The organism is Pseudomonas sp. 05N36, assembly GCF_056397385.1.
On record NZ_JBFTNH010000012.1, the window covers coordinates 57672 to 115342 of the forward strand.

The 57671-nt window shown below is 56.9% G+C and carries 42 protein-coding genes, 1 other RNA gene and 2 pseudogenes (1 of these 45 only partly in view); 14 read left to right on the top strand and 31 right to left on the bottom strand.

The genetic code is table 11. The annotated features are described in order from the left end of the window. On the top strand, positions 1-839 hold the 3' portion of the coding sequence (locus AC1DIH_RS16230) for a YeeE/YedE thiosulfate transporter family protein (RefSeq protein WP_477772456.1). It extends 79 nt beyond the left edge of the window; 839 of the gene's 918 nt are visible here — the last part of the coding sequence; its start codon lies off the left edge, out of view; the stop codon is at positions 837-839. 134 nt (positions 840-973) lie between these two features. Here the strand turns inward: AC1DIH_RS16230 and AC1DIH_RS16235 are convergent, their stop codons facing one another. Further along, complete coding sequence (locus AC1DIH_RS16235) at positions 974-1231, bottom strand: hypothetical protein (RefSeq protein WP_477772457.1); 258 nt, start codon at positions 1229-1231, stop codon at positions 974-976. A 35-nt stretch (positions 1232-1266) separates the two neighbouring features. After that, the gene (locus AC1DIH_RS16240) at positions 1267-1560 is read right to left on the bottom strand and encodes a DUF6124 family protein (RefSeq protein WP_477772458.1); all 294 of its coding nucleotides are present in this window, start codon (positions 1558-1560) and stop codon (positions 1267-1269) included. Between the two features lie 247 nt (positions 1561-1807). Between AC1DIH_RS16240 and AC1DIH_RS16245 the strand changes: the two genes are divergently transcribed. Continuing rightward, complete coding sequence (locus tag AC1DIH_RS16245; protein WP_019691737.1) at positions 1808-2245, top strand: YciI family protein; 438 nt, start codon at positions 1808-1810, stop codon at positions 2243-2245. 460 nt (positions 2246-2705) lie between these two features. Here the strand turns inward: AC1DIH_RS16245 and AC1DIH_RS16250 are convergent, their stop codons facing one another. Both AC1DIH_RS16250 and AC1DIH_RS16255 read right to left on the bottom strand, forming a co-directional pair. Beyond that, the gene (locus tag AC1DIH_RS16250) at positions 2706-3176 is read right to left on the bottom strand and encodes a GNAT family N-acetyltransferase (protein ID WP_477772459.1); all 471 of its coding nucleotides are present in this window, start codon (positions 3174-3176) and stop codon (positions 2706-2708) included. 100 nt (positions 3177-3276) lie between these two features. Next, positions 3277-3849, bottom strand: a complete 573-nt coding sequence (locus AC1DIH_RS16255) for a LuxR C-terminal-related transcriptional regulator (protein WP_477772460.1) — start codon at positions 3847-3849, stop codon at positions 3277-3279. Positions 3850-3999: 150 nt separating this feature from the next. Between AC1DIH_RS16255 and AC1DIH_RS16260 the strand changes: the two genes are divergently transcribed. The 3 genes from AC1DIH_RS16260 to AC1DIH_RS16270 are packed head-to-tail and all read left to right on the top strand — an operon-like array spanning position 4000 to position 8105. Continuing rightward, positions 4000-5178, top strand: coding sequence for an acetyl-CoA acetyltransferase (locus AC1DIH_RS16260; protein ID WP_427533248.1), 1179 nt, complete (start codon positions 4000-4002; stop codon positions 5176-5178). Between the two features lie 2 nt (positions 5179-5180). Next, complete coding sequence (locus AC1DIH_RS16265; protein WP_477772461.1) at positions 5181-6722, top strand: class I adenylate-forming enzyme family protein; 1542 nt, start codon at positions 5181-5183, stop codon at positions 6720-6722. Positions 6723-6764: 42 nt separating this feature from the next. Beyond that, on the top strand, positions 6765-8105 hold the full coding sequence (locus AC1DIH_RS16270) for an MFS transporter (RefSeq protein ID WP_477772462.1): 1341 nt from the start codon (positions 6765-6767) through the stop codon (positions 8103-8105). A gap of 296 nt (positions 8106-8401) precedes the next feature. Here AC1DIH_RS16270 and AC1DIH_RS16275 read toward each other — a convergent pair whose 3' ends face one another. The 24 genes and pseudogenes from AC1DIH_RS16275 to AC1DIH_RS16390 form a co-directional block, all read right to left on the bottom strand. Then, on the bottom strand, positions 8402-9256 hold the full coding sequence (locus tag AC1DIH_RS16275; protein WP_477772463.1) for a DUF1460 domain-containing protein: 855 nt from the start codon (positions 9254-9256) through the stop codon (positions 8402-8404). Between the two features lie 247 nt (positions 9257-9503). Further along, a complete protein-coding gene (locus AC1DIH_RS16280) occupies positions 9504-10856 on the bottom strand; it encodes an OprD family outer membrane porin (protein ID WP_477772464.1) in 1353 nt (450 codons plus the stop codon). Between the two features lie 1430 nt (positions 10857-12286). Next, a pseudogene (locus tag AC1DIH_RS16285) lies at positions 12287-12436 on the bottom strand (transposase domain-containing protein); the annotation flags it as partial. 188 nt (positions 12437-12624) lie between these two features. Beyond that, positions 12625-16848 (bottom strand): NACHT domain-containing protein, encoded by a 4224-nt coding sequence (locus tag AC1DIH_RS16290; RefSeq protein WP_477772465.1) that lies wholly within the window; start codon positions 16846-16848, stop codon positions 12625-12627. A 523-nt stretch (positions 16849-17371) separates the two neighbouring features. Then, positions 17372-19330 (bottom strand): ATP-dependent nuclease, encoded by a 1959-nt coding sequence (locus AC1DIH_RS16295; protein ID WP_477772466.1) that lies wholly within the window; start codon positions 19328-19330, stop codon positions 17372-17374. Positions 19331-19634: 304 nt separating this feature from the next. Beyond that, on the bottom strand, positions 19635-19931 hold the full coding sequence (locus tag AC1DIH_RS16300) for a hypothetical protein (RefSeq protein ID WP_460368308.1): 297 nt from the start codon (positions 19929-19931) through the stop codon (positions 19635-19637). Further along, positions 19928-20908 carry an integrase domain-containing protein gene (locus AC1DIH_RS16305; RefSeq protein ID WP_460373088.1) on the bottom strand — a complete coding sequence of 327 codons (981 nt, stop codon included), beginning with the start codon at positions 20906-20908 and terminating at the stop codon, positions 19928-19930. The genes AC1DIH_RS16300 and AC1DIH_RS16305 overlap by 4 nt, the downstream gene beginning before the upstream one ends. Then, positions 20886-21245 carry a hypothetical protein gene (locus AC1DIH_RS16310; protein ID WP_460368306.1) on the bottom strand — a complete coding sequence of 120 codons (360 nt, stop codon included), beginning with the start codon at positions 21243-21245 and terminating at the stop codon, positions 20886-20888. Before AC1DIH_RS16310 ends, AC1DIH_RS16305 begins: the two co-directional genes overlap by 23 nt. Beyond that, the gene (locus tag AC1DIH_RS16315; protein ID WP_477772467.1) at positions 21229-22629 is read right to left on the bottom strand and encodes a YfjI family protein; all 1401 of its coding nucleotides are present in this window, start codon (positions 22627-22629) and stop codon (positions 21229-21231) included. Before AC1DIH_RS16315 ends, AC1DIH_RS16310 begins: the two co-directional genes overlap by 17 nt. A gap of 1028 nt (positions 22630-23657) precedes the next feature. Beyond that, a pseudogene (locus AC1DIH_RS16320) lies at positions 23658-23978 on the bottom strand (integrase); the annotation flags it as partial. Between the two features lie 21 nt (positions 23979-23999). Next, complete coding sequence (locus AC1DIH_RS16325) at positions 24000-25355, bottom strand: McrC family protein (protein WP_477772468.1); 1356 nt, start codon at positions 25353-25355, stop codon at positions 24000-24002. A gap of 15 nt (positions 25356-25370) precedes the next feature. After that, positions 25371-27752: an AAA family ATPase gene (locus tag AC1DIH_RS16330; protein ID WP_477772469.1), complete on the bottom strand. Its 2382-nt coding sequence runs from the start codon at positions 27750-27752 to the stop codon at positions 25371-25373. A 5-nt stretch (positions 27753-27757) separates the two neighbouring features. Beyond that, entirely contained in the window at positions 27758-28471 is a 714-nt protein-coding gene (locus tag AC1DIH_RS16335; RefSeq protein WP_460368298.1) for a M48 family metallopeptidase, read from the bottom strand. A gap of 4 nt (positions 28472-28475) precedes the next feature. After that, on the bottom strand, positions 28476-31793 hold the full coding sequence (locus tag AC1DIH_RS16340; RefSeq protein ID WP_477772470.1) for a type I restriction endonuclease subunit R: 3318 nt from the start codon (positions 31791-31793) through the stop codon (positions 28476-28478). Then, positions 31793-33073, bottom strand: coding sequence for a restriction endonuclease subunit S (locus AC1DIH_RS16345; RefSeq protein WP_477772471.1), 1281 nt, complete (start codon positions 33071-33073; stop codon positions 31793-31795). Before AC1DIH_RS16345 ends, AC1DIH_RS16340 begins: the two co-directional genes overlap by 1 nt. Further along, positions 33066-35585, bottom strand: a complete 2520-nt coding sequence (locus AC1DIH_RS16350; protein WP_477772472.1) for a type I restriction-modification system subunit M — start codon at positions 35583-35585, stop codon at positions 33066-33068. Before AC1DIH_RS16350 ends, AC1DIH_RS16345 begins: the two co-directional genes overlap by 8 nt. A 167-nt stretch (positions 35586-35752) precedes the next feature. After that, entirely contained in the window at positions 35753-37009 is a 1257-nt protein-coding gene (locus AC1DIH_RS16355; RefSeq protein ID WP_477772473.1) for an integrase domain-containing protein, read from the bottom strand. A gap of 187 nt (positions 37010-37196) precedes the next feature. Then, positions 37197-37590, bottom strand: a transfer-messenger RNA (tmRNA) gene (gene ssrA, locus AC1DIH_RS16360). A gap of 93 nt (positions 37591-37683) precedes the next feature. Further along, complete coding sequence (locus AC1DIH_RS16365) at positions 37684-37959, bottom strand: hypothetical protein (protein ID WP_019691763.1); 276 nt, start codon at positions 37957-37959, stop codon at positions 37684-37686. 164 nt (positions 37960-38123) lie between these two features. Beyond that, positions 38124-40934, bottom strand: coding sequence for an FAD-binding and (Fe-S)-binding domain-containing protein (locus AC1DIH_RS16370; protein ID WP_477772474.1), 2811 nt, complete (start codon positions 40932-40934; stop codon positions 38124-38126). Further along, on the bottom strand, positions 40931-41602 hold the full coding sequence (locus AC1DIH_RS16375) for a LutC/YkgG family protein (RefSeq protein WP_477772475.1): 672 nt from the start codon (positions 41600-41602) through the stop codon (positions 40931-40933). Before AC1DIH_RS16375 ends, AC1DIH_RS16370 begins: the two co-directional genes overlap by 4 nt. Further along, positions 41602-43056: a LutB/LldF family L-lactate oxidation iron-sulfur protein gene (locus AC1DIH_RS16380; protein ID WP_477772476.1), complete on the bottom strand. Its 1455-nt coding sequence runs from the start codon at positions 43054-43056 to the stop codon at positions 41602-41604. Before AC1DIH_RS16380 ends, AC1DIH_RS16375 begins: the two co-directional genes overlap by 1 nt. Next, the gene (locus AC1DIH_RS16385; protein WP_477772477.1) at positions 43053-43877 is read right to left on the bottom strand and encodes a (Fe-S)-binding protein; all 825 of its coding nucleotides are present in this window, start codon (positions 43875-43877) and stop codon (positions 43053-43055) included. Before AC1DIH_RS16385 ends, AC1DIH_RS16380 begins: the two co-directional genes overlap by 4 nt. A gap of 164 nt (positions 43878-44041) precedes the next feature. Beyond that, a complete protein-coding gene (locus AC1DIH_RS16390; protein WP_054594079.1) occupies positions 44042-45730 on the bottom strand; it encodes a lactate permease LctP family transporter in 1689 nt (562 codons plus the stop codon). A gap of 261 nt (positions 45731-45991) precedes the next feature. Here AC1DIH_RS16390 and AC1DIH_RS16395 point away from each other — a divergent pair, with 261 nt between their 5' ends. Continuing rightward, positions 45992-46759: an FCD domain-containing protein gene (locus AC1DIH_RS16395; RefSeq protein ID WP_103318583.1), complete on the top strand. Its 768-nt coding sequence runs from the start codon at positions 45992-45994 to the stop codon at positions 46757-46759. Between the two features lie 104 nt (positions 46760-46863). Here the strand turns inward: AC1DIH_RS16395 and smpB are convergent, their stop codons facing one another. Beyond that, positions 46864-47346, bottom strand: a complete 483-nt coding sequence (gene smpB, locus AC1DIH_RS16400) for an SsrA-binding protein SmpB (protein WP_019691770.1) — start codon at positions 47344-47346, stop codon at positions 46864-46866. Positions 47347-47464: 118 nt separating this feature from the next. Between smpB and AC1DIH_RS16405 the strand changes: the two genes are divergently transcribed. From AC1DIH_RS16405 to AC1DIH_RS16415, 3 genes are read left to right on the top strand one after another with little or no spacing between them, the layout of a single operon-like run. Further along, complete coding sequence (locus AC1DIH_RS16405; protein ID WP_477772478.1) at positions 47465-48868, top strand: sodium-dependent transporter; 1404 nt, start codon at positions 47465-47467, stop codon at positions 48866-48868. Between the two features lie 7 nt (positions 48869-48875). Next, the gene (locus AC1DIH_RS16410; protein WP_103318587.1) at positions 48876-49310 is read left to right on the top strand and encodes a type II toxin-antitoxin system RatA family toxin; all 435 of its coding nucleotides are present in this window, start codon (positions 48876-48878) and stop codon (positions 49308-49310) included. Then, entirely contained in the window at positions 49303-49620 is a 318-nt protein-coding gene (locus AC1DIH_RS16415; RefSeq protein ID WP_477772479.1) for an RnfH family protein, read from the top strand. Before AC1DIH_RS16410 ends, AC1DIH_RS16415 begins: the two co-directional genes overlap by 8 nt. Positions 49621-49680: 60 nt before the next feature. Here AC1DIH_RS16415 and AC1DIH_RS16420 read toward each other — a convergent pair whose 3' ends face one another. Then, positions 49681-50208: an outer membrane protein assembly factor BamE gene (locus AC1DIH_RS16420; RefSeq protein ID WP_477772480.1), complete on the bottom strand. Its 528-nt coding sequence runs from the start codon at positions 50206-50208 to the stop codon at positions 49681-49683. Between the two features lie 97 nt (positions 50209-50305). Here AC1DIH_RS16420 and fur point away from each other — a divergent pair, with 97 nt between their 5' ends. Continuing rightward, complete coding sequence (gene fur / locus AC1DIH_RS16425) at positions 50306-50710, top strand: ferric iron uptake transcriptional regulator (RefSeq protein WP_019691775.1); 405 nt, start codon at positions 50306-50308, stop codon at positions 50708-50710. 75 nt (positions 50711-50785) lie between these two features. Here the strand turns inward: fur and recN are convergent, their stop codons facing one another. After that, positions 50786-52459 carry a DNA repair protein RecN gene (recN, locus tag AC1DIH_RS16430; RefSeq protein ID WP_477772481.1) on the bottom strand — a complete coding sequence of 558 codons (1674 nt, stop codon included), beginning with the start codon at positions 52457-52459 and terminating at the stop codon, positions 50786-50788. Between the two features lie 248 nt (positions 52460-52707). Here recN and grpE point away from each other — a divergent pair, with 248 nt between their 5' ends. The 4 genes from grpE to dapB all read left to right on the top strand — a co-directional run bounded on the left by grpE (position 52708) and on the right by dapB (position 57554). Further along, positions 52708-53274 (top strand): nucleotide exchange factor GrpE, encoded by a 567-nt coding sequence (gene grpE / locus AC1DIH_RS16435; RefSeq protein ID WP_054594072.1) that lies wholly within the window; start codon positions 52708-52710, stop codon positions 53272-53274. Positions 53275-53376: 102 nt separating this feature from the next. Then, complete coding sequence (dnaK, locus tag AC1DIH_RS16440) at positions 53377-55293, top strand: molecular chaperone DnaK (RefSeq protein WP_019691778.1); 1917 nt, start codon at positions 53377-53379, stop codon at positions 55291-55293. A gap of 319 nt (positions 55294-55612) precedes the next feature. Continuing rightward, the gene (dnaJ, locus tag AC1DIH_RS16445; protein WP_477772482.1) at positions 55613-56737 is read left to right on the top strand and encodes a molecular chaperone DnaJ; all 1125 of its coding nucleotides are present in this window, start codon (positions 55613-55615) and stop codon (positions 56735-56737) included. Between the two features lie 10 nt (positions 56738-56747). Continuing rightward, positions 56748-57554 carry a 4-hydroxy-tetrahydrodipicolinate reductase gene (gene dapB, locus AC1DIH_RS16450; protein WP_477772483.1) on the top strand — a complete coding sequence of 269 codons (807 nt, stop codon included), beginning with the start codon at positions 56748-56750 and terminating at the stop codon, positions 57552-57554. Positions 57555-57671: the final 117 nt, after the last annotated feature.

The following is a 57671-nucleotide window of genomic DNA, read 5'->3' on the forward strand; positions in this document are numbered from 1 at the left end:
AAGCCAGCGCTTTAATGCTCAAACGTCGACCCACCTTGTTCGTGGCACTGGTGTCCTGCGGGTTGTTTGGCCTGCTGCTGGCGCCGCTTTATCGCTATTTCGGCATCAACCAGCCGTTGTTCACGCCAGAAGTCGGGTATCCGTTGTTGATCGGTGGCGGACTGTTATTTGGCGTCGCCTCGGTGCTCAACGACGGTTGCAGCGTCGGCACCCTGACCAAACTTACGTGCGGCAATCTCAATAAAGCCTTTACGATTGTCGGCTGGGTGCTGGGGATTGTGCTCTGGTATCGGCTCAACATGTTGCCCGAGCACAGAACCCTGCTGATGCCCGAAATCTCCAGCAGCCACTACCTGCTCACTCTGGGTGTGGTGCTGATGGCGTTGCTGTTTCTGGCCTATGTTCACGGTGACAAACATCTGGTGTTCTCCAGCATGCTGCTGGGGGCGCTGACCAGCGCGCTGTACACCTTCGAACCGCAATGGACGCCCAGCGTGTTCTTCTACCACCTGTCAGAGCTGTTCTGGATGCCCGAACAAACGACCCTCACCGGCCAGCGCGTCGTGGTGTTCGTGATGTTGCTGGTGGGCATGCTCAGCTTCACCCTGCGCCGCAAGACCTTCAGCTACCAGCCGTTCAACCTGTCAAAGGCATGTGTGCACTTATTGGCCGGGGTGCTGATGGGCATTGGCGCGTCGATGATGCTCGGTGGCAACGACTCACAGATTTTGCTGGTATTCCCTACGCTGAATTTGACCTCGACGCTGCCATTGGCCTCGATTGTCGTTGGGATTGTGGGGACGTTGTGGGTGAAGCGGTGGTGGGCGCGTGCGCGGTAGCCCTCTCACCATGACCTGTTGGCTCAACGGTAAGTGACAGAAAGTGAAACCTTCCGTTGAGTCAGAAGTTTGTCGTGAGCACCGCCCGGATGAACTCAATTGCTAAAAGTGGCCCGCGAGGGCCACTTTCATCTTCACGACGACAAAACCTGCGCCTGCAATCGTCGCCCTACAACGTCCAGCAAATCACAACCATCGCGCAGTGAAACCACCAGCGCTCGTGCCAGTTCACTGTGAATCCCCTCGCCGGTGGCGACGATCTCCAGCAACTGGGTCGTGGTGCGGATGCGGTAGGCGGCTGTTTCATGCAGCACGTCGAGTGGTGCCTTGGTGTCGATCAACAGGGATGCAACGGTGCAGTCGATGCCGGTGATGGGCATGTATCGAGTCATGGCAGAACCTCCATTCATAAGCAGAACGTGACGACTCAGTGGTGAGCGGCGGGTTGAGGTTCGTGTGCTGCGTCCGGCGTGTCGAAGTGCTCCAGCGCCCGATTCACCAGCAACTCACCCAGCACGATCAACTGCTGAATCGCCAGCGCCACGTTGCGACGCGAGTCTTCGAGCTGGAAGGCCAGGTCGCTGGTCATGACGTTGAGCGAGGCGAGGGTTTCGCTGGTGTGGATCAGCAGGGTTTCGGTGTCGATGTCGGGGAGGAGGGTGAAGAGATTGCTTGCAGGAGTGGTGGTTTTTTCGGGGGGATTGGGGGTGATCTTTTTCATGCTGGAACTCCGGTAGTCTCGAGAGGCCTACACTTTTACGGCCTGTCACAACCGGTCGCTCATTTGCAGCGACGATTCAACGGTATCTTCACGGCGGGAGGCTTTCCAGTTCATCAATGCCGCCGCAGTGTGCGGGAAATGTCCTAGGATCGTTGGGCGCGTGGCAATAAAAAATGAAGGGCTGTCGATTTGGGACGCTACCGTTCGACAAGGTAGTGAGTAGTTCACATCCAACGGAGAGACGACGATGCGATTCATGATCATTATAAAAGCCAGCCAGGATTCTGAAGCCGGCGTGATGCCCAGCCAGGAGTTGTTGACCGCGATGGGCAACTACAACGAAGAACTGGTCAAGGCCGGCATCCTTCTCGGCGGCGAAGGCCTGCACCCCAGCAGCAAAGGCACCCGCGTGCGTTTCTCGGGCGAGAAACGCACAGTGATCGACGGCCCGTTCGCCGAAACCAAAGAGCTGATCGCCGGCTACTGGCTGTGGCAGGTGAAGTCGAAGCAGGAAGCCATCGACTGGGTCAAACGCTGCCCGAATCCGATGCCGGGTACGGAGGCAGAGATCGAAATTCGCCAGGTGTTTGAGGCGGAAGATTTCGGTGCCGAGTTCACGCCGGAGCTGAGGGAACAGGAAGAGCGTGTGTGGGCACAGGCGAAAGATCAGGCGAAGAAATGCTGAAACGGAAAGAGGGCTGATTTATTTTGATTTGGGTTGAATTCTCAAAAACAAATCAGCCCCATTTTTCGCAAATGACGTCCAGCAAATCACAACCATCGGGCAGTGAAAGCCAGGTCAAGGGCCATGACATTGGGTGAGGCAAGGGGGCTCTTTCTACGGAGATAAGCCGCTATCCATTCACTCTTTCAATGCATTTGCCGAAGGGTCGTTGATGTTGAGCTGTACCTCCCGTCAAGACTATTAAGCATATGACTGCAAACACTCCTCCTAAGCGGTCTTGTCCTTTAGTTGCCGAGGCCAAGAGTTTTTCCGCCGGCGGGAACGCAAAGCAGATCCCAAGAAATGCAAGAAACCCGGGGATCAGGTAGGCAATGAATAGGCCAAAATCGACGGATAACTCTGGCATGTTCGTATCCCTTTTTCTCTATAGCTTACGAGTCAGCAATCCGGTGCTTAACGCCTACAAAAGAACCGCGTGATCGATCAACTTGGCCATTTCGCTGGTCTGTGTCCAGCCTAGGTCGCTATAGAGGGGTCTGCCAGTCGCTGTTGCGTGCAATATCGCGTAGCCGATATTTCGCTTCTGGAATGCGCTTTCTGCCAGCGCCATCATCTGTCGGGCCAAACCACGACGGCGGTAGTCTTTTTCCGTGTACACGTTGAGCACATACCCGCGTTTGTCCTGGGTTGGATGCAGCGGGTGAGGCGGCCAATCGATAGACATCAGGCCAATACCCGCTATCGGCACGCCCCCATCGAGCAACACGAATCCAAAGTACGACCCATCAATCAAGCGCGGTAACAACCACGCGCGGAACGGTTCGGCCATGTGCCGAAGCGTGTCGTCATCACTTCCGGCTTCTCGAAACATTTCCTCCCGATGCCGACAAATCAGATCGATATCGCGTGCATCCACTTCGCGCCATTCCATATAAGGCTCCGAATATTGCTTCAACGAGTTTGAGTCTAGCTGGGTTCAGGAAGTCGGGGACAGACCCGACCAGGCGGAATAGGGGAGAAGGCCTTACCCGTCAACTCACAAAAATAATCTTCGACACCAACTCCGCGCTGTTTTTTGCCTGCAGCTTTTTCATCAGGCGGGCGCGGTGGACTTCCACGGTTCGGTGGGAAATTGCCAGTTTTTTGGCCACTTCCTTGCAGGTCAGGCCGTTGACGATGTGCATCGAGATTTCGCGTTCGCGGGGTGTGAGATTGACCGTGGCGTGGTGCGACCGGTCCATGCGTTCGAAGTGCCAGACCATCAGTTTGAATGGATCGTCCGGGGTCAGGCTGTAGCCGTGCGACCTGGCCCAGAACACTTCACCGTTTTTGTGTTGCATGAAGCGTTCGTCGGAGTAGGAACCGCTTTGGCTGTTGCGCAACCAGGTCTCGCTGCGATTGCCGATGGTCTTGTAGTCCGCCTGGGAGGGATAGATCAGCAGGGTCAGATGACCCAGAAGCTCTTCGCGTTCGTAGCCGAACAACTCCAGGAATGCCTCGTTGCAGTCGAGCATCACGCGGTTGCCGGTGATGAGCTGAGGGGCGGGTGAGACCCTGAATGCCAGGCGCTCAAGGTCTTTCAATTGATGTGCGAAGACGGTCATTGGGCATCCTGCCTCGATTAAATCCGGTACTGACGACGCTTTGTATCAGAGCGCTTACTTATTCATGTACGTAGTTGCACGAACTAGCGAGCGATCCGGGCGGTAGGTCATTGTAGGGAATGCCTGATCCAAGCACAGAAGAAAATCACCATGCCCCATGATTCCGTATCCATCGTCGCTGCCGCGCACTCTCGATTTGGCCGTCTGGACGGTTCCACGTTGGAAGACCTTATCGTTCAGGTCACCCGCGAAGCCCTGGAAGACGCCGCCATCGACGCCTCAGCCATCGACGCGATGTTCCTCGGGCATTTCAACTCGGGGATGGTTGCGGATGGTTTTCCCGCCTCGTTGATGCTGCAAGCCGACCCAGGCTTGCGCTTCAAGCCCGCGACCCGTTGCGAAAACGCCTGCGCTTCGGGTTCGGCGGCGATTCATGCGGGGATCAACGCGATCCGCTCAGGCTCAGCGGAGCTGGTATTGATCGTGGGCGCCGAGAAGATGACTTCCAACTCCACGGCCGATGTCACCAAGGCCCTGGCCGGTGCCGGTTATCAGAACGATGTCGAAGAGGCCGGGCTCAGTTTTCCGCAGTTGTTCGGCCTGGCCGCGCAACAGTACCGTGACCGCTACCAGTGCCCGATGGCGTCAATGGCCGCGATCGCCACCAAGAACCACTCCAATGCCATGGCCAACCCCTTGGCGCAGATGCACCGGGTCATGGATTTCGAACACTGCAACAACGTGTCGAAGAGCAATCCGTATGTGGCGGAGTCGTTGCGCCTGACCGATTGCTCGCTGATCAGCGACGGGGCTGCGGCCATTGTGCTGGCCTCGTCCAAGCGCGCCAGGCGGTTTCGGCGTGACGTACTGATTCGCTCGGCGACGCAGGTCAACGATTTCCTGCCGATTGCCCAGCGCGACATCCTCGCGTTTGAAGGCCCGCAGCGCGCGATCCATTCGGCCTTGCGCGGGGCCAACATCACCTTGGCCGACCTGAGCTTTGCCGAGGTTCATGACTGCTTCACCATCGCCGAATTGCTGATCTACGAAGCCATGGGCCTGGCGCCCAAAGGCGAGGGGCATCGGGCGCTGGATGACGGTATCGTGCGGGCGGGTGGACGTCTGCCGGTGAACTTGTCGGGCGGGCTCAAGGCCAAGGGGCATCCGGTGGGCGCCACGGGGGTGTCGATGCACGCTATGGCCTTTCGGCAGTTGACTGGGGAGCCGATCGGCCTGGCTGTGCCGAATCCCGAGTTCGGTCTGTTGTTCAACATGGGCGGCATGGCGGTCGCCAACTATGCTTCGGTGCTTCAGGCTCGCAGGGCTTGAACATGAATATTGCCAACTGGTTGAACGATACCGGCCGACGCTGGCCAGAACGTCCAGCGTTGTTTGAGGGGCAGCGGCAAGTCGCCGACTACGCCACGTTTGCCGCCCGTGTCCGTAGCCGTGCGGCACAGCTTGTAAACGAGCACGGCATTGCGCCCGGCGACCGTGTGGCGCTGTTCATGAAGAACAGCTGCGAATACCTCGAACTGCTTTATGCCGTCTGGTGGGGGGGGGCGGTGGTGGTGCCGATCAACTGCAAGCTGCATCCTGCTGAAGCCGGCTGGATCGTCGACAATGCGCAAGCCCGGCTGATTTTCACCGATGACGGCAAGGTGTTCTCGCCCGAGGCGTTGCCGCAGGGCTGTCGAGAACTGAATGCAGCGGCCAGTCTGGCGTGCGCTTCGGTCGATGCGGCGACGCTGGAAGATCCCTGTGCTCGCGATGCCGATGACCTTGCCTGGCTGTTCTATACCTCCGGCACCACCGGGCGATCCAAAGGGGTGATGCTCTCTCACGGCAACCTGACGGCCATGTCGCTGTGTTATCCGCTCGACGTTGATCCGGTCAGCCCGGATGACGCGGTGGTCTATGCGGCCCCGATGTCCCATGGCGCCGGTCTCTACAACTTTATCCATGTGCGTTGCGGTGCTCGCCATGTGGTCCCCGAGTCCCGTGGCTTCAAGGCCGACGAGCTGTTCGAGTTGGCGAGCGGGCTGCGCAATATCACCCTGTTCGCCGCACCGACCATGGTCAAGCGCATGGTTGAGCAGGCCCGTCATCAAGGTTATGGCGGCGACGGGATCAAAACCATCGTCTACGGTGGTGCGCCGATGTACCTGGCGGATCTGCAAGACGCGGTCGAGACCTTGGGTGCGCGGCTGGTGCAGATCTACGGTCAGGGCGAGAGCCCGATGACGATCAGCGCCTTGTCGCGAGAGCTGATCGCGGATCGCAACCGTCCCGACTGGGCTTCACTGGCCGCTTCCGTGGGGCGGGCACATTCGTGCGTGGAAATCAGGATTCTGGACCCTGAGCACCGGCCGTTGCCACCCGGCCAGCCGGGGGAAATCGCCGTGCGCGGATCCACCGTCATGCAGGGCTACTGGCGCAACGACGCCGCGACTCGCCAGACCTTGGTGGATGGCTGGCTGTTGACCGGCGACATCGGTTTTCTTGATCACGCAGGTTATCTGACGCTGACCGATCGCTCCAAGGATGTGATCATTTCCGGGGGCTGCAACGTGTACCCGCGGGAAGTCGAGGAAGTGCTGGCGCAACACCCTGAAGTATTTGAAGTCTGTGTAGTGGGCGAGCCGGATGTGCAGTGGGGGGAATCGGTGGTAGCGTTTGTCGTCCTCCGCAGTGCCGGGGCGCTCGACGAGTCTTTGCTCAATGCCTGGTTCATCGAACGCATGGCGTCGTTCAAAAAACCGAAGAAGTACGTGTTCCGCACCGAGCTGCCCAAGAACAGTTACGGCAAGATTCTCAAGACCGACTTGCGCCTCTGGTTGAAGGAGGTCGCGAGCGGCACTGCAGTTCCCTGAGTCGTGTTTTCCATGGATAGAAATTAGACAGGAGTCCCTCACGTGGGCATTCAACAGAAGAACCCGGCCCGGCAACGGCGCCGGGCGTTTATCGGTGCAACGTCCGGCCACTTGATCGAGTGGTACGACTACGGCGTTTATGGTTTTCTCGCCGTCTATATCGGCAAGGCGTTCTTCGTCTCCGACGACCCGACCACCAGCCTGCTCGCCAGTTTTGCGGCTTTTGCCTTGAGCTTTTTCATCCGTCCGCTGGGGGGGCTGTTCTTCGGTCCGTTGGCGGACAAGATCGGCCGACGCAAAACCCTGATTACGGTGCTGGTGATGATGGCCGGCTCTACCGTTCTGCTCGGGCTGTTGCCGACCTATGCCACGCTGGGTATCGCCGCGCCAATTCTTCTGGTACTGATCCGCTGTGTGCAGGGCTTCTCGGCCGGTGGCGAGATCGGCACCATCACCAGTTTCATCTCCGAGTACGCAGGGCCCGGGCGCCGTGGGTTTGCGACGTGCTGGTTGATGGTGACCGCGGTACTCGGCCTGTTGCTGGGCGGTGCAGTGGCCAACGGCATGACCTGGGTGATGGGGGCTGATCTGATGCAAGCCTGGGGCTGGCGCATTCCGTTCCTGATCGCGGCGCCGCTGGGCCTGATCTCGATGTACATCCGCCTGAAGCTCGAAGACAGTCCCGAGTTCCTCGCGCTGCAGCGGACAGGGGAAACCTCCAAAGCGCCTCTGCGAGAAGTCTGGCAGTGGAAACGGGCGATTGCCCTGGTGTTCTTCATCATTACCCTGCACAGCTCGATCTTCTATCTGGTGCTGACCTTCGCCTCGACCTACATGTCGAGCATTCTCAAGTTCGACAGCGGCACGACGTTGCTCTATGTCTTCGTTGCCAGCCTCTCAGCCGCAGTGGTCATGCCGTTCGGCGGCGCGTTCACCGATAAATACGGGCGCAAGCCGTTTTTGCTGGTGATCGGCACCCTGGCCACCCTGGCAATGTTCTGGCTGTTCAAATCGGCACCCACGGCGACGCCGGCTTCGTTTATCTATCCGTTGATGACGGTAGCAATCCTGTTCGGCCTGTATGCCTCGTCGACTTACGCATTGATGAGCGAGTTGTTGCCCACGCGAATCCGCTCCACTGGCATCGCAGTGGCGTACAACATTCCGGTGGCGGTATTTGGCGGCAGCGCACCACTGATTTCCACCTGGCTGATCAAGGTAACCGGCGACATTACCTCGCCCTGGTACTTTTACATCGGCACGGGCGTGGTATCGCTGATCGCGTTGGTGCTACTGCGCAAGGAGGATTTTGTCGCCTGCGCAAGTCCCGCCGAGAAACCAAATGTTGGGCGAGCCGATCTGGCGTTGGCGCCCACGCCTTGAACAGGTGAGTGATAGACAAAGCCCCAGATGCAACAAAGCCCGTACAAGACGGCAATGCTGTTCACTTAAGCCGATGTTTCAGGCACATCCGCAGTTGTGGCGAGGGAGCTTGCTCCCGCTGGGGCGCGAAGCGGCCCTGAATTGGGCCTGCTACGCAGTCCAGCGGGAGCAAGCTCCCTCGCCACAGATGCTTCTCAGGCCTCCAGACTTCCTTAAGTGAACAGCATTGCGCACAAGACGGGCTTCGTTGATGTTTGAGGGTGTAGAGGGTACGCACAAGATGGGCGAACCAGAATTCATTGACTCTCTGGCACAGATTGCCGCGCTCGCAACACCACGATCCCCGGCGTCTTCGCGATGTAGTCCTTGAAGGGAGAGTCTACGACTTCCCGGTTCTTTTTCTTCGAAGAGGCATTACGCAGCACGGGCCCTTCGTCCTTGTTGATAAAGAACCCGGTATGGGTAACGTCCAGGCCGGCGAGTTGGGTGTAGATGCCAACGTAATCGCCAGTCTGCAAACGGCTGATCACATGATCGTTAACAAACGCGCTGGGGATATAGGTAATCGTGCGCTCGGTCATGGGCACACCCGGCAAGTAGGCGCTGCCATCGGCTTTTCGATTGAGGCGCTTAACCACGGTTACCGCATGAGGGCTGATTTGCGCGGTGACGTCGTCGGCCAGTTTTTGCTCGGCCTGCGACCAGTCGGTGAAGAAGTGCCGGCGATGCAGGTAATCGAGATTGCCATTCACATAACGCGTCTGAATGAGGTTTTTGAAGAAGTCCGCTTCATTGTTGGACTTTCTCAGCGCTTCGACGTAATCCAGATAGGTGAAACAGTCCAGGCCCCTGAAGTCGACGACCAATGCTTCCGGCGTGGTAGCAGAGCCCTGCAACCTGTTCGCGGAATAGGGCCGTCCCAAAAACTCCCGTGAAATCAGATTGTTCATCTGCCCGATGTCATCGGGGTTGATCGCTGAGCGCTCTTTGAGCAGGGCATCCAGTTTGCTGGCGGTATAACCATCCATCTCCAGTGGCGTGTGCCCATTCGCGGACACGACGTTCTCCACTGCTTTTGTATTGCCGACGGGCAGCCCGGTCCCGCACGCTGTCAGCATAGACGCCAAAAGAAATACAGCAGACCTGCGCATTCGAGTTTCCATCGTTTTCGGCTGTTACGTGGTAAATGGTAATGTTTATTGATAGGTCTGTGGGGATTTTGAGACTGTCGGGGGGAAGAGCGGAGCACTTTGGCGACGGGCTGTCTGCTGGCTTTGTGCCGTGCTTGAGCGGTTTTGGCAGGCTTTGGATCGGGGGGCACTGCGTAACAGACTAGAAAACTCAAGCCCCAGACGCAACAAAGCCCGCTTTTGCGGGCTTTGTTGCACTATTCTGTGCTTACCAAAGCGGTACGACATAACTCACGTAGAGCCGGTTTTCATCCTGCTTGGTCTGGCCCGTCAGGCTCGGGTTGGCCTGGGCGTTTTTCCAGGTCACGCCCAGTCCCTTCAACTTGCCATCAGGCACCTGGTAGCTCAGCGCCAAGTCGCGCTCCCATTCGCTGTCGCCGCCTTTAGTTACTTTGATCTTATCGCCGTGCGCGTAGGTGGCCAGAAAACCAAGGCCTTTGATGCCCAACTGACCGAAGTCGTATTTGTACTGAGCCATCCAGGTTTCTTCGCCAGCATGCTGGAATTTGTTCAGTTGCAGGTTGGTCAGTGCCGGTGTATCAGCGCCGGCGCCAGGACCTTGTCGGGCATCGCCACTGTTAAGCCCGGAGTCCAGATAAGGGAAGTCGCTGTCACCGGTGTTTTTCTGGGCCCCCAAGCCAATGGTGTGGCCCGCCAGACTGTAGCTTTCCATCAGGCTGATCGTGGACTGGTTAATACGCCCCTTGGTCAAGCCGTCACCGTAAGAACCCGCGGTGGCAAAGTCGCTGTCGCCATTCGCATTGCCGCCTATACCCAGGCTGCGGTAGGCGCGGAAATCACTGAGGAGGCTACCGACCGGCAGCGCGGTGGTGTGCTTGGCGCCGATGAAGGCTTGTTGGTAGTAGTCCTGAAGATTGGAGTACCACAGGCTTAAGGTGGTGTCGGTCAGGCCCGTATAGTCAGCACCGCCGTAGAGGAAGCGGTCGCTGAGTTTCGCACCGCCGCCAGTGGTCATGTCACTGTCGTTGCTCTCATTGCGGATTTTCGTCCGCACGATGTCGCCACCCGTGAAGGTGAAGTCAGACAGGTCTTTCGACACCAGTTGCACGCCGGTGTTGGTCTGGTGGTACAGACGCCCATCGGTGTTGGCCAGCATCGGGTTATTTTGGCTGAGCATACCAACACGCAACTCATCCTTGAGGAAGCGCATCTTGAAGGTCGGGCTCAATACGCTGAAGTCATTGGCGGATTTCCCATCATCCAGCGGGAACATGCTGCCGGGATAACGACTCTGGTGATCCTTGTTATTCAGGTCACCACCAGAGTCGAGCTTGAGACCGTAAAACGCCTCAAGATCGAGGCCGAAACCCACAGCACCGTCGGTATAACCGGAGCGGAAATTGAACTGGAAACCCTGTCCCCAGTCGCGGTAGCTCTTGGCCTTGGCGGTGCTGCCCACCACGTCACGGCCTTGTTGATTGAGGTAGCGGTTGAGCAGGGTCAAGTCGGCATGGCTGTCGTCGATGAAGTCCGCATGGGCAGGCAACATCGCGCCCCCCAGCAAAGCGCCAACGAGGGATACGGCTGGTTTCTTGATCATCATGGATCTCGTTCACAGGGTAATTCACCCTGCCGACGGACTTGTTCATCCAAGGCTATCCTTTACCCATGCATCGGCAGTTTTGCAGCGCTGATGCCAAGCATTTGAATCGCTGCAATATTTTGAAACGCATTAGGGGCTTCGAATATGACAATTCGGTTACGCGATCTTTAGATGTTTGTTGCATTGACTTGCATATAAAAAAGGCGCTAAAGAAGAAAATGAAGTGACAGGATTTTCATTTGATAGCGGTTTAGGCCGCATGTATTTTGGAGAGGGAACAGATTTATTTTGGTGCGTGTCCTCGATGGAGTTCAGCTAGAACGTAGCCAAGGAAATAGGCTTGGACAGCACCGTGAGTGATGCCAGTGAAGTTGCGGGAATCGATCAATTCTTTTGCTGACTGGGTCTAGCATCGCGAAGAGCGTGGCGTTGCCAATTTCAAATGCAGTGGTTTATGAGTCGAGGCGTAGTCGTACTTGCTCGATTTCGGGTCGCGGAGGATATCAAGGGGGAGGTGGGGCTGGCTGGTAAGCTGAAAGTCGTTTTCAAGCTGGGCCTGATCCGGGTTGAGTATCGCGAAATTGAGCCGCTGGCACGGAATGGAAAACTACGTCATGCCGCGTTCCGGGTCGGTTTTCAACAAAGAGGGAAGGCAACAGGCTAGAAACCCCAAACCCCAAACCCCAGATGCAACAAAGCCCGCATTAGGCGGGCTTTGTTGATGCTTCGTTTGGTGGGCCGGGGTAATTTGAATTAGTTCAGTAAGATATTGATTTATAAAATTAATACCATTTTATACTTTTGGTTGGAATACCAATTGGAATGCCATGCGAGTTTGCACTCCACTTGACCGCCCGATTGCATTCGATCTGCCCACCGACTTCATCGGAGTTGAACAGCACGCTTCGTAACCATGATTGGCAGTGAACGGCCCATAGCTGCCGATGGCGACAGGCAGAAATCGGCCGATTCTGTTGAAAAAGCCGGCGTCGGTTTGCATAACAGAAAAGTACGAGTCCGAGATTGAAATCCGTATTTTTCGCAGAAAGCTCAGGGCTCAGATTTGACGTAGTAGCGTGCAAAAAGACGTTTTCACCACTCAATGCATGGCTAGTCAGGCCGGGTCGACTTTTTCAACACAGTCGGTCAAACGCTGTCATTGGACGTGCCTACGAAGATAGGGGGGAAGCGAGAGGTCTGCTCTGTGCTGAACGATATCTGACCCCAATTTGGCACCTATTCCAACCTGGACCGAAGAAGACACAGAGGAAGTGATGCATACACTTTGCACTGTGTGCAACGACGCAAAGAACTCGTTTGGGCAGTTGGTCGCAATGACATGATTCGAACCGCACCTGATTCCTGGGGCGTCCTAGGCGGCAGGTGCGCCATTTCATTGTAGCGCCCGCCCATCTCATCCTGCACAACTAAACCGGCCAACAACGACGCGGCAACAGCTCTCCAATTTCACTCGCCCGCTGCGTGGGCAAGTGAGTGAGAACGTCCTTGAAGTCGGCATACGGATCATGTCCGTTGAGTTTGGCTGACTGGATCAAGCTCATCAGCACCGCCGCGCGGGTCGCGGTAGGGGCGACAGGTAACTGCCGTCCCTACCGCGATCGATGCAACGCCTCAAAGTCGGCTTCGATGGCCGCCAGGTCGGTGTCGATCAGGTTGCGTTGTCGCATGGAGAATTGCGCAGTCTTTTTATTTAGGAGCTGTTTGTAGGATTCTGGGGGTGCCTAGCGCCCCCCTTTCGCAACTCTCAGTCGGATTGCCAGGCCTTAAAGACTGAATTGCCCCCTTTATCGTGCCAGAGAATACCTTCGTAACGCCGCTGCACCGTGCAAGTGTCTTTACCGTCTGGCCATACTGACCTTTCGCCGACAAAAATCCACAGGCACTGAAGTTCGTTGCGGGCCAGATATCCCTGAAAAAATGCTTGCTCACACAATGCGTAATTGTCACCCCTGAAGCGATGGCCGTTGACGAATAGCGCTTCGCCCTCAAGATCGACATAAGTGCAGTGGTCATTGCGCAGCGGTACAAGTGCCAGCTCCCTGGCCAGCCAAGGAGCGGGGGGGCGTGCATAAACGCCATGTGGGACGGAAAGATCGAGGTCATGTTCCCAGTGATAGCCGCAAGTCGGTAACGCATATTCGACCGTCTCGCCTCCAGGAAATTGATGACGCAGCCATTGCTGCTGACACCAGGTCGTACGCCACGACACTTCGCGCAGATAGGCAGTGCTGTCACGTGTTGGCGCCCTCCAGCGCGCATCATCGACAGCGCCTGACTTGCAGAAAAGCTCGACAAATTGACGGCGGTCTTTGTCTTTCACGATAACCGGAAGAATCCGTCGAAATTCCTGCTGCCGCAAACCCTGTTCAGGCGCTTCGTATTTGTCGTCTAGGTTGGAGAGTACGCGTCGCTCATACATCACCCACCACTTCTTACCATCAGGGTCAGTGCGGCACACGAGTTCTGGGAGTAATTCGGCGGGATTATCCCGCACGGGCCACTGCAACACGTCCTTTTCTTCGTCGTGGTTAAAGGCCAGTGGTGGATCGAAAGCCCAGTCATCACTACGCATGTCGCCAGCGCCATCGATGTTGAGCAAGGTTGGATCAATATCCCGTTGGAAGCCAATATCCGCTGGGGTGCGATACATCTCCGGTCCCGGCGGCATGTCCAGCTTATGGTTATCCGCCAACCGACAGAGCAATTCATTTAGGGCCAACCATTGATATTTTTCTGCGATCCGCTCAACAACGGGCCTGTCTCGTGAATATTCAAGCTCCTCAGATTCGTCAGGTGGAAATTTCTCCAGAGTCCATCCCAGGTCGTATGCCCGCTTGGCAATCCAGCGCTGGGCTGCTTTATGCTCGATCACAAGCGAATGCGAACTGTCTGCCCCCCCGGCGCTTGAATGCATCGGCGCGCTCAAGAACCGCTTGATCACAGGCACTATTTCATAGCTGCCGAAGGTTCCGAGGACGCCTGTGCAAGCCATCTCTATTTCGTTGTGACCCGCACGTGCAACGGCTCGTTCAAGCATCGTCTGCGTCACGTTCAGCTGGGGTGGTGCGGATCGATAAGGTGGCTGACATTTGGCTAGGGCGACTGACGTGGCGAGGCAAGATTGCGAGACTGCCAGCTCGACTATTCCCCGAGCGTAATCACGCAGAAGCAGTGACAAGGGAGTGTCTGCTGTATCGAATACATAAAGGTAAGCAGTGCTGGCAAAGCTTTGCAGGCGGTCTGTATTTGGGTCATTGCAACAGGCTCCATACGCCGCTGCATGCAGGCGCTCCAATACATACACATCGTCCAGCCCAGCAAATGCTTCGCATAAGTTGCGGTACAAGTCCGGTCGGGCAATTAGCAGGGAGGCTAAGGCCTTAGTGGCAATATCCCTGACCAGCCGGTTGCTTGAGGTGAGCAACCAGGTCAGAACGATACCACACAGAGACTGGACTTCAGGATCGGTATTGGCAGACTGTTCCAGCAGGCACCACTTGAAGAGCTTGTCCAGCGCGCCTCCGGCATCGGTTGAACATCTGTTGATGTGAACCGACCAACTGACGTCTCTGTCGGCAAGACTCTGACTCATCAGCTTTGTATGCAGCGCTTGTGCATTCCATGGGTGATCAGGGACAACAGCCAGTTCAATGATAACATCAAAATACTCAGGGTCACGTGTCAGCAGGCTATTGAACAGCACTCGCGTGCGTTCGCTGAAGGCCTCTTTGCTGCGCCATCTCAGGCTTTGCACAAACAGACGGCTTAGTGAACCTATTGGCCGCCACTTTCCTTGCGCGGGGGGTAAGGCATCAAGAAACTCCACGCTGAAGCGTTCTGGAATCTGGATCGAAAGTGCCTCCACCAACCCCATCCACATGGAGTTAATTCTCCGACCCTGGTGGATAAACGCAAGGTTTCCGACCTCTAATGCTTCGCGGATATCTTTGACTTCCTCAAGCAACGAGGCCGCCATCATGTGGTCTTGGAAGCGCTGGAAACTGAACCTGACAATCTCATCAAGGGGAAGATCAATATCGTCTTCCTCGGCCTCATCCAAGGAATCAGGGTCTGGATCAAGGCGCAACAACCCGTTGCGATGTAGCACCTCGAACCAGCTTTGATTGGTAGGCTGCGGAAATTCCGAAAATTGTCCTCTTACGATGTTGACGGCCTCCGCTCGCGAGACATAATCGCGCCGATTGGTAACCATTTGCCGAGCAATCAGTAACAACGATTTCCACGTTGGGCCAACCAACTCGTCACCGCCATCGCGACCAACACCCAGATGCTTAGCCACGCTGTTCAAGTAGAATTTAAAAATTTTCCAAGTGCCTTTAAGCCCCTTGGGGAACTGGGTGAGCCCTTCTCGCTTCAATGCCAAGCAAGCACTGCGCAAAAACAATGGATTCACAAATTCTGCAGCCATCCATGGGATGCTGGGCTGAGAAAGGCCCTGCCTGCTCATGTAGACCCGTGCGGCGTTTACTTGCTCCGGGTAGGTATCAAACCCACGGATCTCGAAGATTGGCACTTGCTCACGCACACTTTCGGGCACCGCGTAAGGCATGTACTCAGTTCGGCAACTGATAACCACCGCGATATTTGAAAATCTCGAAAGACGACGCAAAAACGCTGAAATTTCCTTGTGCCAAAAATGGCTGCCAACGCCTTCGTTTATCGCGTCCACCAGGAATAAGCCACGCTGTCTGGCGGCCTGCGAGGCGGCGTCAAATGCTTGAAGGAAGGCGTCAGGAGGCAGGGATCCCAACCCCAATCGATGGGTCATTTGCGACCACAGTTCTTGATCAGTCAACAGATGCCCAAGCACCAGGATTACCGGTCTGCCGTCCGCCACGGCTTTGTCAGCCATCGTTCCCAGCAGATGGGATTTTCCAACGCCTGCCCTGCCTTTCAATAATGCAACGCCTTGCTGCTCTGCCTTGAAGTGAGGGTTAGAGAGAATTTTCTGAAGGTTGCTGAAGGCTTGATCCAGATGGAAGATCGCTTGGTGAAAATACTCTAAGTCGCGCTCTAGATCCTGATCAAGGTTAGTTATAAATTTACTGTAATTCCAACTCCATGTCTTCATGGACTGAAGGCACTGTAAAGCAGCGCTAAGCGTGTCCTCATAACTGCCGTCGAACCAAGGGCAAGAGGCAGGCGCACCTAGGTTTTCCGTCAATGCAGATAACGACGCCACATGGGTTTTAACGTTGGATAGGTGAATCCGAATTTCATTATCCGGTAACGCTCCCAGCGATCTCGTGAGATTGCGCGCCTGAGCAATAGCCGCCAGCGCGCTTTCGAGTTCAGCCTTGATTTCATCGTCGCGTAACATGACTTTAAACAGACGCTCGATTCGGACTTCGACGTGGTCCTGCGAGTGATACCGCTCATCTAGGGATGTAGTTGCTAGGTCGACTTGCTGTTTGAACCAGGCAGATGAGAACTCGGCTTCATTGAACCAGTAGTAACGCAAGCCTTCGGCGATGGGTTTGAGCAATTGGATATTCAGGTCAGAGGCGGACCATAAAATAAAGTCCACCGCAGGCATGCCGGCGTCGGAACGCTGCTTTTCCCATACCTGTTTGTGGTTTTCCCAGTGTTGCCGGCCGCCCTTGCGCGGGCTCTTATTCCCTGTCTCACCAACGTCAGTCAAGTCGCAGGCAATGGCAACGACGTACGTTTTCAGTTCGGGGTGGCATTTGAGAGCCTGTTCTACGGACTTATCAATCTGCGCCCATCCGATGTCCCGGGAGCGGAGAAAAAACTTGGCCTGGTAGCCTACCTTGCTGCCGTCATCTAATAGCCAATAGGCCTCGACACCGCCATCCCCCCCCGAGCCGTCAACCCGACGAAATCGCGCCGATACCTCTTGGGTATCGAGTTTTGCCAGCTGACACACAAGCTCCTCGAAGGATTGCTGCTGGCTGAACTCCTTTCCTCTGATCTTTGAATAATCCATCGTAATCCCATCATCCGAAGCTTGAGCGCAGGCAGCGCGACTCGCTAGCTGATCGTCGCCGACACTAACAGTCTATCAGGCACTCATCGAGGATTGGCCAATAGCCATGACACCTTCGCCAGCTACCAGTTCGACAAGTACTGGCGCGTTTCGGTCAACGGCAACATCTTCGACCGGATCTACTACGAGGACACTAGCGGGCGCTAACACAGCACGCCGCGTAACTAAATCCTTACCGTGCGAGGGGCTTTCTGATCACATTGGTAATGATGAGGCCTGCTAAATGGATTTCATTTGGCCGGCTTCGTCCATTTTGGGCCGAACCAACCGCTTATCCTTGGCTGGTTTCGACCATTGGTTGCCTTTCGTGACCGTCCACTGCGGATCGGTTTCTGCCTGTCGCTACCGGCCGAGATCGATCTATTACATGAAGTAGAAAGCGACCAAAAATCATGTTCAAATTATTTTGGAAAAATGAGGCGCTCCCTCCAGTAGTGCGACCGATATTGCGAAACTTTATTATTTAAATTAATTTTCGAACCATTTCATCCCATGTGCCCAGGGTTATTGTTGAATCATAAGAGTCTATTAGCATGTCAATCTTTGGCAGTCCAGCGGGGTTTAATGAGAGGCCGAGTGAAGTTTCAATTTCACTTATGATTTCTTCAACGTCATCCTTGTTGCAGATATGGTGGATTTTGCGGGCGTCTAGCTCCGCTCTTGCATAGGTGCTGTAGTTGATAAAGTACCTTGCCTCACCTCCAGTGATGACTCCACGAACTCCAAGATCGTTTTCAATTTTCCCAGCTCTGCTCTGGATCTGTCCAGTTATGCTGCTTTGAAACGCAGTGTCGTCAGATAGCGCTGCTCTTTTGCTATTGGCCTTAGCGTCAAAAACCTGATCAATTGCTGCCATAATATCAGCAAGGCTTGGGTTTGCTCCTTTTGCCACAAAAGTTCGATGTAACATTTCGGCCAGGCCTTGTTTATTGCTAAGTATGCTCGACTCAAATGTGTACGAATCCCAGATATGGCTGGGCAAGTTGATTTGCGATTGCAATCCGGTGCCAAGAGCATCAATCTGGCTCCTGGTTATGTAATCGCAATCAAAGATAGCAACACATTTATCCCATATTGTTTGCGAACTGCTAATGCCTTCAATAAAAGTTTTATAATGCCTGATTTTCTGAAGGAATGCGTCGATTCCACCAAAGGCCCAGAAGACCATGTCGTGAGCGTCTCTGCCTGTTGATTTCTCGTATATTTTTCTAATGTAGTTGGCATCAACATCACCCTCAACAAAGATAACCTTTCTGGCCTCAATTATATCTAATAAATCTAATGAGTTTTCATTGCCAAGCATTCGAATCACACTGGAATGAAATGTCGGTTGAATGCCAGCGTGTCTCATCACGTTGCCGTTACTCACAATTGGCTTATATTCGATGCTGGCTGTTCCGTCGCCAGTACTTTCGATATGAAAAATATTTCTTGGTGACGTACTTCTAAGTAGTGACTCGTTATGAGTTGTTATAAATACCTGGGCGTTGTTTGAACGTCTTGTCAGGACCTGAATTAGTCTTTTCTGTATGTCTCTGTGGATGTGTGAGTCAGGTTCATCCAGTAAAACCAAATTCAAATCAGTTCTCGCCTCATACAGGGCAAGCATTAGTTCAATGATCTGAAGTGTGCCACTTCCAAGCAGGGATATATCTCTAGATTGGTCGTGATTTCCAAAGCAAACATTTATATCAACGCTCACATCTTTGTGTATATCTCCTTTCACTTGAAAGGTAACGGGGAGAGCACCGTCGGTTAATATTTTTGATATGTCTTTTTCAAAGTCTTCGTAATTCGCATCAGATTTTAGTCTGGAAATCCTATTCCTCAATACCATGTAGGATTGGCGAGAGACGACGCTATTAGAGATTTGCGGCAATAGTTTGAATTGCTCCCCTGCGACCAAGGAGGCAACAGGAGAAGCGTATATAGTTGAAAATGGCTGAGGTAAATGTTCGAATGCAGTATTTAGCTTTTGAAATTCAAAACTGTCATGACGATCTAGAAATATTTCGTAATTGCTTCCGTTGGCAGCCTTTATAATAATTGGAATTTCTATTTCATCATTTCCTGGGAGTCCTGTGACGGTTACTGAAATCAATATAGGTGATGAAATATTAAGGTTGAAAAAAATATCTTCGTACTTTGATGTCCTGACAGAGGTGATTTTACGATGATCTATATAGTTTCCAAGTTTGTTTCCAAGCCTATAGTCGCCTTGGCGAATGCTTAATCGAGTATCGGAGCGTTTTGCTTTTGTTATTAGTATGCGGAAGCACTCAGACCATAAAGCCACAGCCTCTAGAATTGTTGTCTTTCCTGCATTGTTTACTCCAGTAAAAACATTCAAATGCGAGTCGAGATGTATTGTTGCTTTTCTATAGTTCTTGAAATTATCTATGTGTATTTTCTTAAGGTGCATAGTCGGTAAATACTTATTAATTGTTTGGGGGGCGCAATGGGCCAATACTGAAGGGTAAGGCGATTGGCGTCAAACCTGCCTGCTATGTGCAGCAAAAAATATAGCGACAACGATTTCGCTTGCGTAAAAATCAGATGTTTAAACAGAAAATTACTTACACCGCCTACACGTGGTCTGCATCGCCAGCTATGACGCGAGTGGCCGTTTTTTTGCCATTGCGGCGGAGTTTTTCGAGTAGGTTCATCCGCAAGAAAATATCCACGCTGAGATAGATGACGGCGGACAAGTGAGCCTGGAAGACTGCCTACCTACGATTACTCGAGCGACCGATCAGCATTTCTCGGTCGTTCCCTAATCGCTTCCAGACCAATAGGGTGGTGAGTCGATAGTAGTACTGGGTGGCGTCGGAGTGGTCTTTTAGGTGCTGTGTGAAAAACCAGCGCACATGCTTGAGCTGCCAAGTCCAGGGATTATCGCGTTGCCATCGTTGTTGAATGGCCACTTGCATGATTCGGGCTTGGCGTAGGTGGCGTTGCTGAGAGGCCTTCGAGCCGGACAGTACGCCGCTCAGGAACAGCGTCATATCAAAGATCTTGGTCACGCTCGACCTCCAATGTAGGCCGAAACCACATCGATCCGGTTATGCCCGAGTTCAACGCTGATCTGTTGCCGCGTCTGTCGATCAAGGTTGCGGTCAATGCGATAGCAGTGACCACCATTGATCGGGGCAGCGTGGCCAGTGAGCTGCTCGTAACGTTCGCAAGCGTAAGCCGCTCGCAGTTCATGAAAGCCCTTCAGCCCGTGTTCATGCAACGTTTCACGGGCGGGGAGCACGGTCTGTTGCAGGAACGCGGCGTAGCTTTCGTCTCGGGCCAGCAAGTTGCGGCTATGGGGTGGCGACGCATGACGAGCCAACTGCAGCGCCGCCTTCACCTCGTCATTAGCCACAACCCATCGCGGCGCTGAAGCGCCTGAGCGGCCACCTTTGGTGCCGTCCTGAATGTTGATGCGGCCTAAGTGTTCGGCTTCGCGGTGCAAGCGGGGCAGGTCAGCCAAGATCGCTTCGCGCAGGCGCATACCGGTTGTTCGGGCCAACAGGACAATCGCGGCCACCCGCTCGTGTTGCTGTTCGCCGAGCGCCTCGAGTACTCGCCGCACCTGTTGGTGGTCTTGGCCATCTGGCGCACGGGTGCGTACGCTCAAGCGCTGTTGTCCCAACGCCTGACTCGGGCTGGCGATCCTCACGTCCTGATCACCGCGCAGCGCCGCGAGGGTGCGGTTGACGCTGCTCAGGCGGTTCTGCGCGGTGGCGATGCGGAGTTCACCTTGCTGGATCTGCTGGCGCAGGTAAGTGGCGTAGTCTTGCAGCGTCCGTCGATCGATCTGACGCGCATCGTTGTAACCGGGGCCGTCCTCTGACCGACACCAACGCACGAACGCTTGCCAGCGATCGCTATGCGCTTTGACCGTGGCGAAGTGGCCACCGGCAAACAGGTCCTTGAGCGCTTGCGGGCCGGCGTAGCTCAGCTGGCGGCCGTAGCCGAAGTTGCGACCATCACGCCGACCGACCAAGGCCATCATCATCACCGTCTTCGTTTTTTTGCAAAAAGAGCAGTAAGGCTTTCCAGTGGAGGCTGAGCCTGTCTACCTGCTGCCAGTGTGTTGGGCGGATCAGGAGGGTGTTCTCGTGGTGTTGCAGCAGTGCCCCTTCCTCACGCAGTTGCTCAATCAGCAGGACGAGGTAGGCAGGATCAAGTGGTGGTGTTGCGACAGTGGCGACAGTGGCGACAACCCGAGTCGTTTCTGGCCTGGGGCGCGGCGACAGTGTGGCGACAGAGGTGGCGACACGCCGCGATTCTGGCTGCGGTTGATGTTGCGCTTGGTAGCAGCGCACCGCGTCATTGAGCCGGAACATGGCGTACCTCGAAGGTTCTTCCATCGCGACTGCTTAGCCAGCGATGAGTGATTAGTACGACCAATAAAGAGGCGGTATGGTCAGCGCTCTTGCGGGCAAAACGAGGGCCGTTGCGATTGACGTCTCGGATGCTGAAGTGGGTCCAGCCTTTCTGCACCAGCCAGCGCAACAGCCGATCCGCCTCTTCGCGTCGGCTATTGACTGGCTCCTGTTCGGTCAGGCGCTGGATCTCGGTCAGGTAGTAATCCATCAACGTGGAGGCGCGCTGGATGTGTGCTTCATCCAACTGACTGGCCTCTTCAACCATGGCCAGCACGCCCGCGATGCGCAGCACATTCGCCGGGGCTTTGCCCGCGAAAGGCTGGACGCCGGCTAGCTCGCCGAACTCGCCAGACTGGCACTCGATGGTGTCGTGAATATCAATCCAGGCACGACGGGCACGGGCGGTCAGCTCGAGCGTGGCGGGATTGAGTGAGCCATCCTTGTGAAGCGACCAGGGCTTTTGCAGCAGGGCGGTGATCCGCTGTTGGTAGCCCTGGACTTTGGCATCTCGGGTCAGGTCTATTGCCTTGTAGAGTCGCTGGCCAGCCAGGCGCTCGGGCCAACTGATCAGGCAACGGCCGAGGATGCCTTGGCCATTGATCACCGGGTCTTTGAACAGTTGGTTGGCCAGGTAGGGCTGCAGCATCAGATGCAGACTGAGGCGGCGGTCATAGGCGCGCAGGCTTTCTCCGGCCATGGAACGCGCCCGGTCGATCGGGCTACCATCCCACAGTGTCGACAAGGTGGTGATCGCCTTGAGCAGGTTCTCTTTGCTCATGGTGCTGCTGCCCAAGAACTGGCCACCTTCATCATTGAACAAGCCCATGCTGGGCAAACCATGGCACAGGCTTTTGACCAGAGCCTCAATGGTGGGTTCGGCAATGATCAGTCTCGGCGGTACCGGCTCGGATAGCTCACTGCCTTCCGCCTCCGCGTGTTTCTTTGAAGTTTTGGGTTTGGTCATGATGCTGGTAGCGGCGCGATAGGCTTTGAGCTTCTCCGCGTACAGGGTCCACTGCTGTCGCTCCCAATCGCGCGCCGCCTTCAGTGCCAGCTGATCCACCGCGCTTTTGCGATCACCCGAGGACGCCACCGTCAGTAGGTAGAGGGACAGCGGATAGGTTCGGCCGTCGAGTTGGACATTGGCATGACCCTGACTCACCAGGGCCGCGCTGGCCAGCACCGATTGTGCAGCCATGGCGCAGGGCACGCCGATCACCTCGGCCAGTCGGTCGACCGCAGGGCCCAACAGTTCTCCGAGTGCTTCGACCGGGTAGGGCACTGGCGCCTGCTGGACCTCCAGCAATGGTTGTGGTGGCTCGAACGCTTCGCACAGTTGCATCGCTATTCTCCTGAAATTATCGACTTCGTCCTCACTCATCCCGCCACGGTTGTTGAGTGTTATCAGGGATCAAGGCCCCTGCGACCTGTGAGGGTTGTCCACTCACGCGGGACTGACGGCTCCTTACGACCGGGAGCTTGGGCATCTCATGATCCGGCCTCCTGAACACCGATAGCGGTGGGCGGGTGGAGGCTGCACTGGCTGACGAAACCAGCGCCGCGAGATCCTGAGTCGTGTGAAGGCAGTGATTTGATGACTGGGGCATGCCTGACTGTCAGTCAGGTGCAGTCCATTCCGTGGGCTGCGGCACCGTCATCGGCATCGCTGTGGCGAATGAGCATTCGGTGTTTGTCACGCCGATTGTCACGATGGGGAAAGCCGCAAAGACCCGTGCGAGCAGGGCTGCAGCAGTGGTAGGAGCGCCCGTCTCTTTAGGGGGCAAAGAGACGGGCAAAAACTTGGCGCAAGAAATGGCCAAGCGGATAAATTGCTGCAGAGCAGCCAGGAGGGGGCATGAGTTGCCGCAGTGGGCATTCTGGAAGAAGTGGCATCCATCACATCGCTGTGACCGTGCGAGCCGCCGGACGCTAATCGCACTTGGGGAGAACCGCCACGATGTGGCTTAGCCTCAAAGGTTCTGGCTACCTGGGTGCTGTCGAGGACAGCGCTTGTACGGTTCTGGTTTAGCGCTCGTTCTGCTAGCGGTCAACAGTATTTTGGGGGCGACTCTTGCGCCAATCGGCAGCGCTGGAAATTCTTGGAAGTCGGTGGCATTACATGGCCGGGTGGTCGTTCGTCGGTTTTTAATGTGAGCCCATGCGAGAGGGAATGCGGAGCCTTCCCGCCCGCATGGGCTTAGCCGGAAAGGCCCAAAGAGCGAGACTTGCAAAGGCGACAGTCGCCACCTCTGTCGTCATGCTACAGGCCAGGTATTACGCGGGTTGTCGCCGCTGTCGCCGCTGTCGCCAAATCAACCATTACTCCATCTGGGGAGTCATTTTCGGTTACCGGCGGCGTCCGATGAGCGCTCACCGTATTGGCACGACATTGCGGTTCCTGGCGTCATTGATGTCGGGTACCGACAAGCTGCCCGTTGCTGCTTTCTGGATGTGCTCACTCCTACCAGCCATCATCGTACGTCGGCGTTCGATGTCGTCCGCTCGGTTCTAAGCGCTTCGGACTTCGTCATTGTCGACATGCGCCAGCGCGACTTCGATCAGCTCCGGATCCCACCCATGCTCGTTCGGGATGGTGCTGGCCATGGAGTGCATGCCGCAGCTGACCAACCGGCCCTCGAAGCCCATGCGTTTCAAGGCCATGTTGGCGGTCTGGCTATTGCTGCTCTGGCGATCTACGAGTGGAACAGGTTGTCAGTCGAATGTCGGCAGCTCAACTCCGGAAGTAACTTCCCTCTGCGTGTCCTTGAACACTGCAGTAAACGGCGCGCCGCCCGGAACCAAAAGCTGGCGTGACTTCAGGCAAAAGGGCAGCACCCATAATCGCAGACCCTCTATTTTAGGGAACTCGAATACTGATAGCGGCCGGTCGAATGCGGCCGTCTTGGGGTAAATCAGCACCACATCCCCCGTTCCATTCAGGTAGCTCTGGCCGTAGGCCTGCAACTGGTAGAAGTCGCCTTGCGCGAGGCCGTACTTGCTCGTGCCATTGGCCTTCAGTCCATCCAGCAGTTTCCACTTTGCGTCCAGGACCAGCAGATCCTTGTTGGTATCCCGGATCAAAAGATCTGGCTTTAGACAAAACCAGTTCTGCTCTCGATGGCGAACCATGTGATGACTGCGTGTTTGGGTTTTCAGGACAAGCGACCGCGCCAGTTGTTTCGTGAGATGCTTGGATACAAACGCTTCGAATACTGCCTCCATCGGGAACAGCAGCGACGGAGCATTGTTACCGCCGCTGCCTGTCAGGGGGGACTGCTCGTCTAGGATCAACTTCGCCCAAGCCAACGCATCGCCGTAGTAACCCATGCCCCGATCGAGACGCACCTGCTGGAAATCGATCCGTGGCTGCGCTGAGACAGGGACCTCTGCAAACACGAACTCCAACTCACGGGCCAGTTGCTGATGAGCCTGAGACGCCGACAGCATCAGCACTCGTCGCAATGCTGCGTGCAGTAAGCGGTTCTCCGGGCGATCAATCGAAAACTCGTCGTGCTCTGTAAAGAAACGGTCCGCCCTGTACAGGTTTTTCCGCAGATGCGATGCGATCATCAGCTTGCCGCGAAGTGCAAACAGGTTGTCCTGCCGATAGGAGTAGTTGCTGCGCAACCCTCGTTTGACGATATGCCCTACTGTACGCAGAAACTCGACAATAAAAACTTCCAGCAAGGGCATTCGTGCAGCCGAGAGCTTGGCGCTGTCGGTTTGAATGTGGCGAAAGCCTTGAAGACAGCAGAGCATCTCGATTAGAAGTTGACGCGCCTCCATTGCACCGCCACCTATCGCTTTGCCGACCTTGGGAAGCACCTCGATCTGGTAACCGTCCGGCGCACGGATCACTCCGACAAAACTGGTGACCTGAACGACACGATGCCCACGCCGCTGAGTCAGGCGCAGCCATTGCGCACCACTTTCATTGGTGGCCCGCAGGCATTGGCGCTCAAGCCATCCGTATACCTGGTCCGGGATTGTGTGCAAACCCTCGGAAGACGTGTCCCCAGATGTTGCTGCTATCAGTACGTCAAATTCGTAGATCGAGATACCACTCACGCGCCCCCCCACGATTCAGGTCGACAACGTATGGTAGATGCCAATGTAGGCATCCGTATTAGAGAACGCAGCCTCCTGCACAGCGTATTGGCGCTTGGTGGAGTAGCTGTCCATGCCATGGTCGCTGCCGAACAGACGAGCCAAATCGTCCTCCTGATCTTGACCCTCTACAACAAAACGTGCGGCGGGGGATTTCTGGTTGTCCGCCAATACAAGACGGATCTTTTGCCAGTCCTCAAAAAAGTACTCTTCGAGCAGGGGCAGAATGCGGGTGCTGAAGACTTGTTGCAATGCTACAAATCGTTCGTCCCCATCAGGCACTTGCGCCAACGGTGTGAAGTACGCATGGCCGATACAATGGTCGCGGTCGTAGAGCACCTCGATGCGCTGGTTTATGGCATCAAGCATGCGAGGCACATCGACCACCTGCTCGCCCAGGCTGACCCGAAGGCCTGCGAGCGGCGCACCTGGCTCATCGCGAGCGTCCGGCATCACCGACACAAACTCGAAACGGCGACGCAGCGCGGTATCCAGCAACGCAAGGGATCGGTCTGCCGTGTTCATTGTGCCGATAATGTCGACATTGGCTGGCACCGAAAAACTTTCGCCGGAATACGGCAAAGACACAGAAACGGCGTTCTTAGCTCCTTCGCGTTTATCAGATTCGATCAAGGTGATCAGCTCGCCAAAGATTTTGCTGATGTTGCCTCGGTTGATCTCGTCAATCACCATCGCGAATTTCTGATCCGGTGCCAATCGTGCCTTCCTGCACAAATCCTTGAAGGCGCCCGCGCGGATCTCGTATTGGATTTCACCGGACTCTGCATTGCCATCGAGAACTGGTCGGAGCCCCTCCACGAACTCTTCGTAACCGTAAGATTGGTGGAAGGTGACGAAACTGTAGCGTTTGATGTATTCGGCTGAGGGTGGACCGGCATCGTACTCGTCCACTAGCCTTTTCAGGTCGGCTGCTGCGTCCTCCCAATCCCCAGCAAGTATCCAGGACGAATCCGGTAGTTTGTCGAACACTGCCGGCGCCATCCGTTTGCTCATCTTGACGGTTTTAGATGATTCAATCGTGTGGTACTGCAGGGCGCCCCAAACGGTGTTTCGCACATTCTTGTTCGCACTCTTTACGGCAGCAATAGCTTTCATGAACGGGTGATCAAGCAGTGTGTCGACACTCGCTTTCCCCCCCAGATGGTAGAGAGCAGCCGCAGCTGCTTCCCACCAGGTAAGGCTCACTGTTTTTTCGCCCACAAACTGATTTTGCCACTCTTCCTTGGATACGGAAGTCATGGCCTGCTCATACTCTCGCTTAAGCAGCTTCGATAACTCGTAGGTCTTCCCTGTGCCGGGTGGACCGTAGTAGATACGATTAATCGGGAACCTTACTGCATCAGAATCGAGCGTTTCGTCTTCGTCGGAATCATCGCCGTGCTCCACTGGATCGTCACGCAGTTGATCTGGCCACAGTCCCGGTCGCTCCGTTTCAAGTACCGTCCAGTCGTCGAGTAAGCCACGATCGGCTGAAAGGGCTGCTTCAATCTTCGAGACGAGTTCCTCCGTCAACGGTTCGCGGTGGAGCTTGGGTAGCGCACCCACCTCCCGTGTCCATGAGAGCTTCCGGGTCCGAGTGCCCCGAATGACGCCAAGCACACCGACCGCGCGCTCACTTCCGGGGTTTTTGCGGCCAAAGCGCACTTGGACGCCTTTGTTCATGTGCCACCAGTCCAGACCTGCCATGTGGACAGCTCGCGCTAATCGACAGAACAGCGCCTTGTCTTGTGGCGACCACGAGGCGCGGAAAGTCTGGAATGCAGGTTTACTATCGAAGTGCTTGAGGAGATCCTCGTCACTCAGTGTCATGCCCAGGTCCAGCTTGGTTACTACCTCGTCGTAGCGCAGCTTGAAGCTGCGGATCGCTTCAATACTCCACGTAATGAGCTGGTCCAGCGATTTTCCCAGACCATCGCCTGCGGGCAGTTTGGTAACAAAGGGGGATGAGTTGTTATAGGTGCCGCGCAGCGTTAGATAGGCTCTTCGCGTCCCATCCGATTCGTCCAGTCCGACGGTATCGATCTTGACCACGAAGCCGTCGTTGGCATCGATGCCTACGGTGTAGGCCAACTCCTTCGGTGCTTCGGGCGAAGGGTAGATTTTTGCCCAATTGTAGCCAGCGAAATTATTGCCTTGGTTGGTAGGCCGTTTGCGAATCTCTACGCGGCCCACAGGAAACAACTCAGCCTTAAGCTTGTTGGCCCACTCCTCTGTTACCTCATAGGCCTTTTTCAGATCATCGTAGGCGCGGTTTTGCTCGGGGTTTGATTCGTCACGCTTTTGTCCCATCCATTTGTTCAGCAGCTTGAAGTGGTCAGTGGTGAAATAGCCCGCCATGGTTCTCAGATCCCTTCGACATCAATTCCGTGTTCAGCCAACCAAGTCTTTCGCTGCGCGAAATCAGGCATGGCGCGCTCCACACGTAACCAGAACGCGGGAGTGTGGTGCGGCTCGTGCATGTGAGCCATTTCGTGTACCACCACGTATTCAGCAATACGTGTCGGTAATAGGATCGCCTTCCAGTGGAAGTACAGCCAGTCGCCCTTGCCACAGGAACCCCACCGATAACCCAGGTCTTGCACCTTCACGCCCGCTGGCCGCACCTCCATCCGCGATTGGCAGTCGGCCACTCGGCTCGATAGCCAGACCTTCGCACGTGTGCTGTACCATTGGATGAAGTGCGCGCGCGCGGTGGGTATGGCGTCACGGCGCATACAGAAGCGACCACCCGCGAGCTTCAGCGGCACATTCTGCTCCTCTACCACCTTCAACCGGTGGCTGCGCCCGAGGTACAGGAACCCCTCGCCGCCGACGAACTCCTTGTGCGGAATCTGGCGCTGCAAACGTTCCTTCTCAGCCATCTTGGTGTAGATCCAGAAGCGCTTCTCCAAGACAAATTCGCGCAGCTGCGCTTCGCTAACCTCCGGCGGAGCAGACAGAACCAAGTTACCACTGCGTTCTACCGTAATCTCCATCGTTCTGCGACGTGCGCTGCGTCGGATGGAGAACAACAAGTCGCCCACTTGGAGTACTGGTGATCTCGTAGATACGAGCATCGGATTACACCTGCACCAGCTTGTCGTGGTTGGCGCGAGCCTGCTCCATCAGCTTGTCGGCCAGCACACCGGCTTTGTCCGCATCCACCAGAGGCGGACGAAGGCGCATTAGCTGGTCGAATAACTGGCCGTTCAGCTCGTCCTGTGCGGCGCGTTTGTGCGGACTCCAGATATTGCGGTTGCTCTGCAGTTCCTGAGCCAGAGATTCGACCAGCTCAACCGTCACATCCTTCAGGCGCAGCAACTCGGCTGCAGTTGGCGTCTGGCCAGCACAAACGACATCAAGGACTGTGCGGAGGAATGGCGCGTAGTGTTCGGGTAAGTCGCTCGGCGTATCGGCACTTCCCACATTGCCAGTGCGCAACTCGTCGATAATCTTCTGCAGTTGCGAGATCACCTCGTTCCACTTTTCACCTAGTGTTTTGAGAATGTCGTTCAAGTGCTCGGAGAGCTTGCGGTACAGCACCGGGTCTTCATCGGTGTGCTTACGGATGTGCGAGCGAATCGCGTGCTCCATCTCGGAAGCCTTGGCGCGGTCGTTTACGGCACGCGCAAGGTGTGTATCGAACTCGGCATCGGTCAGCTGAATCGGCGGGATCTTTGGGTCGATGCCCAGCGAGATCACATGATCGTCGATCAGCTTACGAACCTTGGCACCCACATCCTTACCCAGTACCGGCGTGTCCTTGTAGCGATTGCGGGCGCGGGCATGGATGTACGCCAGGCGCTTTGCGTCGCCTGAATAAGGCAACCCTTCCGGTCGCGGCAGCACCGTATCCAGGGACCCCAAGAAAGCCTTGAGCTTGACGGCGAACTCGGCGCGCAACTTCTCGCTGCCCAATGCCTCAACGCAGGCTTCGGTGTCGTCCAGCGACTCGATACCGTGCTGGCGGAAGAGGTCCACCACACGCATGTGTCTGTCGCGCAGCACCGGCACTTCGTCCTTCAGGCTAGCCAGTGCGCCGTCCACGTCCTCATCAGTATAGGCTGCCAGCGCCTCCTTCAAATGCTGTGCCACGCCGAAGTAGTCCACCACGATGCCGCAGCGCTTTCCGAAACCGGTGCGGTTGACGCGGGCAATCGCCTGTAGCAACTCCGCCTCGCGAATCGGGCGGTCGAGGTACATCACGCCTTCGATCGGAGCATCAAAGCCGGTGAGCAGCATCGACTTCACGACAAGGAAGGCCAGTGGGTCAGTCTTCTCCAGCTTGGCGTTCAATAGAGGCTTCTTGAAGCGCTTGATCAGTTGCTCATGCACCGCGCTGTCGGTCCACTGCTTCCACGCAGGGTCGTCATTGTTGCTGCCCGAAATGATCGGTGCGAACTCAATGCGCGCCAGTGTGTCCCGGTACCGCCAGGCCTGCACCACCGCCTGCACGCTCAAAGGGCGCTGGCACAGGGCCTCGTCATCCAGTGCAGTGTCCTCGGGCGAGAGCGCCTGTGTCTCGGCCAATAACTCATCGCGGGCTGACCGTAGCGCTTCAAAATAGCGAATCGCCGCCAGCCGGCTGTACGCCACCACCTGCGCCTTGTAGCCGTTGGGCAGGATGTTGGTGACGTAGTGGCGAATAATGTCGCGGGCCTTGTCGGCGATCAGCGCCGGGGCATCAAAGATGTGGCCTTTGGTGGCGTACTTTTTTTTGATTGCCTCCAGCTCTTCCGGGGAGCGCTGGCGGAACAGGTCTTCGAACAGTTCGTCTAGGCTGGCGCCGTCCTTGATCGCTCCGTTGGCCGTGCGGCCCTCGTAGAGCACTGGGACCGTCGCGCCGTCGGCCTCGGCTTCCTTGATGGTGTAGCGGTCAATGAACTCGCCAAAGATCTCATGGGTACGCTTCTTATCACCCATGATGATTGGCGTGCCGGTAAAGCCAATGCGCGCGCAGTTGGGCAGACCCGCCAGCAGGTTGGCTTGCATGTCGCCGGCCTGGGTGCGGTGCGCCTCGTCCACCAGAACCAGGATGCTGTCGTCCTCGTTCAGTACCTCAAATTTTTCGTCAGCCTTATAGATGACCCTGGACTCTTCCACTTTCGGTAAGTCGTCCGCTGTCAGCGGCGCATCACCGGCGCTATCAGGGTCACGGTATTTCTGAATCGTGGCAAAGATCAGCCCTGGGCCCTTGCGCCGTGCCAGGGCCTTTACGCCCGCAGTGCTCTCTGCTACATCCACCACTTCGCCGGTCAGCGTGGCGGTCGCGGACAACTGGCCCTGCAAGTCTTTGCGGTCGGTGACGACGACCACCTTGAAGCGACGTAGTCGTGCGTCCGCGCGCATCTTGCGCACGAGGAACACCATTGTCAGACTTTTGCCGGAACCCTGGGTGTGCCAAATGATACCGCCGCGTTTGTCGTGTTCGCCGTGCTGCAGCCGCGTCTGTCCTGTCTTGAGGCGGGCAATTGCCCTGTTTACCGCCCGGTACTGTTGGTAGCGGCATACCGTCTTGATAGTCTGGCTGCCTGTCTGCATGAACAACATAAAGTTCTTCACCACATCCAGTAAATGCGAAGGTGAAAGCAGTCCGGCGATTAAACGCTCTTGCTCGGATAGAGCAGTCTTGCCTAGAGCCTGAGCCACCTCAATCTCGCTGCCTGCGCCATCAGGCCCGACTACCGTCTTCCACTGAGCATAGTGCTCAAAGGCTGCACCCACGCACCCGACACGTGCCTCGTCAAAACTGGTCGCTACTAGCAGCTGGTTGGTGGCAAATAGCGGCTCGTTGCCCTCGTTGTCGTCCACCTCAAGTGCGGCTTTACGCTGGTTGGTGTAGCGCCGCAGTTGGTCCACCGCCTCGGCCAGCGGCTCAGGGACGGACGGGCTCTTGCACTCCACAACCACTAGCGGGATGCCATTTACCAGCAGCACTAAGTCGGGAACGACAAAGGCCTTGCCGCTATTGAAGCCGGGCGGGCAATCGACGCGGTACTGGTTAATCACGGTGAAGCGGTTGTTGGCTGGGGTATCCCAATCGATGTAGCGAATAGTCTGGCCTCGACCGCCGTCCCATCCCGGCAGACCTTCGACCGTCAAGCCTCGGATCAATAAGGCAGTGGCTTTTTCGTTAGCTTCCATCAACTTGTGCGTGCCCAGGCGGGTGATGGCCGCCACGGCTTCGGATAACCGCGCATCGTCCAGCCAGGGTGTGCCGTCAGCGCCGGGGTTCAGCGCGCGCAACTGCTCGCGTAGTAAACCCTCCTGAATCACCTCGGCGAAACTGGTTCGCCCCGTGACTGCTGGGTCGTCGAGACTGCCTGCGTTATAGGTCCAACTGAGTGCCTGCAACTGGGCTACGAACGGTTTTTCGACGTCATCGAGTTCCCAGCCCATTAGACGCTCCCTGTATGTTGTGCGGCTTCGGCCAGCAATGGTGTGACGCGGACTCGGCCGGTGAGGAGGTCGTCCATCAGGCCGGATTTCTGCAATAGCAGTTTCGCTAACAGTTGCTGATTACGCTCCGTATCGTCCTCGACGGAGTCGATGCGTTCAGCGATCACTTTTGCTTCAAATGGCGTTGGTGCGGGTACTTGCAGGCATAGGACATCGCTGCCCTTGATATTTTTTTGTACACCACCAACGGCTAGTCTCTCCAAATATGGACGACCAATTGAGGAGTTGAAGTAGCGACGATAAAACCGATTCAAACAAACGTCACGCAACCGGAATCGAATCAAGAAAGCGCCCGGCACTACCGGAATTTCGTGACCATTGAAAACGCCAGTCACTCCACATGTGCCGCTGCGGGAAATGACGATATCTCCCGGTCGAAGCAGATGGTCAGCGAAGACTGATGGCTTAATCGCTGCTCGGGGCATCGTGAATAACGAAATATTCCCCTCATCATCCATATCGGTGGTGCGAAGGGTAGCCAGCGGGCCGTTCTCTTCGTATGCATCAGAGGGGAATCGAGGCCCGAAAGCGCTCGATTCGCAAAGGTCACCAAAAGTCTTGCATTCCCACTCCTTCGGAATCCACCCCACTGGCGATTCCTTGTAGATGTGCGGAGATTCTGCATGGGGCGGACGCAGTTCGCCGTTGGAATCGATGCCGCGCGTCAGTAGATCGTGCAGCAAGCCCAGCTTGACGGCCTTGAGCTTGGCGATGATTGCCTTGGTTTCGATAATGGCGGCGTCGAGGGTGTCAAGAATTTGAGCTAACTTGCGCTGTTCGTCGCTGTCAATCGGCAAAGTCACGTAGAACTCACGAAGCTCTCCGCGCTTAATGTGTTTCATCGTGCTGCCATGCGTTCGTTTGCTCATCTCGGCAACGGACGCTTGGAGCAGATGAAACATGAGTGACCGGTCGATACCTGCGTAGGGCACTACCTTAAAGAGGTGTTGATTCAGCCACGCAGGCCCACCTGTCCATCGGACGACAGCGAGAGTACCGCTCCAAGAAAAAATCAAGTCGCCGCTGTCAATGCGAAACTTATCTGGCAGGCGCCCTGGATACCGATCAACAATGCCTTGCGAGCCGGTGATTTGAGCAATTCGAACGATAGGCAGTCCAGCTTCAGACCAATGCCGGTCGCTAAAGGCAAATCCGTTCTCGTACTCACCAAGAGAGCTCAGGCTTCGGCGTTGCCAACCACAAGGAATCGAGTCAGACATACCGCAGCCCCTTCAAGAAACCTTGCAGCTCCTTTGCGGCCGCATCCCGTTTACTCTCGATATCGGTCAGCGTTAATTGGTACTTGTCCCACCAGTTCTCGAACGCGGAGACGATGGTCTTGCGCTGGGCGGCTATGTAGCGTTCCACGATAACCTGCATGTCGTTGTGCAGGATGGTCAGCAGCAATTCGGCAGCGGCTTCCGGCGTCAGCCCTTCCACGGCGGCCCCGATGTGCTGCTTGAAGCTGTCATTCTTAGCCTTGAGTTGCTTCTTAACGGCGGTAAGCTCTTTCTTCCAGGCTTTTAGCTGGGCTTCGTCCACTGCGTTGTCTTCATCAGCATCGCCCTCGAACTCCTCGACCCCTTCGGCGGCCTCAGCGGTTTCGCCTTCTTCATCTTCTGCATCCTTGGGGCTGGCGGCCTTGATCTGGCTGTCCAACTCGGCCTTTTTGGCCTCTAGTTCAGTGATGGCGTCGACGAAATCACTCATCAGGAACTTGACCAGCTTGTGCTCCAGGGGGGACTCTTTGTTGGCTTTGTCTTCTAGCGCGGTAACGATGCTGGTGCGCCAGGCGTCGACCACGCCCTGGGCGCCGCGCGCCATCAGGGTGAGGACGTCGTACTTGGTTTGGTACCAGAAACCGGCAACGATGCCGCGCACCTGGAAGGGGTCGAGTAGACCGATGGCCTCCAAGCTTTGGCTAAAACTAGTCAGCAGGTCATTGCGCAGGGCGACGAGGCTGGCGGCATTGTCCATTTGGCCAGAGAGTGCCGTGATGCGGGCGCTGTGATCTTGCCACCATTGGTTGAAAGCGGCGCGAATGGCCGCTTCCTTGGCGACCAGCCCCGCATCGTTCTCGATGGTCGGCTTGAGGGCCTGTCGTTTGTTGAGAGCAGGCGCAAAGTCGAAATACTTGGCGTCGCGATCCACCAGTAGTTCCATTGGGTTCAGGCCGTGGGCGCCGAATAATCCTGCTTTGTCGGCCACCTCGGCCTTCGGGATGCCACCGACCAAATGGGCGCGCACGTCATGCGGCTCGGGTGGCGGGGAGTTATCGGCGTAGTGACGGATGTTGAGGTTGTAGCCGTTCGCTTTAAGTGTGGAGTTATCGACGATGGCCGAAAAGCTGTCGATGGCGCGGAATTCGTCGAAGGTAGTGACAATCTTTTCGATGTGCTCCGGCAGCAGGTAGTTTTGTGCCCGGCCTTCGAAGAGTTCGCGGTCGGCATTAATGAACAACACCTTACCCTGGCGCTCGGCAGGCTTGCCGCTGATACGTTTGGCGCCTTTCTGTACCCGTTGGCGCAGAACCAGAATACAGGCCGGAATACCGGTGCCGTAAAACAGATTGGGGGCGACGCCGATGACGGCTTCGAGCAAATCGTCCTCAATAATACCTTTTCTGATGGTTTTTTCCTCACTACCCCGGAACAGCACACCGTGGGGCAGAACCGTGGCCACCATGCCACCATCGCGTGTGACGGCCAGCATGTGCTGGAGGAACATCAGGTCGGCCTTCTTGGCACCCAGCGGCACTTGGCCGTAGGGGAATCGCTCGGCTTCAAACTTGGGCTTCCAGGCGGGCTTGCCATCGGCATCCTTCTCGGTATTGCCCCAGTGGATAGAGAAAGGTGGATTGGTGAGCACGCGGTCGAAGTGCTTCAACTCGCCGCCCTCAACGTGCTGGGGCTCGGCTAGGGTGTCTTCGTTTTGCAGATCGGCGGTACTGATGCCGTGCAGCAGCATGTTCATCTTGGCGATGGACCACACTGTGCCGTTGAACTCCTGGCCGAACAAGTTGGCTTTGCGGCCGTCTTCGCCGTGCTCGTCAATGTATTCCTTGGCTGCGATCAGCATGCCACCGGAGCCACAGCAGGGATCATAGATGTCGTGCTGGAGCTCTGGTTTGATGAGCCGCACCATCATTCGCACCACCGAACGAGGCGTATAGAACTCGCCGCCTTTTTTGCCCGCCGAATCTGCAAATTCACCAATCAGGTATTCGTAAGCAGCACCCAGCAGGTCAGGGAATTCGAAGTCTTCGTTGCGCAGGCGGAACACACCAAAGTGCGTGATGAGCTGGCGCAGCTTGATGTCGGAGATCTTGCTCTGGCCGACCTTACGCGTGAAGTCGATATGCTCCAGCACGTCGTACAGGCTGGTGTTGGCTGTCTCGATACCGGTGAGCGCCTTGTTCAGGAAGTCGCCTACGTTCTGGTGTGCGTCATTGAGCAAGAATTCGTAGCGCGACTGTGGAGGCACCCAAAACGAGCCTTCTATTTTGTACCAGCGCGAGATCTCGGAAGAGACCTGCGCCTGAACCTTGCTTTTACCACCTTCCATTTCAAGGCGAATCACTTCCTCGCGACGTTGCTCAAACATGTCTGAGCAGCGCTTGAGGAACAGCATCCCGAAGATGTATTCCTTGAATTCTGAGGCGTCCATCTTGCCGCGCAGAATGTCAGCGGCCTTAAACAGGTGGCGCTCTAGTTGGGGTAGGGTCAAAGGCATTGGTCGATTTCCAGACAGATCGTTGCTAGCCATCACACTGAGGCCATTTTCAGGTCGACAGTGTATTCGCAAAGGCGATTGCAATTCATGCCTAAACGAGAGCTTGAGAAAAGTCACCATTTTCTCTGATGCGTCATTTTTCGGCCATCTGCGCGTGAGGTGAGCCCTTAGCGTATCGGCACGACGTTGGAGTCCCTGATTTGATTGATCGCAGATGCCAACAGGCTACCCGTTGCGGCCTTCTGAATATGCTCACTCCACCAGGCCATCATCGGGCGTCTTCGCTCAATGTAGTCCGCACGGTTATAGGCGCTTCGGACTTCGTCTTTGTCGACATGGGCAAGAGCGACTTCGATCAGCTCGGGATCCCAGCCATGCTCATTCAGGATGGTGCTGGCCATTGAGCGCATGCCGTGGCTGACCAAGCGGTCCTGGAAGCCCATGCGTTTCAACGCCATATTGGCGGTCTGGCTGTTAGCGTGGGTGCGCGGGTTTCTATCTGCCGGGAACACGTATTCCCTGTGACCGCTGTGGGACTTGAGTGTCTCCAGCAGCGCGAGTGCCTGGTCGGACAGCGGGATGGTGTGCGGCCGACGTTTTTTCATGCGCTCCGGCGGGATGGTCCAGATGCGCTTGTCGAAGTCGATGTCTGCCCATCGGGTGGTCGCCGCTTCGGCAGGGCGGGTCATGGTGTGCAGCTGCCATTCGATCAGGCAACGGGTCGTCCGCTTGATGCTGGCATTCGCGATTTCCATCATGAGCTCCGGAAGCTCATCAGGTGGTAGCGCTGCCATGTTCTCTTTCTTGGGTTTCTTGAACACCGCTCGAATGCCGCTGAGAGGGTTGGCAAAGATCATTCCGGAATTGACCCCGTAGGTCATGATCTCGTTAAGGCGCTGGCTCACTCGCTTAACTGTCTCGAGGCTGCCTTTGGCCTCAATCGGACGAAGGAGCTTGATGACCATTGGGGCGCTGACTTCCGAGAGAGGCGTTGATTTCATGCTCGGAAAAACATGCAGTGTGAGGGAGCGCCAAATGTCTTCGGCATACGCTGGCGTGACGGAATCCTTCTTCAACTCGAACCAGGCGGTGGCCACGTTTTCGAACGTATGTTCCGTTTCTGCTCGTTTGGCTTCCTGTAGCTCATTGCGTTGAGCTTTGGGGTCGATACCCTGCGCGAGCAGCTCTCTGGCCTCAACGGTTTTCTTCCTGGCTTGTGCAAGAGAAACCTCGGGATAAGAGCCGAGCGCCATGTTGATTCGGTTCTTGGTTACGGGATGCCGGTAGTTGAAATTCCACTGCATCGAGCGATTGACCCTGACTCGCAGTTGGAGCCCGTCGCCATCGGTGAGGACGTAATCCTTGTCTTTCGGTTTGACCGCCTTGAGCTGGCGGTCGGAGAGGCGGGTGGTTTGAGCGCACATGAGAAGTACTCCATGACACCTTTTGGTATTCCCAAGATTAGCGCCGGGTAGCCGGGAATACCATTGGGAATACCAAACCGCCTGGAACTCAAAAAACCTGGAAAGCATCCCGCAGCGCTGAAACCCCCGTATTTACTGGATTTCAGGCACAAAAAAAGACGTCCGTGGACGTCTTTAGATGATGAAGTGGTGGAGCCGGGGGGATTTGAACCCCCGTCCGCCAGTACTCCGCTGTCGGTACTACATGCGTAGCCGTGTCTATTAAGTTAACCCTCAGCGACCCGACGGGCAGGGTGCTTTGGGCGAGTTGTGTAAGTTTTAGCCGCTTCGTCCACAACGTACTGCACGGCGATTCTGTTCTATATGACAATCACTTTGGGTTTACAGACATCCCCTGATGATTGCTGGACCCGAAGGTACCAGGAGGGAAGGGCTAAGGCTGCTTACGCAGCGAGAGCGTATTCCCCGTAGGTTTCGTCATTGGCAACTATAGGAAGTTGCAACAGTGGATTTACGAGTTCTGTTACCAACTCGGCATGCACCTAAAGTTTCGCAACCGGCGTCGAATCCTAAACGGCCCCGAACCTGCTGTGTGTAACCAGCAGGTGAACACAGTGTACGCCAATGCGTGGTGCGAGTCGACTTTCTGTCCACGCTTGCGCATCAGAGGCGGATTACTGGCTGTTCTTATGGCTTTGAACGGACTGCAGCGCTTGCTGCGTCAGGGATACACATTCCCTGTCGTTTTTCGCGGCATAGGCAGATTTGGCTTGCTGGAGTTTGCTCGTGGCGTCGCTTTGGGTGGCGGCATCGAGCTTGGTCGCATTGGCCAGTTCGCTGGTGAGTGTTTGAAGATTCCTTGCGCACATATCGCTCTCGTTCGAGGCAAAGGCGTGGGCGGTTGTCAGTGTCGCGCAGATAAGCAGTCCGGCCAGGGCGGATCGCTTCATGGGGTTTCTCCTTGAACAGCGTCGGGAACCAAGGGGCTTGGGCTTAACAGATAGACTGTGGCGGCGCACAAGGGTTCTTGTGGTGTGGGAAAAATAGCGTGGTATTTCGTCGGCAGGAGAGTACAGCAAAGGGGCAGAGTGCCCCTTGCTGGATTGCGTCGATTTCAGATCGTTTTGGCTTGGGTCACTCGGTCCACCAGGTAAACCAGCCCGTGGTAGTCGATCCCGCCATGTTGGCTCAGGCCGATTTCACAGGTGCGGCTGGTGGAGATACCTTCGCTGCAATGCTGCACGGCGTCTTTCAATGTGCGCAGTGAGTGAGCGTTCAGCTCGGGCGTGGTGAAGCCCTTGTCGCCGGCAAACCCGCAGCAGTGAATGCCTTCCGGAATCACCACGTTTTTGCTGCAACGTCGCGCCAGATCGATCAACGCCTGGCTCTCGCCGAGGTGCTGAGTGCTGCAGGTGACATGCACTGCAATCGGCGCTTCCTGGGGCGTGAAGTCCAGCCGGTCGATCAAATGCGTGCGAATGAAACGCACTGGGTCGTACAGGTCCAGGCGCACATCGCCAAGGTCCTGCACCAAGCGCAGGGTGCAGGGGCTGGTGTCGCAATAGATCGGGTCGAGCCCGCCGCGGCTGGCGTGCAGCAGCGCACCGATCAGTTCCTGGCGTTTGTGCTCGGCTTGCTCGGCATAGCCTTTGGAGGCGAACGGTTGACCGCAGCAGAGGTTGTCCTGATTGTCCGGCGAAACTACCTGGTAGCCGGCTTTTTCCAGCAGGCCACGGGTCTTGTCGTACAGTGACATTTGCTCCTTGTCTCCCGCTGCCGGGCCCATGACCCGCGACACGCACGCCGCCAGATAGACCACGCGCGGGCGCTCGTCGGTCACCGTCGGGCTGAAGCGAATCGCTCGTTCCGGTTGCGGCATGGCGTTGGTCCACTGCGGGATTTGCCCTTTGGACAACTTGGTCAGCGCAGCAGAAATCTTCGTCAGCCGCGGCGCACCCAGCAACATCCGCGCACCGTTGGCCACGTGCAGCGTGAAGCGTGCACCTTGCAGCGCGGTGGCGAAATTTCCTTCGAGCCAGTTGGCGGTTTTCGTCCGGGTTGCCGTGCGGCTACGGAGTTTTTTCACCAGTTCGCCGGTGTTGATTCCGACCGGGCAGCGTTGTGCGCACAGTCCGGTGGCGGCGCAGGTGTCGAGGCCTTGATATTGATAAGCCTCTTCCAGCGCCGAGGTGTCGATGCCTGCGCGTTTTTTCGCCTGAATGTCACGCCAGATCACGATGCGCTGGCGTGGGCTCAAGGTCAGGCCTTTGGATGGGCAGACCGGTTCGCAGAAGCCGCACTCGATGCACTTATCCACAATCTCGTCGGCGGCCGGCAGCGGTTTCAGGTGCTTGAGGTGGATCTGCGGGTCCTCGCTGAGCACCACGTCCGGGTTAAGAATGCCGTTCGGGTCGAGCAGGAGCTTGAGCTGCCACATCAACTGATAGGCATCGCTACCCCATTCCAGTTCGACGAAGGGCGCCATGTTGCGCCCGGTGCCGTGTTCGGCTTTCAGCGAGCCGCCAAACTCGACGGCAACCAATTGCGCCACGTCGTCCATGAACGCCTGGTAGCGTGCGACTTCTTCCGTGCTGTTGAAGCCTTGGGTGAAGACGAAGTGCAGATTGCCTTCCAGGGCGTGGCCGAAAAGTATCGCTTCGTCGTAGTGATGTTTGTCGAACAGCTCGATCAAGCGGTTCACGCCTGCCGCCAGTTGCTCCACCGGGAAGGTCACGTCTTCGATGATCACCGTGGTGCCGGTTTTGCGCACCGCGCCGACAGCGGGGAAGGTGTCTTTGCGGATTGCCCACAGCTTGGCGTTTTCTGCCGGGTCTTGTGTGAAGTCGACCTGTTTCTCCACCGGGAACGCGACCAGCGAATTCATGATCTGCGCCAGTTGCTCGTGCAGCAGTGCAGTTGATGCAGCGCGCGATTCAATCAGCAAGGCGCAGGCGTTGGCCGACAGTTGCTGGACGAAGGCCGGCATCCCGGGTTTGTCCTGCACCGAGCGCAGGCTGCGGCGGTCGAGCAATTCCACGGCCGAGACCGGTTGGCTTTTCAGTACGGTCACGGCGTTGCAGCAGGTTTCGACATCCGGGAAGACGATCAGCGCGGAGGCTTTGTTCGGATGGTCGATCACCGTGTCGTAGGTCACTGCGCTGATAAACCCCAGCGTGCCTTCGGAGCCCACCAGCAAGTGGCTCAAGATATCCACAGGCTCGTCGAAATCGACCAGGGCATTGAGCGACAGGCCGGTGGTATTTTTCAGACGGTATTTGTGGCGAATCCTTGCGGCCAACTCGCTATTGGCGCGGGTCTCGCGGCCGAGTGTCGCCAGACGTTCCAGCAGCTCAGCATGACTGTTGCGAAAAGCCGCGACGCTGGCGGCGTCCTCGGTGTCGAGGCGGCTGCCATCGGCCAGCACCAGGCGAATGCCGGCCAGCGTGTGGTAGGTATTTTGCGCGGTGCCGCAGCACATGCCGCTGGCGTTGTTGGCGACGATACCGCCGATTTTGCAGGCATTGATTGACGCCGGATCGGGGCCGATCTTGCGACCGAACGGCGCCAGCCAGGCGTTCGCCTGTGCGCCGATCACACCCGGTTGCAGACGGATTTGTGTGCCCTGACTACGGATTTCGCGACCGTTCCAGTTATCGCCAAGGACGATCAGCACCGAGTCGCTGATGGCCTGGCCGGAGAGACTGGTGCCAGCGGCGCGGAAGGTCACCGGGGCCCGATCACGCTGGGCCAGTTTCAACAGGGCAACCACTTCGTCTTCAGACTCGACGCGGATCACCAGTTTCGGGATCAGCCGATAGAAGCTCGCGTCGGTGCCGAAGGCCAGGGTCGACAGCGGATCGTCGAAACGTCGCTCCTGTGGAATCAGTTGCTGCGCATCACGCAGGAAAGCCGCCGGTAGACTCATTGGTCCTCCAGGATCAGCACCACCAGGTCTTTCGGGCCGTGGGCGCCGTAAGCCAGGACTTGCTCGATGTCGGCGGTTTTCGACGGGCCGGATACCAGCAAGGCGTTGGTCGGCATGCCTTGGGCCCACTCGTACTCTTGTTGCACCTGATAGAAGTTGTCGCGAATTTCACTGGCCTTGAGCAGGGCGAAATGCACCGGCGGCACCAGGCTCATCAGCCGTGGTTCTTCACGGGTCGGCCAGATGATCAAGCTGCCGGTGGCGGCGATCGCGCCGAGAGTGGTGGTCAGGCTGGCCGGGGTGTCATTGAATAGCTCGGCTTTCCATTCTTCTACCGGACGGTCGTAGGCCTTCAGTGTGGGAAGGTCGGGATTGTTCGCCCAGTGCTGCGCGACACGTTGACCGTGCGGTGTAGTCGGTGCGATCAGCAGGCTCGGCAACTGTCGGTCGCGCAGCAATTGCGCGAGCAACTCGGGCCAGCCTCGCTCGCTGGTCAGGTGTATTTCAGTGTGCACCGCTTCCATCAGTTTGCGCAGTTGCGGGATGCGTTGCTCTGGGCTGTAGGTGTAAGGCTCGGTCACCAGTGCTTCGTCGAAGTTGTCAGGCACTGGCGTGGTGCCGGTCAGACTGTTGCGCAGTTTGGCGAGGATGTTTTGCTTGGCGCTCATCAACGATCTCCCTGTTTGGCCAGATGCTCGCGGGCCATATCGTGCAGTGAGCGAGCGGCGGGTTTCGGTGCGCTGTGGTTTTGCGTCCACGGGCCTATGTTGTTTGGTGTGAGGGCGCGCAGGCGAGTGGCGAAGAAGCCGAACAGCCGATACAGCGTCGGCGAGCTGTTGAGCTTGGCCCAGGCGTTCCAGATGAAGCGCTCTTTGCGTGAGTACTTGCTGCCTTGGCCACGCATCACTTGATGAGGGCTGTCAGGGGCTTTGACGTTCTCTTCGCGTAGGCGGCGCAGCAGTGCCGGGATCGGAATTTTTACCGGGCAGACTTCGCCGCAGGCGCCGCACAGCGACGAGGCGCTCGGGTGGTCCGGGACTTTCGCCAGGCCAACCATGTGCGGGGTGATGATCTTGCCGATCGGGCCCGGGTAAACCTCGCCATAGGCATGGCCACCGATGCGCGTGTAAACCGGGCAATGGTTCATGCAGGCGCCGCAGCGGATGCAGTTCAGGGTCTGGCGCAGTTCGCTGTCGGCAAAGGCCTGGCTGCGGCCGTTGTCGAGCAAAACCAGGTGCACTTCTTGCGGGCCGTCGAGTTCATGTGCCTTGCGCGGGCCGGAGATCATGTTGACGTAAGTGGTGATCGGCTGGCCGAGGGCCGAGCGTGTCAGCAAGGAGAGCAGGGGGACAACGTCGCGCAGGTTTTCGACGACTTTCTCGATCCCGGTGACCGCGATGTGTACCGGCGGCACGGTGGTCGACATGCGACCGTTGCCTTCGTTTTCCACCAGCAGCAGGGTGCCGGTTTCGGCCACGGCGAAGTTGACGCCGGAGACGCCGATGTCCGCTTCAAAGAATTTCTGCCGCAAGACTTTGCGACCGATCTGAATGAGTTGGTCAACGTCCTTGGTGTATTCCACGCCAAGTTTGTCGTGGAACAAGGACGCGACCTGACCGGCATTCTTGTGGATCGCCGGCATAATAATGTGTGAAGGCTTCTCGTGGTCGAGCTGGACGATGAACTCGCCCATGTCCGACTCAAGGCATTCAACGCCTTGTTCAGCGAGGACATGGTTCATCTCCATCTCTTCGCTGACCATCGATTTGCCCTTGATCACTTGCCGCGCCTCGTGAGCACGGATGATCGATAAGACGATGCCATTGGCCTCGTCCACCGTTTCCGCCCAGTGCACTGTCACACCGTTGCGGGTCAGGTTCTGTTCCAGTTGCTCGAGCAGGTCGGGCAACTTGGATAACGCGCGGGCACGGATAGCATTGCCCAGTGCGCGTAAGTGTTCTCGCTCGAAGGCATCGCTGAAGGACGCTGCCCGCTTTGCCATCAGTGAATCCATTGCACTGCGAAAGTTGTTTCGCAGTTGCTTGTCACCCAACGCCTCGTGAGCCCGGGTGCGAAAATCTTCTTCAACCGCCACCGTTGGAATCAGCGTGGAAGTGCTCATTTTGCACCTCCGGTACGCTGCCAGAGGAAGCTGGCCAGATGTTGGCCGCGTAACGCTTCGTTCTGTTTTTCCAGCGAGCCGTTGATATTCATCAAGCAGCCGCAGTCGGCACTCAGCACCGTGTGTGCGCCGGATTCCTTCAGGGCTTTGGTCTTGTCAGCGACCATTGCACCGGAAATGTCTGGCATTCGGACGCTGAATGTCCCACCAAAGCCACAGCATTCACTTTCGTGATCGTGGTCGACCCGCTTCACGTTGCTCAGCTGCGACAACAACTCGCGACCATGCAAGTGGGTGTTCATCTCCCGCCGTGCCGAGCACGAAGTGTGCAACGCCACTTTGACCGGTTCGCCGCTGTCCTTGAGCTGCACCTTGCAGACGAACAGCAGAAACTCGGCCAGCTCATAGGTCCGTGCCGCCAGGGCCTGGACCTGTTTCAAGGTGTCCGGCTCGTCCTTGAACAAGTCGGCGTAATGTTCGCGCAGCATGCCCGCGCAGGAGCCTGAAGGCACCACCACCGGATAATCCCCGGCAAACAGCGCCAGTTGCGAGCGCGCTACGGTCCGGGCCTGTTCGGTGTAACCCGAGGTGTAGGCCGGTTGTCCGCAGCAGCTTTGCCCTTGCGGGTACTCCACGCGAATACCTTCGCGCTCCAGCAGGTGAATCGCGTCCATCCCGGCTTCGGGATAAAACAGGTCGACCACACACGTGCCGAACAGGTAGACCTGCTGCGGTTTCTCACTGGGGTACTGGCGCGGTTCAGGCAGTGGCGGGGCGACACGGGTCGCGTTCGGCACAGCGTTGTAAAAAAGCTCGCTCATCAGGCGTGTCTCCGGGTGGGCCCGGTTATCCGTCCGCTGAGGCTGCTGACTATAAAGCGGGAAGCTTTCAGCAGCCTTGCAGACCGGGTGGTGAGTCGCTGACGCCGGAGTMAAAGTCCGGCGTCGGTTCTTTCGGTTCTTAATTTATGTAGTTGCTCGTAGTCTTAGTGCACCAGCATGCCGGTAAACCAGTAGGCCTGGGCCAGGGTAATCAGGCCGACGATAGTCGCAAAGAATAGGCTGTGCTTGAGGGTGAAGCGGAACAGGTCGGATTCCTTGCCCACCAGACCGGTCGCGGCGCAGGCCACGGCGATCGATTGTGGCGAGATCATCTTGCCGGTCACGCCACCACTGGTGTTCGCTGCCACCAACAGCACGTCGTTAACGCCGATCTGGTGTGCGGTGGTCGCTTGCAGCGAGCTGAACAGCGCGTTGGACGAGGTGTCCGAACCGGTCAGGAACACGCCCAGCCAGCCGAGGAATGGCGAGAAGAACGGGAAGGCCGCGCCGGTGGCTGCCAGTACCAGGGCCATGGTCGATGACATGCCCGAATAGTTGGTGACGAAGGCGAAGGCCAGCACCATGCCGATCGACAGAATAGGCCAGCGCAGTTCAAAGAAGGTCTCTTTCAAGGTGGTCAGACCAATTTTGAAATTGATCTTCAGGATCAGCATCGAGATCAGTGCGGAGAAGAAAATCGCCGTGCCGGTCGCCGAAATCGGGTCAAGTTTGAACACCGCAGGAATGGCAGTCGGGGCGGCTACGATCGGGGCAGTCTTGATCACCAGTTGGTCCAGGTGCGGGATGGCGAAGTTGAACACCCAGCTGTACATCGAACCGCCGGCGGCGAACATTGCCTTGAAGGGCTTGAGGGTCCAAATGGTCACCAGCGCGGTGAGGATCAGGAACGGCGACCAGGCCTTGAAAATCTCGCCGAAGCTGTACGGCGAAGGCTGTGTCGTACGTGGTTGACCGAAGCCTCCGGCGCTTCTCACGGTTGCGGCACCGACGCTGGCGGTCGCTTCGGCGAACGAACGCTTGGGCTGCCAGACCTTGAGGAACAGGGTCAGGGAAACCAGGCTGACCAGTGCCGAGGTAATGTCCGGCAGTTCGGGGCCAATGAAGTTCGAGGTGAAGAACTGGGTCACGGCAAAGCTCAAGCCCGCCACCAACGCTGCCGGCCAGGTCTCTTTGACGCCGCGCAGGCCGTCCATCATGAACACCAGCCAGAACGGCACGAACACCGACAGCAGTGGCAGTTGGCGACCGGCCATGGCGCCGATCTTGAACGCGTCGATGCCGGTTACCTGGCCGGCGACGATGATCGGAATTCCCAGTGCACCGAAGGCTACTGGTGCGGTGTTGGCAATCAGGCACAGGCCGGCGGCGTACAGCGGGTTGAAACCCAGTCCTACCAGCAGCGCGGCGGTAATCGCGACCGGTGCGCCGAATCCGGCGGCACCTTCCAGGAATGCGCCGAAGCAGAAACCGATCAGCAGCACTTGCAGGCGTTGGTCGTCGGTAATCGACAGCACCGAGCTGCGGATCACTTCGAACTGGCCGCTCTTGACCGTCAGTTTGTAGAGGAACACTGCGGCCACGATGATCCATGCAATCGGCCACAGTCCGTAGGCAAATCCATAGCCAGCAGCAGCGAAAGCCATGTCGACAGGCATCTGGAAGGCAAAGATCGCCACCAGAATCGACAGCGCCAGGGTAATGCTCCCGGCGACGTGTCCTTTGAGGCGAAACACGGCCAAAGCGAGGAAGAAAAATACGATGGGGATAACGGCCGCGAGTGCGGACAAGCCGAGGCTGCCGAGCGGGCTGTAGAGCTGTTGCCAGGTTTGCATATGGGGTGGCCCCTAATTGTTGTTGGTCAGGCACTGGTCAGCGTTCTTGGTTAATTGGTAATACCAATTTACAATCGCTGTCGGCTAGGGTAAAAGCCTTGGGTGTGGTGTGTCAATTTGCCGCCCTGAAACTTTCGTCGAATGAGCGGTGCAGAGGTCATCTGATCTGTTCGATCAAACGCCGCCTGGTAGGTGCTGGCGCGACGCCAATAGGCCAGAATAGAGAGCCCGGCGAGCTGTCGGGATCGTGGAGAATGAGTTATGGGGTTTGATCAGATTCGTCAGCGCCGTTTGTCTGACGATATTGTCGAGCGGCTCGAGGGGATGATTCTTGAGGGCACGCTGAAGTCCGGTGAGCGATTGCCGGCGGAGCGCGCTCTGGCTGAGCAGTTCGGTGTATCGCGCCCTTCATTGCGTGAGGCGATCCAGAAACTGGCGGCCAAGGGGCTGCTGGTCAGTCGCCAGGGCGGCGGCAACTATGTGGTTGAATCGCTCGGTTCAACCTTCAGCGATCCGCTGCTGCACCTGCTGGAAAGCAACCCCGAAGCCCAGCGTGATCTGCTGGAGTTTCGCCATACGCTGGAAGCTTCATGCGCCTATTACGCTGCATTGCGCGCGACGGATGTTGATCGTGAGCGACTGACTGCGGCATTCGAAGAGTTGCAGGATTGTTACTCGCGGCATGATCAGGTGAGTCGTGCGGAAGAGGGCGCGGCGGATGCGAACTTTCACCTGGCCATTGCCGAAGCCAGTCACAACGCGGTGCTGTTGCACACCATTCGCGGGCTGTTCGATCTGCTCAAGCGCAACGTGGTGACCAACATCGGTGGTATGTACAAGCAGCGCGTCGAAACTCGCGACATGCTGATCAGTCAGCACCGGGAGTTGTATCAGGCGATTATCGAAGGGCGTGCAGAGCAGGCGCGAGAAATTTCCAGTCGACACATTTTGTATGTGCAGGAAGTGCTCGAAGAAGTGCGTCAGGAAATGCAGCGCATGGCTCGGGCGGAGCGGCGCAAGGGGATGTAGTCAGATGGATTTGCAGTGAAGCAATCGCGGGCAAGCCTTGCTCCTACAAGGACTACGCAAGCCTGTAGGAGCAAGGCTTGCCCGCGATAAGGCAAAGAGCGACGTCAGTCTTCTTTACCCTTGTTCCGCACCGCTCGCTGCAACTCGCGACCGGCATCGCGTTCGCGCTCGGTATCACGCTTGTCGTATTCCTTCTTGCCCTTGCCCAGAGCGATCTCGCACTTGATCAAGTGCTTGCTCCAGTACAGCGACAGGCAGACGCAGGCGTAACCCTTCTGTTGCACGGCGGCAAACAGCTTCTCCAGCTCGCGCTGGTTGAGCAGCAGCTTGCGCGTGCGCGTCGGGTCGGCGATGACGTGGGTGCTGGCGGTGGTCAGCGGAGTGATGTGACTGCCGAGCAGCCACGCTTCGCCATCCTTGAGCAGCACATAACTGTCGACCAGTTGTGCCTTGCCTGCACGCAGACTCTTTACTTCCCAGCCGGCCAGGACCATGCCAGCCTCGAAACGGTGTTCGATGAAGTAATCGTGTCGCGCCTTTTTATTCTGCGCGATGGTCCCTTCGGGGTGTTTCTTCTGTTTAGCCATAGGGGCGGCATTATAGGGAGTTGCGCGCGAGTCGGCTACGGTGAACCTACGTGCTTGAGCGCATTGAGTGAATCCCGGACAATGCGCCCTCTTTTTTGATCGGTTGGGCGTGTTCAGGATGTCGTCAGACAAGGTTTCAGCCCACGGTAGTTGGGCTAGCCGTTGGGTTTTCATACTCGCTGCGACCGGTTCAGCCGTGGGGCTGGGTAGTATCTGGAAGTTTCCCTACATGGTCGGCGTCTATGGCGGCGGCGCGTTTGTGTTGGTGTTTCTGGCGTGTATTGCGCTGATCGGCGTGCCGGTGATGCTGGCCGAAACCCTGATCGGTCGTCGTGCCCGGCAAAGTCCGGCAAATGCCTTGAAGGTGCTGGCGCTTGAAGCCGGGCATTCGGCGAAATGGTCCTGGGGCGCGTTTGCCGGGATGATCACGGCACTGCTGATTCTGTCTTTCTATAGTGTGGTGGGCGGTTGGTCGCTGGATTACATCATCGACATGGGGCGTGGCGACTTCCAGGGTGTGACGGCCGATCAGGTCGGCGCCTATTTTGCTGGGGTGGTCGCCGACCCTTGGCGTCTGACGCTGTGGCATACCCTCTTCATGTTGCTGTCGGCGTTCGTTATCGCCAAAGGCGTAGTCGCGGGGCTTGAGCGCAGCTTGCGGATCATGATGCCGTTGCTGTTCGTGATGCTGGTGATTCTGTTGGGCTACAGCCTGACCACCGGGCACTTCATGGAAGGCGTGCATTTCATGTTCGACTTCAACCCGGACAAGTTGCTGGACGGCTTGCTGCCGGCCATGGGGCATGCGTTTTTTTCCCTGAGTGTCGGTGTGGGCTCGATCATGATCTACGGTGCTTATATGCCTAAGCATTCGTCGATTTCCGGGACCATCGTCGGCGTTGCATTACTGGATACCTTTGTTTCTCTGCTGGCCGGCCTGGCGTTGTTTCCGATTGTGTTTGCTGCCGGTTTGAACCCAAGCGAAGGGCCGGGATTGATGTTCGTCAGTCTGCCATTTGCCTTTGGTAACGTCGCATTCGGCCAGTTGATGGGTGTGGTGTTTTTCGTGCTGGTGGCAATTGCGGCCTGGAGTTCGGCGATTTCCTTGCTGGAGCCGATGGTGGCCTACCTGGTTGAACGGACCAACATCCGTCGTGGCTGGGTGACGTTCTGGCTGGCATTCAGTTGCTGGTTTGTTGGCTTGGGAACGGTGTTTTCCTTCAATATCTGGAAACAGGCCAAGTTTTTCGTGAATGATGGCGGTGTGTTTCACCTCTACCAGTGGGGGGCGCAAAATGGACTGGATTTCTTTGGCGTGATCGATTTCTTCACCTCGCGGATCATGTTGCCGCTCGGTGGTTTGTGCTTTGTGGTATTTGCAGGTTGGGTGATGGGCCGTGAAGCGGTGCGCGATGAACTGTCGATGCGCAGCCCGGCATTGTTTGCTCTGACATTGTTCTTGATGCGCTATGTGGCGCCAATCGGCATTCTTGTAGTGTTTGCCGCCCAGCTGTGGAAGTGACGCTGACATGACGACACATATTCAACGTTCGGCTCTGTTGCCGTATCCGGCGCAAGCGCTGTATGACCTGGTCAATGACGTGGCGCGCTATCCGGAATTTTTGCCTTGGTGTTCCGAGGCGCAAGTGCTGGAAAGCTCTGCCGTGCACATGCGTGCAAGCGTGGGCGTGGCCAAGGGCGGGTTAAGCCAGCACTTTGTGACGCGCAATACACTGGTAGCCGGGTCCTCGATCGAGATGCATCTCGAAGAGGGGCCGTTCAATCAGTTGCATGGTGTTTGGGTGTTCAAGGCATTGGGCGAGAAAGCCTGCAAGATCAGCCTTGACCTGTCGTTCGATTATGCCGGGCCGATTGTTCGGGCGACCCTGGGGCCGTTGTTCAATCAGGCGGCTAACACGCTGGTGGACGCGTTCTGTCAGCGCGCCAAGCAGTTGCATGGTTAAGCCGGTGATTGACGTCGAGGTGGTGTATGCCGCCGTCGACCGCCAGGTATTGCTCAAGGTGGCGGTGCCCGTGGGCACTACTCTGCGAGCGGCATTGGCTGAATCGGGCATTTCCGAGCAATTTCCCGAGTTGGATCTGGCAACCTGTCCGGTAGGGATTTTCGGCAAGGTGATTGCCGATCCCGAGAGTCGCCAGGTTCAGGCGGGTGACCGCATCGAGATATATCGAGCGTTGCTGGCGGATCCAAAAGAGGTTCGTCGGTTACGTGCGGCCAAGGCTGCGGCGCAGGCCAAGGCCCGGGATCAGTAGATTTCCCAAATGACAGGCAACAAAAAGCCCGGCATGCCGGGCTTTTTGTTGTGTCGCAATTTATTGCGGCGATGTGTCCAGCGGTGCTGGCGTCGGGACCGGAACGGTTTCGACCTTGTCGACGTCCTTCTGGATCTGGTCCAGCAGCGAGCCCGGTTTTACCGGCTTCTCTGGTTTCGGCTTCTCGGCGTTTTCAGCTGGGGCGGCGACGGTGGTGCCGCTGTTCTTGCCGAGAATCGCTTCGTCACGGCTCACGCCAGGCATGAAATCGCCCGAYAGGCTGACAAGCTGGTCGTTAGGGTTGAAGATAACGCTGATGCGTTCCTGTTGGCGTTCACCGCCGCCTGGCTGCAGGCTATACAAGTAATCCCAGCGATCGGCATGGAACGTGTCGGTCAGCAGAGGGTTGCCCATGATAAACCGTACTTGCCGACGGGTCATTCCCGGGCGTAACTGGTCTATCATGTCCTGCGTGACGACATTGCCCTGCTGGATGTCGATTTTGTAAACCCCGGGGAATGAACAACCGGCGAGTGCGAGCAGTCCCACAAAGGTGAAACTGGTTAGCAAGAGCTTGGTGTTTTGCATCGGTGGGCGACTTCCACTATCTTGGCTGGGACAACGTAAACGCCGATCATACCCGCATTAAGAGTAGCTGCGAAGCAGCATCGCGAGAAAGCTGACCATGGTTGAAAATAGCGAACTACGCAAAGCCGGCCTCAAAGTGACCCTGCCACGGGTCAAAATTCTGCAAATGCTCGATTCCGCCGAGCAACGTCACATGAGTGCTGAAGATGTTTACAAGGCGCTGATGGAAGCTGGCGAGGATGTCGGTCTGGCCACGGTTTACCGTGTACTGACCCAATTCGAAGCGGCTGGTCTGGTGGTCCGTCACAATTTCGATGGCGGCCACGCGGTCTTCGAGCTGGCTGATGGCGGTCACCACGACCATATGGTTAACGTGGAGAACGGTGAAGTGATCGAGTTCTTCGAGGAAGAAATCGAAAAGCTTCAGAAGGCGATCGTCGAGAAGCACGGCTTCGAGTTGGTGGATCACAACCTGGTGCTGTACGTACGCAAGAAAAAGTAAGCATGTCGCGCGGATTTCTGGTCCGCGATACGAACGAAGGCGACCCAAGGGTCGCCTTCGTGCTGTCTGGTGACTTTAAATTTTTGCCGTCACGACCATTTTCTTTGCATGGGCCAGGGACTCCTTGGTCAGGTCGATCCCTCCCAGCATTCGCGCCACTTCTTCAATTCGTTCATTTTTGCTCAGCTTGGACACGGCGGTATGCGTGGCATCGTCACCGCGCACCTTGTGGACAAATAGATGCTGATGGCCCTGGGAGGCTACTTGCGGCAAGTGAGTGACGGTCAGCACCTGTCCGCGCTCCCCGAGTCGGCGCAAGAGCTGGCCGACAATTTCCGCCGTTGGGCCACCAATGCCGACGTCGACTTCGTCGAACACCAGTGTTGGCACTCGCGAGGTTTGTGCGGTGATCACCTGGATGGCCAGGCTGATTCGTGACAGCTCACCACCCGATGCGACTTTGGCCAAGGCCTTGAGCGGTTGCCCAGGGTTGGCGCTGACCAGTAGTTCCACCTGTTCAAGGCCGTTGGGCAGCAGTTCAGTGCTGGTGTTAGGGCGTAGTTCAATGGTGAAGCGGCCGCCAGGCATGCCCAGGCGTTGGATTTCCTGTTCGACGGCATTGGCCAGGCTGGTCGCAGCCTGATGACGCAAATCACTCAGCTCCCGGGCTTTTTCCTGGTAGTGCCGGGCGAATGCGCCCAGCTCTTCGCTCAGTCGTTCGATGGATTCGTCGTTGGCATTCAGCGTTTCGATTTCGTCCAGCAGTCGTTGCTGAAGCTCCGCGACTTCGGTGGGCTGAATCCGGTGTTTGCGTGCCAGGGTGTAGATCGAGTCCAGGCGTTCTTCGAGTTGCTGGAGGCGTGCCGGATCGGCATCGAAGTGGTCGAGAAAACGGTTCAGTTCGCCGACAGCTTCTTCCACCTGAATCTGCGCGCTGGTCAGCAGGTTGGTCGCTTCGCCCAGGGCGCCGACCGTGTTGTTCACGCTCGACAGGCGATTGAGGCTGGCTGTCAGGGCGTTCAGTACATTGCCGGAATCACTTTCGCTGCACTGCTCGACCACTTGTCGGCAAATCCCCAGCAAGGTTTCGGCGTTGGTCAGGTTTTTGTGTTCCTGCTCCAGTTGCTCCAGCTCACTTTCGCCGAGGCCGAGGTTTTCCAGTTCTTCGAGTTGGTAGCTGAGCAATTGGTGGCGAGCGCGCTGCTCGTCGCCGGAGTTGGAGAGGCGCTCCAGCTCCTGGCGGGTCTGGCGCCAGCGCTGGGCAGCCAGTTGCACCTGGCGGGCGAGGTCCGTGGCGCCGGCGTATTCGTCGAGCAGCCGACGGTGTGTGTCGGTTTTCAGTAACGATTGGTGTTCATGCTGGCTGTGGATATCGATCAGCAGTTCGCCGAGGGCTTTAAGGTCGCCCAGCGGGCAGGGGCTGCCATTGATGTAGCCACGCGAACGACCCTCGGCGGTAATCACCCTGCGCAGGATGCACGGGCCGTCGGTATCGAGGTCGCGTTCGGCCAGCCAGGTACTGGCTTCCGGAATATCGGCCAGGTCGAACGTGGCCAGGATGTCGGCCTTCTCGGCGCCTGGGCGAACCACGCCGCTGTCGGCGCGATCACCAAGGGTCAGGCCCAGGGCATCGAGCATGATCGACTTGCCGGCGCCGGTTTCCCCTGTGATCACGCTCATCCCGCGATCAAGTTCCAGATCGAGATGTTCAACGATTGCGTAGTTATGTACGGACAGGTGCACCAGCATAGAGGCCGCTCCCAGGCTTTAGGTCTGGTTATTTATACAGTGTTTTGTTTCTGGCTGACAATGCCCGTGTTTAGCTCGATTTGCTTGGAAAATGGATTTTTTTAAAACCTCCGGGATATTAAATCAGTCGTTTTGTAAGGGTAATCGCGTTCAGCGCTCCGGCAGCCCTTGAACCTGGAATTTGCGACCCCATATACCGGGGCAGAAGCGCGAGTCGAGTTCGCGCACGATTTTGAAAGGAGAAATCTATGGCTGACGAACAGACGTTGGATACGCAAAATCCAGACGCCAATCAGGCTCCCGAAGCATCGGGTGAAGACCTGGCGGCTCGTGTACAAGTGCTCGAAGAGCAACTGGCTGGCGCGCAGGATCAGTCTTTGCGCGTTGCTGCCGATCTGCAGAACGTCCGTCGTCGCGCTGAGCAGGATGTAGAAAAAGCTCACAAATTCGCGTTAGAGAAGTTCGCCAACGACCTGCTGCCGATCGTCGACAGCCTGGAGCGTGGTCTTGAGCTGTCCAACCCGGACGACGAAAGCATTCGCCCTATGCGTGAAGGCATCCAGCTGACCCTGAAAATGTTCCAGGACACCCTGAAGCGTTATCAGCTGGAAGCGATCGATCCTGAAGGTGAGCCGTTCAATGCGGCACATCATCAGGCGATGGCCATGCAGGAAAGTGCAGACGTCGAGCCTAACAGCGTGCTCAAGGTGTTCCAGAAGGGTTACATGCTCAACGGTCGTCTGCTGCGCCCGGCCATGGTCGTGGTCAGCAAGGCTCCGGCGCCGGTTTCGCCTTCGATTGACGAACAGGCTTGAAATCCGCCGTAAGGCCCCCATTTAGTTGTCAAGCGTTTAAGTGCTACCGCAGTTAGCCACCACTGCTGCGGCAACCAAATCCAAAGTTTCGGGAGAGTGAACATGGGCAAAATTATCGGTATCGACCTGGGGACTACCAACTCCTGCGTCTCCGTGCTGGAAAACGGCGTAGCCAAAGTTATCGAAAACGCTGAAGGCGCGCGTACTACGCCGTCGATCATCGCTTACGCCAACGATGGCGAGATCCTGGTGGGTCAGTCGGCCAAGCGTCAGGCTGTGACCAATCCGCACAACACCCTGTATGCGGTGAAGCGTCTGATCGGTCGTAAGTTCGACGAAGAAGTCGTACAGAAAGACATCAAGATGGTCCCTTACAAAATCGCCAAGGCTGACAATGGCGACGCTTGGGTTGAAGTGAACGGCCAGAAAATGTCGCCGCCACAGATCTCGGCTGAAATTCTGAAGAAGATGAAGAAAACCGCCGAAGACTACCTCGGCGAGACTGTGACTGAAGCGGTCATCACTGTTCCTGCCTACTTCAACGACAGTCAGCGTCAGGCGACCAAAGACGCCGGCCGTATTGCTGGCCTGGACGTAAAACGCATCATCAACGAACCAACTGCAGCCGCTCTGGCCTACGGTATGGACAAGGCCAAGGGCGATCACACCGTGATCGTTTATGACCTGGGTGGCGGTACTTTCGACGTCTCCGTAATCGAAATCGCCGAAGTCGATGGCGAGCACCAGTTCGAAGTGTTGGCCACCAAYGGTGACACCTTCCTCGGCGGTGAAGACTTCGACATTCGCCTGATCGACTACCTCGTTGACGAATTCAAGAAAGAAAGCGGCATGAACCTCAAGGGTGACCCGCTGGCCATGCAGCGTCTGAAAGAAGCCGCTGAGAAAGCCAAGATCGAGTTGTCTTCGAGCCTGCAGACCGACGTTAACCTGCCGTACATCACTGCAGATGCGACCGGTCCTAAGCACTTGAACGTGAAAATCTCCCGCGCCAAGCTGGAAGCGCTGGTTGAAGACCTGGTTCAACGCACCATCGAGCCTTGCCGCATTGCCCTGAAAGATTCGGGTATCGACGTTGGCGCGATCAACGACGTGATCCTGGTCGGCGGTCAGACCCGTATGCCTCTGGTTCAGAAGGCTGTTACCGATTTCTTCGGTAAAGAAGCCCGTAAAGACGTGAACCCGGACGAAGCGGTTGCCATGGGTGCTGCTATCCAGGGCGCGGTATTGGCCGGTGACGTGAAAGACGTTCTGCTGCTCGACGTCAGCCCGCTGACTCTGGGTATCGAAACCATGGGCGGCGTGATGACTGCGCTGATCGAGAAAAACACCACGATTCCTACCAAGAAATCGCAAGTGTTCTCGACTGCCGATGACAACCAGGGCGCAGTGACCATTCACGTGCTGCAAGGTGAGCGCAAGCAAGCTGCGCAGAACAAGTCCCTGGGCAAGTTCGACCTGGCCGAGATTCCACCAGCACCACGTGGCGTGCCACAAATTGAAGTGACCTTCGACATCGACGCCAACGGCATCCTGCACGTAGGCGCCAAAGACAAGGCCACCGGCAAGACTCAGTCGATCGTGATCAAGGCCAACTCCGGTCTGTCCGAGGAAGAAATTCAGCAGATGATTCGCGATGCTGAAACCAACGCCGACGAAGATCGCAAGTTCGAAGAGCTGGCTACTGCCCGCAACCAGGGCGACGCGCTGGTTCACTCGACACGCAAAATGGTCGCAGACGCTGGCGAAAAAGTGACTGCTGAAGAGAAGACTGCAATCGAAGCGGCCGTGGTTGCCCTGGAAGCCGCCATCAAAGGCGACGACAAGGCTGCCATCGAAGCCAAGGTTGAAGAGCTGTCGAAAGTCTCCGCTCCAGTGGCCCAGAAAATGTACGCCGAGCAGGCCCAGCCAGCTGAGGGTGCGGCACCGCACGCTGAAAAAGCCGAGAAGGCTGACGACGTCGTCGACGCTGAGTTCGAAGAAGTCAAAGAACACAAGTAAGTTGTTGGTCGGCCGGTTGACTGCCTTTGTGCGGTGACTGGTAGGATGTCGCCGCGCGGGAGCTTGCTCCCGCGTTGGCGTGTCTGGAGTAGACGAATTTTTACAGCATGCGACAACGCTCGGATGCTGGCGGTAAGGTCGGGAATGCTCCTGCTTTCCGATTCATGACTACCGCAACAGCAAGCTGGCGTTCCAGCTGCGAATCAAAGACCAGGATCGTTGAATTGACGTGAGTTGGGTCCGGGCCTGTATTGGGGCTCAACGAGTTTGGCGAAGCTCAGGAGGGGTTTGCCGAACGTCCTTAAGAGTGCAAAGACTTATGGCAAAGCGTGACTATTACGAAGTATTGGGTGTTGAGCGTGGCACGAGCGAAACGGACCTGAAAAAGGCCTACCGTCGCTTGGCGATGAAGCACCACCCGGACCGTAATCCTGACGACAAAGCGTCGGAAGAGAAATTCAAGGAGGCCAACGAGGCCTACGAAGTACTGTCCGATTCCAGCAAGCGCGCGGCGTACGATCAGTACGGTCATGCCGGTGTCGACTCAAGCATGGGCGGCGGCGGTGCTGGTTTTGGTGGTCAGAACTTCTCCGATATCTTCGGTGATGTGTTCAGTGACTTCTTTGGTGGTGGTCGCGGCGGTTCCCGTGGCGGTGCTCAGCGCGGTAGCGATCTGCGTTACACCCTGGAGCTGAACCTGGAAGAAGCGGTGCGCGGCACGACCGTGAATATCCGCGTTCCGACACTGGTCAACTGCAAGCCGTGCGACGGTTCGGGTGCCAAGAAAGGCTCTGCACCAGTCACGTGCCCGACCTGTGGTGGTATCGGTCAGGTGCGCATGCAGCAAGGCTTCTTCTCGGTGCAGCAAACCTGCCCGCGTTGCCATGGTCAGGGCAAGATCATTTCCGACCCGTGCAACTCCTGCAAAGGCGAAGGCCGTGTCGAAGAGTACAAGACCCTGTCGGTGAAAGTGCCGGCTGGCGTCGATACCGGCGACCGTATTCGTCTGTCTGGCGAAGGCGAGGCGGGCACTCAAGGCGGGCCGACTGGCGACCTGTACGTGGTGATCAACGTGCGCGAGCACGCGATCTTCCAGCGTGACGGCAAGCATCTGTTCTGCGAAGTGCCTATCAGCTTCGTTGATGCGGCGCTGGGTGGCGAGCTGGAGATTCCGACCCTCGATGGTCGGGTCAAGCTGAAAATTCCTGAGGGCACGCAAACCGGCAAGCAGTTCCGGGTGCGTGGCAAGGGTGTTGCACCGGTTCGTGGCGGTGGCGCGGGCGACCTGATGTGCAGTGTGGTGGTCGAGACTCCGGTCAATCTGGGGCGTCGTCAGCGTGAGTTGCTGGAAGAGTTCCGCAGTTCCCTGGCGGACGACAACAGCCACTCGCCGAAAACCACCGGTTGGTTCGAAGGCGTGAAGCGCTTCTTCGGCGATCTGTAAGGAGTCGGGCATGCGACGTATAGCTGTGATGGGCGCTGCCGGGCGCATGGGCAAGAACCTTATCGAAGCGGTGCAGCAACGTGCACCGCTCGCGGGGCTGACGGCGGCAGTCGTGCGCCCCGGCAGCACGCTGATCGGGGTGGATGCCGGTGAGCTGGCCGCGCTGGGGCGTATCGGTGTGCCGCTGTCCGGTAACCTGGAAGCGGTGGTGGCTGAGTTCGACGTGTTGATCGACTTCACGCTTCCGGAGGTCATGCTGAAAAACCTGGCGTTCTGCCGCAAGGTGGGCAGGGCCATGGTCATCGGCACTACGGGGCTGGACGCTGCGCAAAAGCAGTTGCTGGCCGAGGCGGGCAAGGACATTCCAATTGTCTTCGCAGCCAATTTCAGTGTGGGCGTGAACCTGTCGTTGAAGTTGCTCGATATGGCGGCTCGCGTGCTGGGCGATGATGCCGATATCGAAATCATCGAAGCTCATCATCGGCACAAGATCGATGCGCCTTCAGGTACGGCTTTGCGCATGGGCGAAGTGATCGCCAGTGCACTGGATCGTGATCTGAAGAAAGTTGCGGTCTATGGGCGTGAAGGCCACACCGGTGTGCGCGAGCGCGAAACCATTGGCTTCGCTACGGTTCGCGGCGGTGATGTGGTCGGCGATCATACGGTGCTGTTCGCCTGTGAGGGCGAGCGACTGGAGATCACCCACAAAGCGTCCAGTCGCATGACCTTCGCCAAGGGTGCGGTGCGTGCCGCATTGTGGCTGGATGGTCGTGAGCCGGGTCTTTACGACATGCAAGACGTGCTCGACCTGCGTTAAGATGCCCCCGAAATCGGGTTCAAACACAGCGTTTGAACCCGATTTATCCCGCCAAGCGACGTCCTGTCGCATTCCTCTGCCTTTTAGGCTCATTGGCGGTAGACCCAAAAAGCCTTT

Coding starts and splice junctions, on each gene's coding strand:
- AC1DIH_RS16335 (WP_460368298.1), bottom strand. CDS start 28,471: ATGCTCGTATCTACGAGATCACCAGTACTCCAAGTGGGCGACTTGTTG.
- AC1DIH_RS16415 (WP_477772479.1), top strand. CDS start 49,303: ATGGTTAAGCCGGTGATTGACGTCGAGGTGGTGTATGCCGCCGTCGAC.
- dnaJ (WP_477772482.1), top strand. CDS start 55,613: ATGGCAAAGCGTGACTATTACGAAGTATTGGGTGTTGAGCGTGGCACG.
- AC1DIH_RS16250 (WP_477772459.1), bottom strand. CDS start 3,176: ATGGAATGGCGCGAAGTGGATGCACGCGATATCGATCTGATTTGTCGG.
- AC1DIH_RS16310 (WP_460368306.1), bottom strand. CDS start 21,245: ATGTTCCGGCTCAATGACGCGGTGCGCTGCTACCAAGCGCAACATCAA.
- AC1DIH_RS16315 (WP_477772467.1), bottom strand. CDS start 22,629: ATGCAACTGTGCGAAGCGTTCGAGCCACCACAACCATTGCTGGAGGTC.
- AC1DIH_RS16380 (WP_477772476.1), bottom strand. CDS start 43,056: ATGAGCACTTCCACGCTGATTCCAACGGTGGCGGTTGAAGAAGATTTT.
- dapB (WP_477772483.1), top strand. CDS start 56,748: ATGCGACGTATAGCTGTGATGGGCGCTGCCGGGCGCATGGGCAAGAAC.
- AC1DIH_RS16275 (WP_477772463.1), bottom strand. CDS start 9,256: ATGCGCAGGTCTGCTGTATTTCTTTTGGCGTCTATGCTGACAGCGTGC.
- AC1DIH_RS16405 (WP_477772478.1), top strand. CDS start 47,465: ATGTCGTCAGACAAGGTTTCAGCCCACGGTAGTTGGGCTAGCCGTTGG.
- AC1DIH_RS16290 (WP_477772465.1), bottom strand. CDS start 16,848: ATGGATTATTCAAAGATCAGAGGAAAGGAGTTCAGCCAGCAGCAATCC.
- AC1DIH_RS16280 (WP_477772464.1), bottom strand. CDS start 10,856: ATGATCAAGAAACCAGCCGTATCCCTCGTTGGCGCTTTGCTGGGGGGC.
- AC1DIH_RS16395 (WP_103318583.1), top strand. CDS start 45,992: ATGGGGTTTGATCAGATTCGTCAGCGCCGTTTGTCTGACGATATTGTC.
- AC1DIH_RS16245 (WP_019691737.1), top strand. CDS start 1,808: ATGCGATTCATGATCATTATAAAAGCCAGCCAGGATTCTGAAGCCGGC.
- AC1DIH_RS16235 (WP_477772457.1), bottom strand. CDS start 1,231: ATGACTCGATACATGCCCATCACCGGCATCGACTGCACCGTTGCATCC.
- AC1DIH_RS16260 (WP_427533248.1), top strand. CDS start 4,000: ATGCCCCATGATTCCGTATCCATCGTCGCTGCCGCGCACTCTCGATTT.
- AC1DIH_RS16305 (WP_460373088.1), bottom strand. CDS start 20,908: ATGGCCTTGGTCGGTCGGCGTGATGGTCGCAACTTCGGCTACGGCCGC.
- AC1DIH_RS16385 (WP_477772477.1), bottom strand. CDS start 43,877: ATGAGCGAGCTTTTTTACAACGCTGTGCCGAACGCGACCCGTGTCGCC.
- AC1DIH_RS16410 (WP_103318587.1), top strand. CDS start 48,876: ATGACGACACATATTCAACGTTCGGCTCTGTTGCCGTATCCGGCGCAA.
- smpB (WP_019691770.1), bottom strand. CDS start 47,346: ATGGCTAAACAGAAGAAACACCCCGAAGGGACCATCGCGCAGAATAAA.
- AC1DIH_RS16375 (WP_477772475.1), bottom strand. CDS start 41,602: ATGAGCGCCAAGCAAAACATCCTCGCCAAACTGCGCAACAGTCTGACC.
- AC1DIH_RS16390 (WP_054594079.1), bottom strand. CDS start 45,730: ATGCAAACCTGGCAACAGCTCTACAGCCCGCTCGGCAGCCTCGGCTTG.
- AC1DIH_RS16240 (WP_477772458.1), bottom strand. CDS start 1,560: ATGAAAAAGATCACCCCCAATCCCCCCGAAAAAACCACCACTCCTGCA.
- AC1DIH_RS16355 (WP_477772473.1), bottom strand. CDS start 37,009: ATGTGCGCTCAAACCACCCGCCTCTCCGACCGCCAGCTCAAGGCGGTC.
- AC1DIH_RS16370 (WP_477772474.1), bottom strand. CDS start 40,934: ATGAGTCTACCGGCGGCTTTCCTGCGTGATGCGCAGCAACTGATTCCA.
- AC1DIH_RS16265 (WP_477772461.1), top strand. CDS start 5,181: ATGAATATTGCCAACTGGTTGAACGATACCGGCCGACGCTGGCCAGAA.
- recN (WP_477772481.1), bottom strand. CDS start 52,459: ATGCTGGTGCACCTGTCCGTACATAACTACGCAATCGTTGAACATCTC.
- fur (WP_019691775.1), top strand. CDS start 50,306: ATGGTTGAAAATAGCGAACTACGCAAAGCCGGCCTCAAAGTGACCCTG.
- AC1DIH_RS16340 (WP_477772470.1), bottom strand. CDS start 31,793: ATGGGCTGGGAACTCGATGACGTCGAAAAACCGTTCGTAGCCCAGTTG.
- AC1DIH_RS16345 (WP_477772471.1), bottom strand. CDS start 33,073: ATGTCTGACTCGATTCCTTGTGGTTGGCAACGCCGAAGCCTGAGCTCT.
- AC1DIH_RS16330 (WP_477772469.1), bottom strand. CDS start 27,752: ATGGCGGGCTATTTCACCACTGACCACTTCAAGCTGCTGAACAAATGG.
- grpE (WP_054594072.1), top strand. CDS start 52,708: ATGGCTGACGAACAGACGTTGGATACGCAAAATCCAGACGCCAATCAG.
- AC1DIH_RS16365 (WP_019691763.1), bottom strand. CDS start 37,959: ATGAAGCGATCCGCCCTGGCCGGACTGCTTATCTGCGCGACACTGACA.
- AC1DIH_RS16295 (WP_477772466.1), bottom strand. CDS start 19,330: ATGCACCTTAAGAAAATACACATAGATAATTTCAAGAACTATAGAAAA.
- AC1DIH_RS16350 (WP_477772472.1), bottom strand. CDS start 35,585: ATGCCTTTGACCCTACCCCAACTAGAGCGCCACCTGTTTAAGGCCGCT.
- AC1DIH_RS16255 (WP_477772460.1), bottom strand. CDS start 3,849: ATGACCGTCTTCGCACATCAATTGAAAGACCTTGAGCGCCTGGCATTC.